Source organism: Collimonas sp. OK412 (assembly GCF_900112135.1).
Lineage (GTDB): Bacteria > Pseudomonadota > Gammaproteobacteria > Burkholderiales > Burkholderiaceae_D > Collimonas > Collimonas rhizosphaerae.
In genome coordinates this window covers 1-57,374 of record NZ_FOLC01000003.1, presented here as the reverse complement: position 1 = coordinate 57,374, position 57,374 = coordinate 1, and the positions used below count along the sequence as shown (strand labels likewise).

50 protein-coding genes and 2 tRNA genes (1 of these 52 running past the window's edge) are annotated in these 57,374 nt (G+C 59.0%); 36 read left to right on the top strand and 16 right to left on the bottom strand.

Going from position 1 to position 57,374, the window contains the following annotated elements; translation table 11 throughout:
- Positions 1-1,434 carry the 5' portion of a methyl-accepting chemotaxis protein gene (locus tag BM062_RS04350; RefSeq protein ID WP_092393741.1) on the bottom strand. 195 nt of this gene lie to the left of the window's left edge, so the window shows 1,434 of its 1,629 coding nt (coding positions 1-1,434); it begins with the start codon at positions 1,432-1,434; its stop codon lies beyond the left edge, outside the window.
- 471 nt (positions 1,435-1,905) lie between these two features.
- On the opposite strand from BM062_RS04350, the gene BM062_RS04345 reads away from it, so the two are divergent.
- The 8 genes from BM062_RS04345 to BM062_RS04310 all read left to right on the top strand — a co-directional run bounded on the left by BM062_RS04345 (position 1,906) and on the right by BM062_RS04310 (position 9,857).
- On the top strand, positions 1,906-3,564 hold the full coding sequence (locus BM062_RS04345) for a methyl-accepting chemotaxis protein (RefSeq protein WP_254784912.1): 1,659 nt from the start codon (positions 1,906-1,908) through the stop codon (positions 3,562-3,564).
- A gap of 21 nt (positions 3,565-3,585) precedes the next feature.
- A complete protein-coding gene (locus BM062_RS04340) occupies positions 3,586-5,367 on the top strand; it encodes a methyl-accepting chemotaxis protein (RefSeq protein WP_092393735.1) in 1,782 nt (593 codons plus the stop codon).
- A 299-nt stretch (positions 5,368-5,666) separates the two neighbouring features.
- Positions 5,667-6,791 (top strand): methyltransferase, encoded by a 1,125-nt coding sequence (locus tag BM062_RS04335; RefSeq protein ID WP_254784910.1) that lies wholly within the window; start codon positions 5,667-5,669, stop codon positions 6,789-6,791.
- A gap of 275 nt (positions 6,792-7,066) precedes the next feature.
- The gene (locus BM062_RS04330) at positions 7,067-7,387 is read left to right on the top strand and encodes an Hpt domain-containing protein (protein WP_092393729.1); all 321 of its coding nucleotides are present in this window, start codon (positions 7,067-7,069) and stop codon (positions 7,385-7,387) included.
- 230 nt (positions 7,388-7,617) lie between these two features.
- On the top strand, positions 7,618-8,028 hold the full coding sequence (locus BM062_RS04325; RefSeq protein ID WP_092393726.1) for an OsmC family protein: 411 nt from the start codon (positions 7,618-7,620) through the stop codon (positions 8,026-8,028).
- Between the two features lie 20 nt (positions 8,029-8,048).
- Complete coding sequence (locus tag BM062_RS04320; RefSeq protein ID WP_092393723.1) at positions 8,049-8,600, top strand: NADPH-dependent FMN reductase; 552 nt, start codon at positions 8,049-8,051, stop codon at positions 8,598-8,600.
- A 1-nt stretch (position 8,601) separates the two neighbouring features.
- A complete protein-coding gene (locus BM062_RS04315; protein WP_092393720.1) occupies positions 8,602-9,522 on the top strand; it encodes a DnaJ C-terminal domain-containing protein in 921 nt (306 codons plus the stop codon).
- A gap of 11 nt (positions 9,523-9,533) precedes the next feature.
- Positions 9,534-9,857 carry a chaperone modulator CbpM gene (locus tag BM062_RS04310; RefSeq protein WP_092393717.1) on the top strand — a complete coding sequence of 108 codons (324 nt, stop codon included), beginning with the start codon at positions 9,534-9,536 and terminating at the stop codon, positions 9,855-9,857.
- 99 nt (positions 9,858-9,956) lie between these two features.
- On the opposite strand, the gene BM062_RS04305 is transcribed toward BM062_RS04310, so the two are convergent.
- The gene (locus tag BM062_RS04305; RefSeq protein ID WP_092393714.1) at positions 9,957-10,844 is read right to left on the bottom strand and encodes a GntR family transcriptional regulator; all 888 of its coding nucleotides are present in this window, start codon (positions 10,842-10,844) and stop codon (positions 9,957-9,959) included.
- A gap of 193 nt (positions 10,845-11,037) precedes the next feature.
- On the opposite strand from BM062_RS04305, the gene BM062_RS04300 reads away from it, so the two are divergent.
- Positions 11,038-12,198, top strand: a complete 1,161-nt coding sequence (locus tag BM062_RS04300; protein WP_092393711.1) for a C45 family autoproteolytic acyltransferase/hydolase — start codon at positions 11,038-11,040, stop codon at positions 12,196-12,198.
- A gap of 32 nt (positions 12,199-12,230) precedes the next feature.
- Here BM062_RS04300 and BM062_RS04295 read toward each other — a convergent pair whose 3' ends face one another.
- Positions 12,231-12,881, bottom strand: a complete 651-nt coding sequence (locus BM062_RS04295; protein ID WP_254784908.1) for a YceI family protein — start codon at positions 12,879-12,881, stop codon at positions 12,231-12,233.
- A gap of 161 nt (positions 12,882-13,042) precedes the next feature.
- Between BM062_RS04295 and BM062_RS04290 the strand changes: the two genes are divergently transcribed.
- Entirely contained in the window at positions 13,043-13,744 is a 702-nt protein-coding gene (locus BM062_RS04290) for a glutathione S-transferase family protein (protein ID WP_092393708.1), read from the top strand.
- 33 nt (positions 13,745-13,777) lie between these two features.
- Positions 13,778-14,215: an alternative ribosome rescue aminoacyl-tRNA hydrolase ArfB gene (arfB, locus tag BM062_RS04285; protein WP_217647564.1), complete on the top strand. Its 438-nt coding sequence runs from the start codon at positions 13,778-13,780 to the stop codon at positions 14,213-14,215.
- A 3-nt stretch (positions 14,216-14,218) separates the two neighbouring features.
- Here the strand turns inward: arfB and BM062_RS04280 are convergent, their stop codons facing one another.
- Positions 14,219-15,355, bottom strand: coding sequence for a metallophosphoesterase (locus tag BM062_RS04280; protein ID WP_092393705.1), 1,137 nt, complete (start codon positions 15,353-15,355; stop codon positions 14,219-14,221).
- A 201-nt stretch (positions 15,356-15,556) separates the two neighbouring features.
- On the opposite strand from BM062_RS04280, the gene BM062_RS04275 reads away from it, so the two are divergent.
- Positions 15,557-17,887 (top strand): patatin-like phospholipase family protein, encoded by a 2,331-nt coding sequence (locus BM062_RS04275; RefSeq protein ID WP_092393702.1) that lies wholly within the window; start codon positions 15,557-15,559, stop codon positions 17,885-17,887.
- A 22-nt stretch (positions 17,888-17,909) separates the two neighbouring features.
- Here BM062_RS04275 and BM062_RS04270 read toward each other — a convergent pair whose 3' ends face one another.
- Both BM062_RS04270 and BM062_RS04265 read right to left on the bottom strand, forming a co-directional pair.
- Positions 17,910-18,710 carry an alpha/beta hydrolase gene (locus BM062_RS04270; RefSeq protein ID WP_092393699.1) on the bottom strand — a complete coding sequence of 267 codons (801 nt, stop codon included), beginning with the start codon at positions 18,708-18,710 and terminating at the stop codon, positions 17,910-17,912.
- Positions 18,707-20,011, bottom strand: coding sequence for an MASE1 domain-containing protein (locus BM062_RS04265; protein ID WP_092393696.1), 1,305 nt, complete (start codon positions 20,009-20,011; stop codon positions 18,707-18,709). The genes BM062_RS04270 and BM062_RS04265 overlap by 4 nt, the downstream gene beginning before the upstream one ends.
- Positions 20,012-20,229: 218 nt before the next feature.
- Here BM062_RS04265 and BM062_RS04260 point away from each other — a divergent pair, with 218 nt between their 5' ends.
- Positions 20,230-20,865: a lytic polysaccharide monooxygenase gene (locus tag BM062_RS04260; protein ID WP_092393693.1), complete on the top strand. Its 636-nt coding sequence runs from the start codon at positions 20,230-20,232 to the stop codon at positions 20,863-20,865.
- Between the two features lie 259 nt (positions 20,866-21,124).
- Here BM062_RS04260 and BM062_RS04255 read toward each other — a convergent pair.
- Positions 21,125-21,209, bottom strand: a tRNA-Leu gene (locus BM062_RS04255).
- Between the two features lie 155 nt (positions 21,210-21,364).
- On the opposite strand from BM062_RS04255, the gene rnr reads away from it, so the two are divergent.
- The 4 genes from rnr to BM062_RS04235 all read left to right on the top strand — a co-directional run bounded on the left by rnr (position 21,365) and on the right by BM062_RS04235 (position 26,267).
- The gene (rnr, locus tag BM062_RS04250) at positions 21,365-23,824 is read left to right on the top strand and encodes a ribonuclease R (protein WP_092393690.1); all 2,460 of its coding nucleotides are present in this window, start codon (positions 21,365-21,367) and stop codon (positions 23,822-23,824) included.
- 27 nt (positions 23,825-23,851) lie between these two features.
- A complete protein-coding gene (gene rlmB / locus BM062_RS04245) occupies positions 23,852-24,595 on the top strand; it encodes a 23S rRNA (guanosine(2251)-2'-O)-methyltransferase RlmB (protein ID WP_092393686.1) in 744 nt (247 codons plus the stop codon).
- Positions 24,596-24,770: 175 nt separating this feature from the next.
- Positions 24,771-25,520: a serine O-acetyltransferase gene (gene cysE / locus BM062_RS04240; protein WP_092393683.1), complete on the top strand. Its 750-nt coding sequence runs from the start codon at positions 24,771-24,773 to the stop codon at positions 25,518-25,520.
- A gap of 24 nt (positions 25,521-25,544) precedes the next feature.
- On the top strand, positions 25,545-26,267 hold the full coding sequence (locus BM062_RS04235) for a YceH family protein (RefSeq protein WP_092393680.1): 723 nt from the start codon (positions 25,545-25,547) through the stop codon (positions 26,265-26,267).
- A 9-nt stretch (positions 26,268-26,276) separates the two neighbouring features.
- Here BM062_RS04235 and BM062_RS04230 read toward each other — a convergent pair whose 3' ends face one another.
- Genes BM062_RS04230 through BM062_RS04220 form a run of 3 tightly spaced genes read right to left on the bottom strand, consistent with a single transcriptional unit; the run spans position 26,277 to position 28,207 of the window.
- Positions 26,277-27,065, bottom strand: a complete 789-nt coding sequence (locus tag BM062_RS04230) for a UDP-2,3-diacylglucosamine diphosphatase (protein ID WP_092393677.1) — start codon at positions 27,063-27,065, stop codon at positions 26,277-26,279.
- 15 nt (positions 27,066-27,080) lie between these two features.
- A complete protein-coding gene (locus BM062_RS04225; protein ID WP_092393674.1) occupies positions 27,081-27,569 on the bottom strand; it encodes a peptidylprolyl isomerase in 489 nt (162 codons plus the stop codon).
- 47 nt (positions 27,570-27,616) lie between these two features.
- Positions 27,617-28,207: a peptidylprolyl isomerase gene (locus BM062_RS04220; RefSeq protein WP_092394312.1), complete on the bottom strand. Its 591-nt coding sequence runs from the start codon at positions 28,205-28,207 to the stop codon at positions 27,617-27,619.
- Between the two features lie 239 nt (positions 28,208-28,446).
- On the opposite strand from BM062_RS04220, the gene cysS reads away from it, so the two are divergent.
- The 13 genes from cysS to prpF all read left to right on the top strand — a co-directional run bounded on the left by cysS (position 28,447) and on the right by prpF (position 45,144).
- Positions 28,447-29,868: a cysteine--tRNA ligase gene (gene cysS / locus BM062_RS04215; protein WP_092393671.1), complete on the top strand. Its 1,422-nt coding sequence runs from the start codon at positions 28,447-28,449 to the stop codon at positions 29,866-29,868.
- 15 nt (positions 29,869-29,883) lie between these two features.
- Positions 29,884-30,549 (top strand): DNA-3-methyladenine glycosylase family protein, encoded by a 666-nt coding sequence (locus BM062_RS04210; protein ID WP_092393668.1) that lies wholly within the window; start codon positions 29,884-29,886, stop codon positions 30,547-30,549.
- Between the two features lie 50 nt (positions 30,550-30,599).
- Positions 30,600-31,574: an acetyl-CoA carboxylase carboxyltransferase subunit alpha gene (locus BM062_RS04205; protein ID WP_014006318.1), complete on the top strand. Its 975-nt coding sequence runs from the start codon at positions 30,600-30,602 to the stop codon at positions 31,572-31,574.
- Between the two features lie 50 nt (positions 31,575-31,624).
- Positions 31,625-32,995 carry a tRNA lysidine(34) synthetase TilS gene (tilS, locus tag BM062_RS04200; protein WP_254784907.1) on the top strand — a complete coding sequence of 457 codons (1,371 nt, stop codon included), beginning with the start codon at positions 31,625-31,627 and terminating at the stop codon, positions 32,993-32,995.
- A 132-nt stretch (positions 32,996-33,127) separates the two neighbouring features.
- A complete protein-coding gene (locus tag BM062_RS04195; protein ID WP_092393662.1) occupies positions 33,128-34,378 on the top strand; it encodes an aspartate kinase in 1,251 nt (416 codons plus the stop codon).
- A gap of 127 nt (positions 34,379-34,505) precedes the next feature.
- Positions 34,506-34,599 (top strand) — tRNA-Ser (locus BM062_RS04190).
- 197 nt (positions 34,600-34,796) lie between these two features.
- Positions 34,797-37,403 (top strand): bifunctional lysylphosphatidylglycerol flippase/synthetase MprF, encoded by a 2,607-nt coding sequence (mprF, locus tag BM062_RS04185; protein ID WP_254784906.1) that lies wholly within the window; start codon positions 34,797-34,799, stop codon positions 37,401-37,403.
- Positions 37,400-38,800, top strand: a complete 1,401-nt coding sequence (locus BM062_RS04180; RefSeq protein WP_092393659.1) for a virulence factor family protein — start codon at positions 37,400-37,402, stop codon at positions 38,798-38,800. Before mprF ends, BM062_RS04180 begins: the two co-directional genes overlap by 4 nt.
- A 315-nt stretch (positions 38,801-39,115) precedes the next feature.
- Positions 39,116-40,084 (top strand): ABC transporter substrate-binding protein, encoded by a 969-nt coding sequence (locus tag BM062_RS04175; protein ID WP_092393656.1) that lies wholly within the window; start codon positions 39,116-39,118, stop codon positions 40,082-40,084.
- Positions 40,085-40,181: 97 nt separating this feature from the next.
- Positions 40,182-41,735, top strand: a complete 1,554-nt coding sequence (locus BM062_RS04170) for a sugar ABC transporter ATP-binding protein (RefSeq protein ID WP_092393653.1) — start codon at positions 40,182-40,184, stop codon at positions 41,733-41,735.
- Complete coding sequence (locus BM062_RS04165; RefSeq protein ID WP_371326547.1) at positions 41,732-42,865, top strand: ABC transporter permease; 1,134 nt, start codon at positions 41,732-41,734, stop codon at positions 42,863-42,865. The genes BM062_RS04170 and BM062_RS04165 overlap by 4 nt, the downstream gene beginning before the upstream one ends.
- Positions 42,862-43,866 carry a galactofuranose ABC transporter, permease protein YjfF gene (gene yjfF / locus BM062_RS04160; protein WP_092393650.1) on the top strand — a complete coding sequence of 335 codons (1,005 nt, stop codon included), beginning with the start codon at positions 42,862-42,864 and terminating at the stop codon, positions 43,864-43,866. The genes BM062_RS04165 and yjfF overlap by 4 nt, the downstream gene beginning before the upstream one ends.
- 99 nt (positions 43,867-43,965) lie before the next feature.
- Positions 43,966-45,144: a 2-methylaconitate cis-trans isomerase PrpF gene (gene prpF / locus BM062_RS04155; protein WP_092393647.1), complete on the top strand. Its 1,179-nt coding sequence runs from the start codon at positions 43,966-43,968 to the stop codon at positions 45,142-45,144.
- 3 nt (positions 45,145-45,147) lie between these two features.
- Here the strand turns inward: prpF and BM062_RS04150 are convergent, their stop codons facing one another.
- Complete coding sequence (locus BM062_RS04150) at positions 45,148-45,786, bottom strand: LysE family translocator (RefSeq protein WP_092393644.1); 639 nt, start codon at positions 45,784-45,786, stop codon at positions 45,148-45,150.
- A gap of 181 nt (positions 45,787-45,967) precedes the next feature.
- On the opposite strand from BM062_RS04150, the gene BM062_RS04145 reads away from it, so the two are divergent.
- Positions 45,968-46,381 carry a PPC domain-containing DNA-binding protein gene (locus tag BM062_RS04145; RefSeq protein ID WP_092393641.1) on the top strand — a complete coding sequence of 138 codons (414 nt, stop codon included), beginning with the start codon at positions 45,968-45,970 and terminating at the stop codon, positions 46,379-46,381.
- A gap of 68 nt (positions 46,382-46,449) precedes the next feature.
- Here BM062_RS04145 and BM062_RS04140 read toward each other — a convergent pair whose 3' ends face one another.
- Both BM062_RS04140 and BM062_RS04135 read right to left on the bottom strand, forming a co-directional pair.
- Positions 46,450-47,124: a phytanoyl-CoA dioxygenase family protein gene (locus BM062_RS04140; protein ID WP_092393638.1), complete on the bottom strand. Its 675-nt coding sequence runs from the start codon at positions 47,122-47,124 to the stop codon at positions 46,450-46,452.
- 105 nt (positions 47,125-47,229) lie between these two features.
- Positions 47,230-47,826, bottom strand: a complete 597-nt coding sequence (locus BM062_RS04135; protein WP_092393635.1) for a tyrosine-protein phosphatase — start codon at positions 47,824-47,826, stop codon at positions 47,230-47,232.
- A gap of 136 nt (positions 47,827-47,962) precedes the next feature.
- Here BM062_RS04135 and BM062_RS04130 point away from each other — a divergent pair, with 136 nt between their 5' ends.
- Positions 47,963-48,904: a hypothetical protein gene (locus BM062_RS04130; protein ID WP_092393632.1), complete on the top strand. Its 942-nt coding sequence runs from the start codon at positions 47,963-47,965 to the stop codon at positions 48,902-48,904.
- A 453-nt stretch (positions 48,905-49,357) separates the two neighbouring features.
- On the opposite strand, the gene BM062_RS04125 is transcribed toward BM062_RS04130, so the two are convergent.
- The 3 genes from BM062_RS04125 to BM062_RS04115 form a co-directional block, all read right to left on the bottom strand.
- Positions 49,358-51,115 carry a UvrD-helicase domain-containing protein gene (locus tag BM062_RS04125; RefSeq protein WP_254784905.1) on the bottom strand — a complete coding sequence of 586 codons (1,758 nt, stop codon included), beginning with the start codon at positions 51,113-51,115 and terminating at the stop codon, positions 49,358-49,360.
- A 9-nt stretch (positions 51,116-51,124) separates the two neighbouring features.
- Positions 51,125-52,948, bottom strand: a complete 1,824-nt coding sequence (locus BM062_RS04120; RefSeq protein ID WP_092393626.1) for an ATP-dependent nuclease — start codon at positions 52,946-52,948, stop codon at positions 51,125-51,127.
- A 407-nt stretch (positions 52,949-53,355) separates the two neighbouring features.
- Positions 53,356-53,994: a DUF6338 family protein gene (locus tag BM062_RS04115; protein ID WP_139219992.1), complete on the bottom strand. Its 639-nt coding sequence runs from the start codon at positions 53,992-53,994 to the stop codon at positions 53,356-53,358.
- 937 nt (positions 53,995-54,931) lie between these two features.
- Here BM062_RS04115 and BM062_RS04110 point away from each other — a divergent pair.
- From BM062_RS04110 to BM062_RS04100, 4 genes are all read left to right on the top strand, one after another.
- A complete protein-coding gene (locus BM062_RS04110; protein ID WP_092393620.1) occupies positions 54,932-55,510 on the top strand; it encodes a PAAR domain-containing protein in 579 nt (192 codons plus the stop codon).
- Positions 55,510-56,145: a type VI secretion system amidase effector protein Tae4 gene (locus BM062_RS04105; protein WP_092393617.1), complete on the top strand. Its 636-nt coding sequence runs from the start codon at positions 55,510-55,512 to the stop codon at positions 56,143-56,145. The genes BM062_RS04110 and BM062_RS04105 overlap by 1 nt, the downstream gene beginning before the upstream one ends.
- Positions 56,142-56,453, top strand: coding sequence for a hypothetical protein (locus BM062_RS24945; protein ID WP_175500882.1), 312 nt, complete (start codon positions 56,142-56,144; stop codon positions 56,451-56,453). The genes BM062_RS04105 and BM062_RS24945 overlap by 4 nt, the downstream gene beginning before the upstream one ends.
- Before the next feature lie 90 nt (positions 56,454-56,543).
- The gene (locus BM062_RS04100; RefSeq protein ID WP_092393614.1) at positions 56,544-57,284 is read left to right on the top strand and encodes a RelA/SpoT domain-containing protein; all 741 of its coding nucleotides are present in this window, start codon (positions 56,544-56,546) and stop codon (positions 57,282-57,284) included.
- Positions 57,285-57,374 lie beyond the last annotated feature (90 nt).

The window sequence follows — 57,374 nt, the reverse complement described above, 5'->3', positions numbered from 1 at the left end:
GAAGCGCGGCGTCAGGGCCTGCACCTGCTGGATGATCTGCGACAGCTGGGTGCCGACGTTCTGCACGTCGGCGATGCCGCGCCGTACCTCTTCGGAAAATTTATCCATGCCCATGACGCCGGCCGATACCGCGGACTGGATCTCTTTCACCATCTGTTCGATGTCGTAGGTGGCCACCGCGGTCTGGTCGGCCAGGCGACGGATTTCGGTCGCCACCACGGAAAATCCGCGGCCGTATTCGCCGGCTTTTTCCGCTTCGATGGCGGCGTTCAGCGATAGCAGGTTGGTTTGCCCGGCGACCTTGGTGATGGTGGTCACGACCTGGTTGATGTTGCTGGCCTTTTCGTTGAGGATGGCCAGCTTGGCATTGACCGAACCGGCTGCATCCATCACGTGGTGCATGGTGTCTTCCATCTGGGTCAGGCCGGCCTGGCCGGTGCCGACCAGCCGCGCCGCTTCCTCCGCCCCGGACGACACTTCGTTCATGGTGTTCACCAGCTCGCGCGAAGTGGAATAGATCTCGCGCGACGTGGCGCCGATCTCGGTGGTGGTGGCCGCGGTTTCGTTGGCGGTGGCCTGCTGCTGCTTGGCGGTGGCGGCGATTTCGACCACCGACGTGGTGACCTGCACCGCCGATTTCTGCGCTTGCCCGACCAGTCCGGTCAGTTCGTCCGACATGCGGTTGAGGCCCGCTTCCAGCGCCTGGAATTCGTCGTGGCGGTTGAGGTTCAGGCGTTGCGAAAGGTCGCCGGAGCGGATCACTTCCAGCGCCGCGATCAGGTCCGCCATCGGCCGTGTGATGGCGCGCAGCAGGAAGAAACCGCAGATCAGGGCCGAGGCCAGGGCGATCACCAGCGCTACCAGCAACGTGCTTTTGGCGACCACTACCGCAGCTTCGATCTTGTCCACCGAGCGCACTTCGGCCTGCTGGTTGAAGTCGCGCAGCTGGGTAGCGGCGTTGCGTCCAACCTGCCAGGCTGGTTCCAGCTGTTGTATCAGCAGGGCGCGGGCTTGCGCATTCTTTTGGGAATCGTCCAGCTTCAAGACCTCGGCCATGAGCCGGTCGTATTGGACGCGGGCAGCCTTGAAGGCGTTGAAATTGATTCGGTCCTGGTTTTCGAAAATGGTCTTGTCGTAGTCTGTGACCAGCTTGTCCATTTTCTCGGCGTCGGCGTGGATGGTCGCCAGGTCTTGCTTGCGTTCATCCGGGTTGTCCAGCGCCACTACCTGCAGCATCAGCAGGTAACTCTGGAACCAGGTCGAACGGATGCCTGTGCTCAATTCCAGGCCGGGCATGGAGTCGGTCTGGAAACTGGTGGTTTCGTGTTCGATCGCCGCCAGCTTGAGATAGGTAATGCCGGCCATGAATCCCATCAACGCCAGGATCAGGCCGAAACTGACCAGCATTCTTTGCCGAATAGTCCATTGCTTCACGTGTTATCTCTCCTGTCGTTGATCGGTGGTTGGTGCGTTCTCCCGGTCCGCGGTTCGAGAATGGTTTGGAGTTGGTTAACTGACAACTGCGCCATTCTGGTGAGTTTCTAAGCGGATACAATAAACCAGTCAGATCGAAAGCGGGCGACTTTTTGGCAATGCCGGAACAGTGCCGGGCGCCGATTATTGCAGATTTTTGGATACTGATTTGTATATCATTGTGAAATCTCGAAGGTAACAATCAATAATCCCTTGTGCCGTCGTCAGCGGCGATTCCGATTGTCAAACTGCCGCCGGCAGATCCGCTCCGGTTCCGGCGCCTGGCGCTGTTGCGCACAATTCTCGTCTCCTACCCCTTCAGCTATGCAGCGGCGCTGCCGTTAATGCATAGGAGAGCAGCAAATGCTTCCCGTGCCGGCGCCTCGGCGCCGCATGTTATCGATAATTGCCAAGGCAAACGGAGACCCATTCATGAACAGATTATCTTTTACGCAGAAACTATGGCTGCCGCTGCTGGTCAGCCTGGTCGCACTATTTTCGATCTCCGTATTCAATGCTTACCAGGCGCGGCAGATCCGGCTGGAAGAGCGTAAAAGCGATTTGATCAATGTCTCCAATGTCGCCATGAACGTGATCAAGGAATACGGCGCCATGGCCGCCAGCGGCGCCCTCGGCAAGAGCGAGGCGCAGCAGCAGGCGCTGGCGCGGCTGAAGGCCATGCGCTATGGCAAGGACGGTTATTTTTCGGTCTCGACTTCGAATGAAGTGATGGTCATGCATCCGATCAAGCCGGAACTGGACGGCCGCAAGATGAGCGATTTCAAGGATCCCGAGGGCAACCTGGTGTTCGTCCTGATTTCCAAGGCCGGCAGCCAGAGCGGCGGCGGTTTCGTCGATTATGTCTGGCCGCGCGTCGGCTCCGCCGAACCGGTGCCGAAGATGTCGTTCGCGCTTGGCTACCAGCCGTGGGACTGGATCGCCACCACCGGCATCTATGTGGACGACCTGAACCTGGCTTTCATGCAGTCGCTGTACCAGGCCGGCGCCATCCTGCTGGTGGTGGCGCTGGCGCTGGTGGCGCTGGTGATCTATTCCAACCGCAGCATGCTGGCCGCGATCGGCGGCGATCCCGGCGCTGCGGCCGCTATCGCCAACCGCATCGCCGACGGCGACCTCAGCCTGGACATCGCGACCCGGCCCGGCGATACGCGCAGCCTGGTGTATGCCATGAAATGCATGCGCACATCGCTGCTGCACACGATCACCAACATCAAGAGTTCAGCCGACACCATCGCCACTGCCTCCGGCCAGATCGCCAGCGGCAACCTGGACCTGTCGAGCCGCACCGAACAGCAGGCCGGATCGCTGGAAGAAACCGCGTCGGCGATGGAACAGCTGACCTCGACCGTCAAGCAGAACGCCGACAATGCACGGCAGGCCAACCAGCTGGCGGTGACCGCTTCGCAGGTGGCGAGCAACAGCAGCGCCGTGGTGTCGCAGGTGGTGGACACCATGGGCAACATCCGCAGCTCGTCGAAGAAAATCGTCGACATCATCGGCGTCATCGACGGCATTGCGTTCCAGACCAATATCCTGGCCCTGAATGCGGCAGTGGAAGCGGCGCGCGCCGGCGAACAGGGGCGCGGTTTTGCGGTGGTCGCTTCGGAAGTGCGCAGCCTGGCGCAGCGTTCGGCCGCCGCGGCCAAGGAAATCAAGGTGCTGATCGACGATTCGGTGAGCCAGGTCGGCAGCGGCAGCAAGCTGGTCGAACAGGCCGGCGCAACCATGGGCGAGGTGGTGACCAGCGTCAAGCGGGTGACCGACATCATCGGCGAGATCGCCACCGCCAGCCAGGAACAAAGCACGGGCATCGAGCAGGTCAACCACGCGATTGCGCAAATGGACGAGGTCACCCAGCAAAACGCGGCGCTGGTGGAGCAAGCCGCCGCAGCAGCAGCGTCGCTGCAGGAACAGGCAGTCAACCTGGCGCAGATGGTGAGCGTGTTCAAGACCGGCAGCGGCCAGGTCAGCCAGGCATTCGCTGCCGAACCGTCTGCGCGGGCGCGCAACATCACGCCGCCGCAGGCGCAATTATCGTCTAGGCCCGCAGCGCGGCGAGTTGCAGCCTAGGTTCTATCTCATAGGGGAAGTATGAAAAATCTGAGTCTGAAAGCAAAACTGTGGCTGGTGCTGGCGGTCATGTGGCTGGGATTGCTGCTGCTGGCCGGCTGGTCGGCCTTGAATACCCGCGACACCATGATGAAGGAGCGCGAGGCGGGGTTGAAGAATGTGGTGGAAACCGCGGCCGGCATCGTCAAAGGTTACGCCGACGATGTCGCCGCCGGCCGGCTCAGCCTGGCGGATGCGCAAAGCCAGGCCCTGCAGCGCATCGGCACCATGCGCTATGCGCAGGACAACTACGTGTTTGTCTTCGATTCGCAGCCAGTGGTGCTGATGCACCCGACCAGCAAGGATATCGTCAACAAGAACGTCGGCGAGCGCAAGGATACCGACGGCAAGCTGTATTACGTGGAAATGGTCAAGCTGGGCAAGCAGCAACAGCAAGGCATCGTCCATTACATGGGCCGCTTGCCGGGCACCACAGACACCCGCGCCGAAAAAATCAGCCAGGTGAATTATTTCGCGCCGTGGGACTGGTTCCTGGTGTCCGGCGTGTTCGTCAATGATGTGCAGGCCGCGTTTTACGACAACCTGCTCAGGCAGCTGCTGATCATGTTTGTGATCGGCGTGACGGTGTCGGCGACCATGCTGCTGATCATCCGCAGCGTGACGCGCAGCCTGGGCGGAGAACCCAGCTATGCCGCCGCCATCGCCGCCAGGATCGCCGGCGGCGAACTGGATGTGACGGTAGTGGTCGACGGCAAGGACAAGTCGAGCCTGCTGCACGCCATGCGGCAGATGCAGCAGCAGCTGGCGGCGGCCATCACCGAAATCCGCGAGGGCACGCACAATATCGGCGCCTCGATCAAGGAAATCTCGGCCGGCAACAGCGACCTGTCGGCGCGCACCGAGCAGCAGGCGGCGTCGCTGCAGCAGACCGCGGCCAGCATGGAGCAGCTGACCGCCACCGTGCGGCAGAATGCCGACAACGCCCGCCAGGCGGGCAACCTGGCGCAGAGCGCTTCCGATATCGCCGCCAAGGGTGGCGAGGTGGTCGGACAGGTAGTGCATACCATGCAAGGCATTACCGACAGCTCCCGGCGCATCGCCGACATCATCGGTGTGATCGACGGCATTGCGTTCCAGACCAATATCCTGGCGCTGAACGCGGCGGTAGAGGCGGCCCGCGCCGGCGAACAGGGGCGCGGTTTTGCGGTGGTCGCGGCCGAGGTGCGCAACCTGGCGCAGCGCAGCGCCCAGGCAGCGAAGGAAATCAAGGAACTGATCGGCGATTCTGTCGACAAGGTGGACGGCGGCTCCGAACTGGTGGCCAGGGCTGGCCGGACCATGGATGAAATCGTGCAGGCGGTCAAGCGCGTGACCGACATCATGGCGGAAGTCACGGTGGCTTCGGAAGAACAAAGCAGCGGCATCGAACAGGTCAACCAGGCCGTGACGCAGATGGACCAGGTCACGCAGCAGAATGCCGCGCTGGTGGAGCAGGTAGCGGCAGCGGCCGGTTCGCTGGAAGGACAGGCGCAGCGCCTGCAGGATGCGGTGTCGGTATTCCATGTAGCCGAGCAACAGCGCAGCAGCGTGCCGTCGACCCCTGCCAAACGCGCAGAGCCGGTGCTGGGCGCCAGGCCGGCGCCGGTGAAACGCTCGCCGCCTCCGGTCTTGAAGACGGTCGCCGCCACCAAAACGCGCGCCGTCGCGAGCAAGCCCGCATCCGTCAAGGTGCAGCAAACGCCGTGGAAAGCGCCCGCGGTCAAGCTGGCCGCATCCAACGCGGATGACTGGGAGACGTTTTAAGGCGGTCGGCTAGATGCGGTCGGCGAGATGCGGTCGGCGAGACGCGGTCGGCCCTGAATCGGCTGGATGAAAGAATCGGCGCATGGCAGCAGTCAAGAGGTATACTCGGGAACTATCGAAGATGCCCGTTTGCGGTGACCGCAAACGGGCGATGCAGATGATGTTTTGCCAAACATCGTGATCTGCTCCCTGCCTACCTACACTGATCGAGACCAATCCATGCGCTTGAATTTCACCACCGTCGAATTGCCTTCGGCCGACCATCCTGCAGGCGCCTTATGACGGCAAGCGAACAGCCTATGATCCATTGGATCGAGGAAGACCAGCCGCGCTCAGCGCGCTGGCGCTCGGAAAACGGCAACACCGCACCGAAACGGGTCGTGATTGCCGACGACCGGATGACCGCCGACACCGCTTACCGCCTGGCTTGCGAAGGCACCGGCATGCTCTGGCGCGGCGATTTCCAGAACGCCCGCCAGTTGCTGCAAGCGCTGGCGCGGCGCGCCGAACCGAAGCCTGACAAGCGCGGCAAGCCGCGCAAGCAGCCGGTTTCGCCGGTCGACGCCTTCAACCTGCACCGCCAGGCCCAATCGCAGCGGGCGCGCACCCTGGGCATGCTGTTGCTGCCGTTCGACGCCGACTACAGCATTCCGTTGCGCCGCGCACCCGATGTGCAGCTCGCCTGCAACGAAGCGTATGGCGCGCCGGCGGAGCCGTTCGTGGCGTCGCTGCGCGAACTGCTGGGGCTGATCGGCGCTCATGAGTGGCGCAAGAAGGGCGTCGAGATTGCCGCGCTGGGTGAACGCATCCATCCGCACTACGGCGTGTATTCGCCGGTGCGCGGCGAATATATCGGGCTGGTGGCGGCGGCGCCGTTGCCGTCCGCCAAGCTGGCTTTTGATATCGGCACCGGCACCGGCGTGCTGGCGGCGTTATTGGCTAAACGCGGCGTGGAACGCGTCGTGGCCACCGACATGGACCCGCGCGCCCTGCGTTGCGCGCGCGAGAACCTGGTGCGGCTGGAGCTGGACGGCCAGGTAACGCTGTTGCAGGCTGACTTGTTTCCTGAGGGCCGGGCGCCGCTGGTGATCTGCAATCCGCCCTGGATTCCGGCGCGGCCCAGCTCGCCCATCGAACATGCGGTGTACGATCCTGAGAGCCGCATGCTGCGCGGATTCCTGGGCGGCCTGGCGCAACATCTGGAGCCGGGCGGCGAGGGCTGGCTGATCCTGTCCGACCTGGCTGAACACCTGGGCTTGCGCCCGCGCGCCGAGCTGCTGGCGGCGATCGAGGCAGCGGGCCTGAAAGTGCTGGGGAAAACCGATATCCGGCCGCAGCATCCGAAGGCCAGCGACGAAACCGATCCGTTGCACGCCGCGCGCGCCGCCGAGCTGACTTCCTTGTGGCGATTGGCGGCAGCTTGAACGGGGCGGATTGAAGAAGATTCGCTTTTTATTGCACCTTGGAAAATATTTGTTGTAAATTCGCCGGTTTTTGTGGATATGACCGGCGATTTGTTGTTACCCAATGTTAACGATTGTGAAATATATAAGTTTGGCATTGCTGCAATTAAGCTCCAAATCTAGGCTATCTCTGTTCATCTGACGGCAAAACGGTGAATGCAGGGTCGCGTGCCTTGTCCTGCAACCGATGCAGGCAGTCATCGCGGTATCTCGGGATAACACTGGAAGTGGACGAAATGAACAAGAGCAAGGGTAGGCAGCTTCCGCCAGATCCGCTATTGCCTTTGGACGAATCCGAGCTCGGGCTTGACGATCTGTTCGTGGCCAGCGCCAGGCAAGACCTGGCCAGCATCGAGCAAGCGCTGGCAAGCGGCGACTACTGTGCCATGCAGCAGACGGTGCACCGGCTGAAGGGAGCGGCCATGATTTTCCGCATGACAGCGATGGTCGACGCCACGCTGCATATCGAAGCCGTCCTGAATACGGGACTGGCCGTCGATCATGCACAGCTGGCTGCGGCCTGCCTCGCCTTGCGTCGCCAGGTTGAACTGCTTTAGGGCCTGTTAACATTTGATTTGGGAACCCTCCGGGAACGGCTGCAGGCGTCACATGCCGTTGTTGTAACTCCTTGCCGTAGCACCGCTACGTCGCGTCGTTACGCCTAGGCCTGTAACGCCTGCCGCGCGTTCGCACTCCCAAATCAAATGTTAACAGGCCCTAGCAGCATCGCTATCCTCTAAAACGGCTATAGTCTCTATATCAAATCCCAACTTGATATGGAGAGCTCATGGCGTCTGTACATCTACAAAGCAGCACTGGCTATGTCCAGCAAATCCAGGCCCGGTCGCACCAGTTGCAGGCCGATGAACCGCTCGACAACGGCGGTACCGACAGCGGCCCGGCGCCCTATGAACTGCTGCTGGCCGGACTGGCAGCCTGCACCTCCCTGACTTTGCGCATGTACGCCGACCGCAAACAGTGGGAGCTCGGCCTGATCGATGTGCGGCTGCGCTTTTCGCGCGACGAGCAAGGGCGGGAAAGGATCGATCGCACGGTCGCCTTTGGCGCCTCGCTCAGCCCGGAACAGATCGGCAGGCTGGGGGAAATCTGCGAGAAGACGCCGGTCACCAAGACCATCAGGCAAGGTACGGAAATCCTGACCACCTTGAATCCGGCTCGGCTTGAGCCGCACGCTTGACCCATCCTGAGGAGAAACGCATGTCAAAGATCGTCGGAGTGGCCGGTAGCCTGCGCAGCGGTTCGCTGAACGCTGCCTTGCTGCGTGCGGCAGCCGAGCTGATGCCGGCCGGCTCGGCGCTGGAAATCGGCACCATCAAAGGGATTCCGCTGTATGACGCGGACCTGGAACAGGCCGAGGGCATCCCGCCGGCGGTGGCGCTGCTGAAAGAACAGATCGCGGTGGCCGATGCGCTGCTGCTGGTGACGCCGGAATACAATAATTCGATGCCGGGCGTGTTCAAGAACGCGCTCGACTGGCTGTCCCGGCCGCCGGCCGACAGCGCCCGCATTTTTCGCGGCCGCCGGGTAGCGGTGATCGGCGCTTCGCCTGGCGGCTTCGGCACCGTCCTGTCGCAGAACGCCTGGCTGCCGGTATTGCGCACGCTGGGCATGCAGCCTTGGTTCGGCGGCCGGCTGATGGTGTCGCACGCCGGCAAGGCATTTAACGAAAACGGTGAGCTGGTCGATGAGCAGGTGCGCGAACAGCTCAGGGAATTCAACCGGAATTTTGTCGAGTTTCTGAAAAACTGAAATGAAATTCAAAGATTATTACAGCGCCCTTGGCGTCGAACGCACGGCCAGCGCCGCCGAAATCAAGCAGGCTTATCGCAAGCTGGCGCACAAATACCATCCGGATGTCTCCAAGGATCCGGCCGGGGAAGAAAAATTCAAGGATATCGCGGAAGCATATTCGACTCTGAAGGATACGGAAAAGCGCGCCGCCTACGACCAGCTGGGCAGCCACCAGCCCGGTGAAAACGTTGAGCCGCCGCATGCCTGGCAGCAGGGGTTCAGCGATGGCGGAACTTCCTTTGGCGATGTCGACATGGCCGACATCCTGGCCGCTTTTGCCGCCTCGCGCCAGGGCGGCCGGCCGCGGCCGAGCAGGGGCGAGGACTATGAAGTCAATACCCCCATCACGCTGGAGCAGATTTACGACGGCGGTGAAACCGATGTCCGGCTGAGCATGCCTGAATACGATGAGCACGGCAAATTGCACCGGGTGCCGCGCACCTTCCGGGTCCGCATACCGAAAGGCGCGGAAGACGGCCAGCGCCTGCGCTTGTCAGGCAAGGGCGGGCAGGGCCGCGACGGCGGCAAGCATGGCGACCTGTATGTGATGATGAAGCTGATCCCGCATCCCCTGTACCGGGTTACCGGCAAGGACCTGTATTTCGATTTGCCGCTGACGCCGTGGGAAGCCGTGCTGGGCGCGGTAGTGCAGGTGCCGACGCTTGGCGGCAAGGTGGAATTGAATGTTCCCGCCGGTACCGCCGCCAACCGCCAGTTCCGCCTGGCCAAGCGCGGCCTGCCGTCCGCCAGCGGCGAATCGGGCAACCTGTATGCGGTGGTAAGGATAGAAGTGCCGCCGGCGCCCGCCGCGCGCGAGCGCGAACTGTTCGAACAGCTTGCTGCCGAATCGACATTCAATCCGCGCCAGCATCTTAATTAGGAGGGACGCCAATGACTGCTCTGCTAGTAGAAGCCGTTTGGTTAAACGACATTGCGTTGTGTTCGCTGGATGAGCTGGCGGAATTTTCCGGCCTTAGCCACGACGAGCTGGCCGAACTGGTGGCCATCGGCGCCATCGAACCGGACCGGGATTCCGCTCCGGCTTACGTGTTCCGCGCGCAGACCATCGTGCTGGCCAGGACGGCGCGCCGCCTGCGCGACGATTTCGAGCTCGATACGCACGGCGTAGCGATGGCGCTCAATCTATTGCAAAGGATACATGCGCTGGAAGCGCGGCTGGCGGCAATGGATGCCAAGCTGCCGCATCTGAGTTAGCGCATCAGGCGCATGCGGCGGATTTTCCGTGCGGTGTGCCCGGTGGTGTCACGTGCGATAGTGTTGATCTTTTTTTGTCATAAATACATCGCCATTTCATTACTTGATGTCGCGGGCGATGCCGAGATGATGCCGCATCAGGGCGGACGCCCATTCCCGGTTGCCGTTTTCCAGCGCCTGGATGATTTGCAGATGTTCCTTGCATGAATCGATCTGGCGTGGATTGCGCTGAAATGCGATATGTTCGCTGACGCGCCGGAGCTGGTTTTGCTGCTGCACCGCCTGCAGCACGAAACGGTTGTTGGAGAAACGCGCCAGCATTTCGTGGAAAGCGGCGTTGAGAGCAAAAAATGCGCTGGCCGAATGATCGGCCGGCGCCTTCTGCAATAATTTTTCATGCGCCAGGCGGCTGTTCTGCAGCTGGGCGGCGTCAACCTTGAACGTGCTCTCCAGCAGCCCGCCGCACTCCACCATGATCCGGAACTGGTAGCTCTCGGCCATCAGTTCCGGCGAGCCTATCGTCGACGGGAAGTTCCAGCCCTGGCCGCGGCGTTTCTCGATCAGGCCGTCAGCCGCCATGCGCACCAGGGTTCCCCTCAACAGGCTGCGCGGCACCGCGTAGCGCTCCAGGAAATCCGTCTCGGTCATGGTGTCCGGCAGCAGGTTGTTGGCGCGGTCGTCGATCAGGCGCAGATACAAGGTGTCGCCGCTGATGCCGCCGACCACCATTTCCGCGGCTGTTTCAGGCAGGGTGTTGCTGCTGACGAAGTAGCCGCTGTTGACGTGATACTCCAGCAGCTCTTGCTCCGCAACCAGGCGCAACGCCGCCTTGACAGGCGTCCGCGAGACGTCGAACTGGCTGGCCAGGCCTTCTTCGGTGAGATGGGTTCCGGCCGGCAGTTCGCCGGTCGTGATCTGCTGGATCAGCCGGTTTGCCAGGTCAAGCTGCAATGGGCTGGGACGGCTGGGTTTTGTCGTTTTGCTCATTCTGCGCCGCTATTAGGTTTACATTCGCTCAATGTTAAATGATTAATATCATATGAGTAAACTGCAGGGCAAGCGACATATACGCATGCAATGGATAAGATTAGTCTTAAAAGGTAACATTGAATTGATTTTATCAAAAAGTTAATACAACATACTTCGAAATTGTCGATTAAACAATTTTGGAGGTTTATGTATGGACTGCAAGGCGACGCTCACTGAGCCCTTCCCGCAGGTAGATACCTGCGGCTCGCCCTATCAGCGCGGCCGGCAGCACGGCGCGGCGGTGCCCGAGCGCATCGTGCGCAGCGCCGGCCTGTATCGCCGGCAACTGGCGCGGCATAACGTCTGCGCTGAACGCCAGAGCACGCTGGCGCTGGGAATGCGGCCGGCAATCGAGCGCTTCGATCCCGACTACCTGGAGGAAATGCAAGGCATTGCCGATGGCGCCGGAGTGCCGCTGGAGGACGTCATCCTGATCAACTGCCGTACCGAACTATTGTTTGGTCACGGCGAGCTATCGGCGATATGCCAGGAGCTGGACGACCGCTGCGCCAGCCTGGCGGTATTGCCGGAAAATGCAGAAAGCGGGCGCCTGATGCACGCCCACAGTTCGGACTGGCGGGAAGAGTGCCTCGATACCGGCATCGTCTTGCGGATCAGGCGTGGCGGCAGCCAGGACGAGCCAGACCTGCTCATGTTTACCGGTGCCGGCAGCCTGGCGCGGCACGGCTTCAACAGTGCCGGTGTGTCCCTGACGGGCGGTTTCCTGGGCTCCGACCGCGATTACCGCCTGATGGCCGGCGTGCCGCTGGTGCTGGTGCGGCGCAAGATGCTGGAAGCGCCCAGCATGGGCGCGGCCATGAAACTGCTTTGGCAGACGCGCCGCTTTTGTTCCGGCAACCTGATGCTGGCCCAGGCCCGGGTCAGCGCCGACAGCCAGCATGTCGGCGATGCGGTCAGTCTGGAATGCGCGCCGGATGAAATTTTCTGGCTGACGCCGCAGCACGGCTTGCTGGCCCATGCCAATCACTGGCTGTGCCCGGTTGCGCGCAGCAGGCTGAACGGGCAGGGGCTGGCCGTCAACCCGGATTCCTTATATCGCCAGCAGCGGGTGGAGACGACGCTGCTGCAAGCCATCAACCAAGGCCCGGGAAAAATCAGCTGGGCAATGGCAAAGAAGGTGCTGGCGGACGATTTCCCCGATCTCGGCGGCGCTTTTCGCAAACCCTATGGTGAAAATGCCGATGCCCGGCCCGCCACAGCCGTGACGACCCTGATCGACGCCGCCGGCGGCGCCATGTGGATAGCGCGCAAACCACATCAGCCGCACGCTTTCGTCGAATACCGCTTATAGCCAGACGCGGCCGGTCGGCCGGCGTAGCGGCGTCAGTATTCCTTGATGGCCTCAACGCTGACATGCAGTGTCACCGCATCGCTGACAAAGGGGACATAGCGTCCAAGCTTGTAGTCGCTGCGCAGGATCTTGGCGGAGCCGTTGGCGCCGCAGGCTTGTTTGCCGTAAATGAGCATGAAGCGGCAATTGAAATTGCTGATCTCCAGCGTTACCGGATGCGTGATGCCCTTGATCGTCAGGTCGCCCTCGATTTGCGTCAGCTGCTGTTCTTCAAAATGCAGGCTGGACGATGTGAAGCTGATCTTGGGATAGTTGGCGGCGTCGAAGAAGTCGCCGGAGCGCATGATCTGGTTGAAGCCGTCGCTGCCGGTGCTGACCGAGGCGGCGTCGATCTCGATGTCTATGCTGCCGCTGTGGCTGGCCAGGTCGATTTCAATCGAACCGGAAGTACGGTCGAAGCGGCTGCGCTGCGTCGACAAGCCCCAGTGGCTGTACTCGAAATAGGAAAAAGTATGCTCCGGGTCGATCAGGTAGCGGTCGGCGGCGCTGCAGACGCCGGCGCTGAATGCCAGCGGCAGCAGCGCAGCGCGCAGCAGCAGCCTGGCGGCGGGCAGGATTGCAGATGGCTTTGCGATGGACGGCGTCATGGTATTGGATGAATGGTCGGTGGCTACAGGCATCATGCATCAGTCGATATCGATACGCTACAGCTTCGTGGTTATTCTTGTCTGAAAGCATTTAAAATGCCACTCTGCAACTGCGGCTGCAATTTGAGAATGCGGCGATATCCCATGCAGTTGATTGCGTTTTAACCATCACAACTTACACCGGAGCGTCAGACATCATGTATGAACTGTATATCGCCAATAAAAACTATTCTTCCTGGTCGCTGCGTCCATGGGTGCTGATGCGTGAGCTTGGTTTGGCGTTCAAGGAACACGTGGTGCCGTTTGCCGATGGACTTCCCGGCTCCAACTGGGATACCTTCCGCAGTTTTTCGCCGACCGGCAAAGTGCCTGCGCTGAATGACGGCGGCACGGTCGTCTGGGATTCGCTCGGGATAGTCGAATACCTGGCCGAACGCCATGAAGGCGTCTGGCCCAGCAATCCGCAAGCCAGGAGCTGGGCGCGCTGCGCCGCCGCCGAGATGCATTCCGGTTTCGGCGCCTTGCGTGAACGCTGCACGATGAACTGCGGCATCCGGGTGCGCATTGAGCATGTGCCGGAAGCGCTCAAGTCGGATATCGCGCGGCTGGATGAATTGTGGAACGAGGGCCTGGAGCGTTTCGGCGGGCCGTTCCTGGCGGGGGCGAATTTCAGCGCCGTCGACGCCTTCTTTGCGCCGGTGGCTTTCCGCATCCAGACCTACAACCTCAAGCTGGGCCCCGCAGCGCATGCTTATGCAGTGCGTCTGCTCGATTTGCCGGCGATGCGGCAATGGCAGGCAGAGGCTTTGGCGGAATCGTGGCGCGAACCTGGCCATGAAGCCGAAGCCAAGGCGGCAGGGACCATCCTGGAGGATCTGCGCAGCGCACCTTCAAAGTGAAGCCGAACGGCGTAGCGTGCCATAATATCGCGCATGTTTACGCGTAACGACGACAAGCTGCTGCATATCACCGATTCACTCGCGATCCCGCTCAGTGAGATCGAGATCAGCGCCGTCCGCGCCCAGGGCCCGGGCGGCCAGAATGTCAACAAGGTGTCGTCGGCGATACACCTGCGGTTCGATATCCGTGCATCGTCGCTGCCGGAGTTCTACCAGGAAAAGCTGCTGGCCCTGAACGACCAGCGGATTACCAAGGACGGCGTGCTGGTCCTCAAGGCGCAGCAGTCGCGCAGCCAGGAAAAGAACAAGGGCGAAGCCCTGTTGCGCCTGCAGGAACTGCTGCTGAGCGTGACCGTGATTCCCAAGAAGCGGCGGCCAACCGCGCCCAGCCGCAGTTCCCAGCTCAAGCGCGTCGACAGCAAGACCCGGCGCGGCAAGGACAAAGCCATGCGCGGCAAGGTCCATCTTTGATCCTTATGCCGGCATCAGGCGCAGGCGGGTAATTTCAGATGGCGCAAACAGCCGCTTTGGCGGCCCCCAGTAGCCGGTGCCGCGGCTGGTATACACCCACAGGTTGCGCAAGCGGTTGAGGCCGGCCGTATAAGGCTGTTGCAAGGGCACGAACAGATTCCACGGGAAGAACTGGCCGCCATGGGTATGGCCTGACAGCTGCAGGTCGAAGCCGGCATCGGCAGCCGCAGCCGCCGAACGTGGCTGATGCGCCAGCAGCAGTTTCAGCGCCACGCCCGGCGGACTGCCGGCCAGCGCCGCATGCGGATCGCTGCGTTCGGCTTCGTCAAAGTGATGGGCGCTATAGTCGGTGACGCCGGCCACCAGCAGCGATGCGCCCAGGTGCCGGATGACGACGTGCTGGTTCATGAGCACGGTCAGCCCAAGCCGGCGCACCTCTGCCACCCATTCCGGCGCGTTCGAATAATACTCATGGTTGCCGGTGACGAAGTAGGCGCCGTGGCGAGAGCGCAGCTTGGCCAGCGGCGCCGTGTGCGCCGACAGTTCCCGCACGCTGCCGTCGACCAGGTCGCCGGTGACCGCGATCAGGTCCGGCTGGAGGGCGTTGACCTTGCTGACGATGGCGTCCAGGTAATTGTGCTTGATGGTCGGGCCGACATGGATGTCGCTGATCTGCACGATGCTGTAGCCGTGCAAGGCGGCCGGCAAGCCGCTGATCGGAACGTCGACATCGACTACCGCCGCCAGGCGGCGCGCATTGAAAAACCCGACCAGGCTTGAAACCGCGGCCAGCGCCAGCACGGCAAGCGCGCTCCAGAATGCAAATTGATCGTGGTCCAGCTTGAACAGGGGCGACAGCCACAAGCCCAGTTCGCGCAGCAGGGTTGCCAGCAGCAGCGATGAAAAGATCCCCATGGCCAGCATGCCGGCCCACGCCAGCCGGTCAGACAGCGGCTGGCTTCGGATGCCCCTGGCCAGCATGCCGGCGGGAATCAGTAAAAACGATAGCAGCAGCCAGCCGCCTAGCAATATTTGCAAGAACGGGATGGCGGACAGCGCCGGCATCAAGAGCAAGCCGATCAGCGTATGCAGCACGCCCAGCAAGAACAGAACAAGCACGATGGCGAAGCGCGATGGCATGGGGAAACCTGTGAGAAAAATGAATGGGTGGCAACGAGCGGTGACTTGCCTGGAGTCCATATTAGGGCGCGGGCGCCGGCTTCAATAGGCGGGAGCTTATATAAAGCGCGAGATGTATTCGGGAAACAGCCGGCTTATTCCAATATAATCGGGCAATTCACTCTTTAACAATCACCAATATTTGGTGCTTTTCCGTTAGTTATGCCCCTTTTGAAGCGAAATCCTGTCATTTCCCGCCTGTTTTGTACTGTCTGTTTAGCTGGGCTGCTGTCGGGGCTTGCGTATGCGGGACCGGCGTCGGCCGCCGCGGCCGTTGCCGATAGCGCCAGCCCGGCCCGGCCGCGCATCGGCCTGGTGCTGTCCGGCGGCGGCGCCCGCGGTTATGCCCACCTGGGCGTGCTGCAGGCGCTGGAAAAAATGCATATTCCTATTGATTATGTTGCCGCCACAAGCATGGGGGCGGTGGTCGGCGGCTTGTATGCGAGCGGGCTGTCGGTCGACGAACTGGACCGCATCCTGACCGAGACCAACCTGAGCGATATTGCGTTTGACCGCAACGAACGCGCGGACCTGCCGCAATCCCAGCGCGAGGACGATTATCAATATCCTATCGGCCTGTCGGCCGGCTACGGCGACGGCAAGCTGAAGCTGCCGGCCGGCCTGGTGCAGGGTAATAACCTGCTGGCGCTGCTGCAAAACTGGACCCCGCAGCTGCCGGCGAATATTTCGTTCGACAAGCTGCCGACGCCGTTTCGCGCCGTGGCGACCGATCTCGGCAGCGGCGCTGAAGTGATCCTGAGCCAGGGTTCGCTGCCGCGCGCAATCCGCGCCAGCATGGCGGTGCCTGGCCTGTTCGCGCCGCTCAAGCTGGATGGCCGCACGCTGGTGGATGGCGGCCTGGTGGGCAATTTGCCGATATCGCTGGCGCGCAGCATGGGCGCCGACATCATCATCGCGGTCAATATCGCCACCGACCTGCAAGATCCTTCCACCCTCGAATCGCCGACCGCGGTGGCGCAGCAGATGGTGACCATCCTGATCCAGCAGAACGTCAAGCATGAGATCGACACACTCAAGAAACAAGATGTGCTGATCGAACCGAACCTGGGCGACCTGTCGTTTGCCGATTTTTCACGCGGCAAGGATGGCGTCAAGGCCGGCTACGATGCGGCCGAGCGGCAAAGCGCCAAGCTGGCCGCGCTGGCGCTGCCGCCGCAGCAATGGAAAGAATATCTTGCGGCGCGCAGCGGCGGCGGTCCGGTGCTGGCGCAAGATACCCATATCGATGCGATTGAAATCCATAGCAACGGTCGGGTGCCGACGGCGGTGGTGCGCCGGGCGCTGGAAGTCAAGGAAGGGGATTTCTACAATCCGGTGGCGCTGAACAAGGACGTGGCGCGGCTGGCGACCAACGGCGATTTCAAAAGCGTGACGCAGGAACTGGTGAGCGAGAACGGCCGCAACGTGCTGAAAGTGGATGCCGATGCAAAATCTTGGGGGCCGCACTTCCTGCTGTTCGGTTTGGGCGTGTCGAACAATTTTGACGGACGCGGCGACTTCAACCTGCAGATCGGCCATCGCTTGCCGTGGCTGACTGAAAGCGGCCTGGAGTGGCGCAACGATGCCGTGCTGGGCAGCAAGCAGGCAAGCCTGCACACAGAACTGCGGCAACCTATATGGAATACGGTGGGCCTGTATGTCGCTCCGTACGCTGAATACGGACGCCGTCACATCGACCTTTATGCGGATGAAGGCGCGGTCACTTCAAAAACTGTTCCGGTGACGGCCTACCGGGTTGATACAACCAGGGTCGGCGTCGACCTTGGCATCCCGGTCGGACGGCTGGGAGAGTTTCGCGCCGGCGTGAATTATCAGTGGCTGTCTGCCGCTCCTGCATATAACCTGCCGGTCGAATTTGCACATCTGATCGGTGTCGACTCCATTTTCGATAAATTTCAGATAAACCAGCCGGTGGTCCGTGCTCAGCTCACTATCGACCAGCTCGATGACCCGCTGTTTCCGCGCAAAGGTTACTACCTGTCCGCAGTCAGCAATGTCGGATTCGGCGGCGCCGCGAACAGTTATAGCGATGCGCAGGGCAAGGCATTGTGGGCGGCCAGCCGCGGCCGCAATACGCTGAACCTGGCGCTGGAGGCGGCCGGCACCTATGGCAACGAGACGAACGACGCTACCGGCAACGGCGGCCTCGGTTTTTCATTGGGAGGTTTTCAACACCTGTCGGCCTACGCTCCAGACCAGTTCAACGGCAACTACCTGCTGTATGGCCGGTTGACCTACCTGCGGGACATGCCCGAACTGAACCTGCCTGGCCTACGCAATACCGTGCTCGGCAGCAGCCTGGAAATGGGCGACATCTGGCAGACGCGCGAGGCGTTCGGCACCGGATCCTACAAGAAAAGCGCGAGCATGTTCCTGGGCGGCAGCAGCTTCCTTGGCCCCCTGTATTTCGGCGCCGCAATCGCGCCGCGCGGCGTCTGGAACCTGTATCTGCAACTGGGTCGCGTATTCTAGGACCGCCGGCGCATGGCGCGCATCAAGCCTTGTCGGCGCCGCGCACCCGCCGCGGCGGCACCGGCGGGTAGCCGAAAAATTCCAGCACGCTGTTGGTGACCTGTTCTCGGTCATTGTCGATACAAATCATGTGGTAGCTGTTTTCCAGCACCACCACGCGTACATCCGGCAGCGCCGCCTGCAGGAATTCAGCCGATTTCAGGCTGGTCAGTTCATCTTCGCGCGCATGCACCACCAGCGTCGGACAGGTAATCCGCTGCGCCCCGGCCAATACCTTCTTGCGCAGGCGGTCGACCTGGCGGATGCAAGCCAGCGGCACCCAGCGATAATGGAAATTGTCGCCGCGCGCAAACTTGGCCTTGACGATGGCGCGCACCGTGGCGTTCTTGATGCCGAACGGTTCGTCTTCTTCCACTTTCATCCTGCTCGCCATGCCGGGAATGCAGTACACCAGGTGCCGCAGCTGGCGGTACCAGGGAGTTGACCAGCCATCGATGAAGACCGGCGGCGCCAGGGTCACCAGCTTGCCCTTGCTGTGCTGCACCCGTTCGCACAAGGCCAGCGCCAGCAGCGAACCCAGGCACATGCCCATTACATGGAAGGTATCGTATTGCGGCGCCAGTTCGCGGTAGCTGGCGGTGACCGTATCCAGCCAATCCTCGTAGCTGACCGGCACCAGGTCTTCCGGCTGGCTGCCGTGGCCGGGCAGGGTGACGGCGTGGGTTTCCACGCCGGCGCGCTGCAGCACCTTGTGCATCGAACCGAGATCGAATTGGGTGCCGCCCAGGCCGTGAATCAGCAGGGCGCCGGTGCGAACGCTCATATGACAACAGGCCCTGGGCCCCGTTGCCGCGCGTCCTCCTTGAGATTGAGGCGCCAGGCGCCGGCCACCATCGCGACCGACTCGTCGGCGTCCAGCAGCACTGCGCTCATATCGCTGACATGGCTGATTTCTCCCGCCGGCAACAGCAGACGGAAAGCAAGGTCGGGGCGGGCGTCGTCGTCGCTGTCGTCCAGCCAGCGGCGGCGCAATTGCTGGCGGTCGTCGGGATGGACATGCGCCAGCACCTGGTCGAGATCGCTGAAAGCGGCGTTGCCGATGCCCAGCAATCCTTGCAGGTCGCCGTTCCAGCATAGTTTTTTGCTGTGCGGATCGATGCTGTAGACCAGTTGCCGGCTGACGGTCAGCGCCAGTTCGACGTCGCTTTTCCATTGCGCGGCGTCTTCGTGCAATTGTTCGCGGGTAGTCTTGAGGGCGCTGATCAGCAGGCAGAGCAGGGCGGCGACGGCAAGGTACAGCTGGGCCTCCAGCAGCGAATGCTTGGAATAGGTATCGGCAAATGCGGCGAACGGTCCTTCGCCCTGCACCGTGTTAAGCAAGGCAAAGAAAGCCAGCATGGCAACCGCCAGCGAGCCGCCGCGGCCGCCCCACAGCAAGGTGACTACGGCAGCGAAAAACAGCGGGATGTAGGTCAGCGCAAAATTGACGCCGGCCGAAAATCTGCTGATGCTGGTGCCATCGAAAATCACGAAAGCCGTTACCCCAAGGGCCAGGAATGCCGCCAATCCCAGCAAGAAATCGCTGCGGTCCATGCCGCCCGAACGCATGGCGTGGAAATGCGACCAGCCGGCCAGCACCGGCGTGACGATCAGGATACCGACCAGGTCGGACGCAGCCCAGATGCGTGCGGTGGGCCAGAACGGCGCATGCTGCACCAGCGTGAACCAGGCCGCGCCGATCGCGGCGCTGATCGCGCTGCAGGCGACGCCGGCGATCAGCAGGCCGCGCACGAAATACAAACCTTCCATCGGCAGCTGCGCCTTGCGCACCAGCGCCACCACGATCGCGGCGATGCCGATTTCATCCAGGGCGAACAGCGCCACGCGCAGCAGGTTGCGTTCTTCGATAACGCCCAACAGCAGCTGCGCCAGTGCGAAACCTATCAGCAAAGGCAGCCAGCGCGAAGTCGTGGTCAGCATGAATGCAGCGACGGTGACGCCGGCCGGCAGCCAGATATAGCCGGTGGTCGCAATCGGGCCGTTGAGCTGATGCGACATATAGCCGGTGACCAGGTAGAGCAAGCCCCACAGCAATGCTATGACAGTCTGGTTGGTCAGTTTCACGATGGATATCCTTATGGCGTTGACGTTCTTGCGATCTGAAAAACACGGCGGGCAAGAGGTCGCTCATTATATGGTGAATCTGGAAAGAATTTGGTCGAAGGCAAGAGCCAGGGCGCGGCTGTCAAGATTGACAGTTACGCGACGGCAGGGCTTGGTCGGAGAATCGATCGGCTGGCGGCCTTTCCTCTTACCTGAAGCCTTACATCTCTGGAGGTCCGATGAAAAAAGCATTGCTTTGCTCGTCCCGGTTCACTTTATTGCTGGCGCTGACGACGCCGCTGCTGGCACAGGCGCACGGCTACATCGATGCGCCCAAATCGCGCGCGTTCATGTGCAAGACGCAAGAGAATGCTGCTTGCGGCGCGGTGCAATATGAACCGCAGAGCGTCGAAGGACCAAAGGGATTCCCGGCCGCGGGGCCGGCTGACGGCGTTATCGCGGCCGCCAGCCTGCCGCAGTTTGCGGAGCTGAACATGCAAACCCAGGGGCGTTGGAAAAAAGTGGCGTTGAAGGCTGGGCAGAATGAATTCAGCTGGTATTTTGCCGCCGGCCACATGACGCAGGACTGGCGCTACTACATCACCAGGCAAGGCTGGAACCCGGACCAGAAGCTGAGCCGCGATTCTTTCGAGCTGCAGCCGTTCTGCATCATCAAGGGCGGCTTCGCGCCGGCCAGCAATACCCATGTGAAGCACAGCTGCACCATTCCGGCGGGCCGCAGCGGCTACCACGTGATCTTGAGCACCTGGAATGTCGCCGATACCGGCAATGCCTTCTATCAGGTGATCGATGCCGAGATTCCGGCCGCAGCCGCGGTGAATCCGCAGAAAGTGCTGCTCAATCCGTTCAAGTAAAACAAAGAGGGCGGCAGCGCCGCCCGTTTCAAACCCGGATTGGCACAGCCATGGCGAGTCGATGCCCGCTCGGGACTCGTCGCGCCTGGACTAAGGCAATTTGCTGATAATATGCATCGTGTTTGCGTTGATGGCGCGCCGCGATGCCCGGCCAATGCTGATATCCACCAAGTACCCCGGATCAGCTCGGTGAAATACTGGGGATTTTGCGGAGAGCCAGGCCTTCGTGCTTGCTAACGAAGGCCTGGTCTATGGTATATGGTGCCCACGGAGGGACTCGAACCCCCACACCTTGCGGCACATGGACCTGAACCATGCGCGTCTACCAATTCCGCCACGTGGGCTTGAGAGAGCGAGATTATAAGCTAATGCAGGAATAAGTCAACCTAGTCATAACGATATGTAGATATATGTAGATATAAATTGCTTGGTTAGGAGAATGTCATAATCCTCCGTTACACTAACCGATGATGAATAACAACCTGTTGAAAATAGCCTTTTGAGCCAATATTCCTACACTATCCCCAGCCGGGAGGAAATTCTCGGCCTTCTGCGCACCTCTGCCGAGCCGCAAGACGCCGCCGCCCTGGCTACCGCGCTTAGCGTCAAACCTGATGAAATGGACGGTTTGACGCGCCGCCTGAATGCCATGGAACGCGACGGCCAGATCAAGCCCGACCGTGGCGGCGTCTACAAGCTGACCAATTCTCCCGGTTTTATCGAAGGCCGCGTCAGCAGCCACCGCGACGGCTACGGCTTCCTGATCTCGGACGAAGGCGGCGACGACGTTTTCCTGCCGGAAAAGGAAATGCAGAAAGTGCTGCATGGCGACCGGGTGCAGGCGCGCATCATCGGCACCGACCGCCGCGGCCGTCCCGAAGGGACGATCGTCGAGGTGGTGGCGCGCGCGAATACCCATGTGATCGGCCGTTTGCTGAATGAAAACGGGGTCTGGGTGATCGCTCCCGAAGACAAGCGTATCGGCCAGGACATCATCCTGGCAGGCTCGCCGGGCAAGGCCAAGGCCGGGCAGGTGGTGAGCGTCCAGCTCACTGAACAGCCTTCGCGTTATACCCAGCCGGTGGGTAAGATTGTCGAAATCCTGGGCGATATCGACGATCCGGGCATGGAGATCGAAATTGCGGTGCGCAAATACGGCGTGCCGCACGAATTTTCCGAAGCCGCCAAGAAACTGGCCGCCAAGCTGCCGGGCGAAGTACGCGCCGCCGATCTGGGCGACCGCGTCGACCTGCGCGATGTGCCGCTGGTGACGATTGACGGCGAAGACGCACGCGACTTCGATGACGCCGTGTATTGCGAACCGATCAAGATCGGCCGCGCCAGCGGCTACCGCCTGATCGTGGCGATCGCCGACGTCAGCCATTACGTCAAGCCTAACGATGCCCTGGATGTCGATGCGCTGGAGCGCAGCACCTCGGTCTATTTCCCGCGCCGCGTGATCCCGATGCTGCCGGAGAAACTCTCCAACGGCCTGTGCTCGCTCAATCCTGACGTCGACCGCCTGACCCTGGTATGCGATGCGGTGATCAGCGCCAAGGGCGAGATCAAGGCTTACCAGTTCTATCCTGCGGTCATCCATTCGGCGGCACGCCTGACGTACACCGAAGTGGCGGCCATCCTGGGCAACACCAAGGGTCCGGAAGCCGCCAAGCGGCCCGGCCTGGTGCCGCACCTGCTGCACTTGTATGAAGTGTTCCACGCCTTGCTGCAGGCGCGCCAGGCGCGCGGCGCCATCGATTTCGAGACCACCGAGACTTACATCGTCTGCAACGCCGCCGGCAAGATTGAAAAAATCCTGCCGCGCACCCGCAACGATGCGCACAAGGTGATTGAAGAGTGCATGCTGGCGGCCAACGTCTGCGCCGCCGACCTGATGGAACGCCACAAGCATCCTGGACTGTTCCGCATCCATGCCCATCCGACCAAGGAAAAGCTGACCATACTGCGCACCTTCCTCAAGCAGGTCGGCCTGACGCTGGCCGGGGGCGACACGCCGTCTGCTTCCGACTATGCCGCCCTGATGCCGAAGATCAAGGCGCGGCCGGATGCCTTGCTGCTGCAGACCATGCTGCTGCGTTCCATGCAGCAGGCAGTCTACAGTCCGGAAAACATCGGCCACTTCGGTTTGTCGTATGAATCGTATGCGCATTTCACCAGCCCGATCCGGCGCTATCCCGATCTGCTGACTCACCGCACCATCAAGGCGATCCTGCAAGGCAAGCGTTACGAACCCAAGGGTTTCGACACCAGTTCGCTGAACACCATGCTGTCGCCGGCCGGCCGCAAGAAACAGGCGGAAGACAAGGCGGCGGGCAAGAAAAGAAACGAGGGCAGCCTGGCGGTGTGGGAGGCGCTCGGCGTCCATTGTTCCGCCAATGAACGGCGTGCCGACGAAGCGTCGCGCGATGTCGAGGCATGGCTCAAGTGCTATTTCATCCGCGACAAGCTGGGCGAAGAATTCACCGGCGTGATTTCCGGCGTCGCCACTTTCGGCATTTTTGTCCAGCTCGACGCTTTGTACATCGAGGGCCTGGTGCATGTTACCGAACTGGGTGCTGATTACTTCCAGTACGACGAAGCGCGCCACGAATTGCGCGGCGAACGCACCGGCATCCGTTACCAGCTGACCGACCGGGTCACGGTGCAGGTGAGCCGGGTCGACCTCGACGCACGCAAGATCGACCTGCGCCTGGTCAATGAGCCCGGCATCAAGACCGTGCTCAAGAATGAAGCGCGGCGTGCCGACAGTGAACAGGGCCGGGGCGCCAAACCCAAGGCCGGCGGCAAGGCTGCGCCGCCGAAAAAGACCACCAGCCGCGTCACGACTGCCGCCAAGACCACCGCCCCCGGCAAGGCCAAGAAGGCCAAGACCGCCAGCGTCGCAGAAAAAACGCGCGTGCCAAAAGCCTTCACGAAATCGAGCAAGCGTAAAAGATAGATCGATTGATAGATAGATTCTGAGAATATGAAAAGTAAAATGATTTTCGGCTTTCACGCCGTCACCGCGCGTCTGCGTCATGAAGCATCGTCGGTGGAAGAGATTTATGTGGATGCCGGCCGCGTCGACCGCCGCATGCAAGACCTGCTGAATGCCGCCAAGGCAGCTGGCGTGCGGGTGATCCCGGTGGATGACGCACGCTTGTCGAATATTGTCGGCACCCGCCGCCACCAGGGCGTGGTGGCAAAAGCCGGCGAGCTGTCGCTGGCGCGCAACCTGGATGAACTGCTGGATGCGATCGTCGGTCCGCCGCTGCTGCTGGTGCTGGACGGCATCACCGATCCGCACAATCTGGGCGCTTGCCTGCGGGTAGCCGACGGCGCCGGCGCCCATGCCGTGATTGCACCGAAGGACCGCGCGGTAGGCTTGAATGCGACCGCCGCCAAGGTGGCCAGCGGCGCCGCCGAAACCGTGCCTTACATTACCGTGACCAACCTGGCGCGCACCTTGCGCGAGCTGAAGGAGCGTGAAATCTGGCTGATCGGCACCAGCGAAGACGGCGAAAAGGGTTTGTACGAAGCCGATTTTTCCGGGCCGGCAGCGCTGGTCATGGGTTCCGAAGGCGAGGGCATGCGCCGCTTGACGCGCGAAACCTGCGACGTGCTGGTCAACGTGCCGATGTTCGGCTCGGTTGAAAGCCTGAACGTGTCGGTGGCGTCCGGCGTCTGCCTGTACGAAGCCCGCCGCCAGCGCATGGTCAAGGGTTGTTGATCCCAATCTGCCTTATCCATTCTGAATCACGCCGCCGGTCTGTCCTGCGTGGCGGCGATTCGGATGTTCCCAGTCCGGCCTGAAACCGGTTCATCGGTTTCCCCGACTTTCGCAGCAAAAGACGGCAGGCGCAATTTGGAATAACATTACGCCTCCGCATACATCCGACACCCTTATGTTCAGCCGCATTCGTGAAGACATTGCCAACATCATGGCGCGTGATCCCGCCGCACGCACCCAGTGGGAAGTGCTGACTTGCTATCCCGGCCTGCATGCCATCATCCTGCACCGCTGGGCGCATCATTGCTGGCACAACGGCTTCAAATGGCCAGGCCGTTTCATTTCGCAGGTGGCGCGTACTTTTACCGGGATTGAAATCCATCCCGGCGCAACCATAGGCCGGCGGGTATTCATCGACCACGGCTTCGGCGTGGTGATCGGCGAAACTGCTGAAGTCGGCGACGACTGCACGATATACCAGGGCGTCACCCTCGGCGGCACTTCGCTGAACAAGGGCGCCAAGCGCCATCCGACCCTGGCGCGCGGCGCCATCATCGGCGCCGGCGCCAAGGTGCTGGGCGGCTTCACGGTGGGCGAGGGCGCCAAGGTCGGTTCCAACGCGGTGGTGGTCAAGGAAGTGCCGCCGGGAGCGACTGCGGTCGGCAATCCCGCGCGCATCGTCCAGAAAGAAAGCAGCGGCGGCAAGGATGAGGCCGCGGCGCGCATGTTTGCCGCCTACGGCGTTACCCCCAACGGCGACGATCCCTTGTCCAAGGCTTTGCACGGCTTGATCGACAACGCCGCCGCGCAGGAACATCAGATAGAACGCATCATCGCCTTGTTGAAGAAGTCGGGCATTGCCTGCGAAGGCTTGCCTGAACTAGAGAAATTTGATCCGGACCAGCTCAACAAGCTGGTCGAGTAAGGCGGCGTGCCAGGAGGCAGAATAATGAATCAGGAAGTGAGCAGTATCCCGGCAAGCGACGTACCGGCAGTTGAACGCGCAGCCGATGAGTTCCTCGACCAGTTTGAAATTCGCGTGCTGGCGGTCCTGGCCGAGAAAGAGGCGCTGACGCCGGACAACTACCCCTTGTCCCTGAATACCTTGACCAATGGCTGCAACCAGCTGTCCAGCCGGGATCCGGTGATGGCTATCGCTGAATCGACTGTGCTGGATATCTTGCAGCGCCTGATGCAGCGCAAGCTGGTGGTCGAAGTCAACCAGGCCGGCGCCCGGGTTGCCAAGTATGAACACCGGATGCGCGTCAAGTGGCTGTTGGAGCAGGACAAGCTGGCGGTGTTGACGATCTTGATGCTGCGCGGGATCCAGACCGCGGGCGAGTTGCGCAGCCGTAGCGGCAGGCTGCATGAATTCGGTTCGGTGGGAGAGGTCGAAACGGCTTTGCAGTTCCTGGCCGACAAATATCCGCCGCTGGTGGCGCGCCTGGCGAAAGCGCCCGGCACCAAGGAATCGCGCTACGCGCACTTGCTGGCGGGTGAAGAGCTGCTGGAGCAGCAGGCAATAGCGGATGCGATGTCAGGCAGCGCCTCGGTGGTGAAAAGCGCCAGCCAGGACCGGATCGCCCAGCTGGAAGACGAGGTTGCCGGCTTGCGGCGGCAAATGGATGATTTATCCGCGCAGTTTGCCGAATTCAAGCGGCAGTTTGATTAAGCGGTTTGATTAGGCGAGTTCCTGGCCGTCATGGCCAAAACGCCGGATCGCGCCGTCCGCATCGATTGCGATCCAGCCGCCTCGTTGCGCCTTGACGTCGTATTCCCAGTCCGGCAGTACGTAGCGGCTGCGGGCGGTCTCGCCTTCGCCTGAGAGGTGGTGTGCGGGCCTGTGGGTATGGCCGTGGATCAGGGTGTCGGTGGCGGTGCTGTCAAACAGGGCATCGATCGCTGCCTGGTTGACGTCCATGATTTCCATCGTTTTGTGGCGCTGTTCTTCCTGGCTTTCCTTGCGTACGCCGGCGATGATCGCCTTGCGCTGCGCCAGCGGCAGAGCGAGGAACTGCGCTTGCCATTGCGGTTGCCGTACTTGCGCGCGAAATTCCATGTAAGCCAGGTCGTCGGTACACTGGGCGTCGCCATGGGCGATCGCCAGGCGCCGGCCGCCCACGGCGATGACGGACGGGTCCGGCAGCATGGTCATGCCGGCCGCTTGCGCGAAGCTGTCGCCCACCAGGAAATCGCGATTGCCTGCAATCCAGAAAACCTGGACGCCGCTATCGCTGACTTGCCGGATTGCTTCGGCAATTCCGCGGTTGTACGGCGTTTCCAGGTCGTCGTCGCCAGCCCAGTACTCGAACAAGTCTCCCAGCAGATACAGTTGCGGCGCCCGCTTTGCCTGTTCCTGCAGGAAATCCAGGAAGGCTTGGGTGGTGCGCGGGTGCGCTGCCTGCAGGTGCAGGTCTGAGATGAACAGCGCCTGGACGGCGCCTGGCTTGTTTGAGACTGAGGCTGTCATGAGAAGGAGTCTGGATTAAACGACTTCAGCTTTTTCGATGATGACGTCGTCCGCCGGCACATCGGCAAACATGCCGGAACGGCCGGTCTTGACTTTTTCGATGGCGTCGACGATCTCGGTGCCTTCGACTACTTTGCCGAATACACAATAGCCCCAGCCGTCCTGGCCTGGATAGTCAAGGAAACTGTTGTTCTTGACGTTGATGAAAAACTGCGCGGAGGCTGAATGCGGCGCCGAAGTGCGGGCCATCGCCAGCGTGTAAGGTTCGTTCTTGAGGCCGTTCTTGGCTTCGTTTTCGATCGGATCCTTGGTTGGCTTCTGTTTCATGCCTGGCTCGAAACCGCCGCCTTGCACCATGAAGCCAGGGATCACACGGTGGAAAATGGTGCCGTTGTAATGACCGGCATTGACATAGGCCAGGAAGTTTTCGACGCTCTTCGGCGCTTTTTCCGCGTCGAGTTCGATCTTGATCTTGCCGTGGTTGGTAGTGAGGAGGACTGCCATGGTGTTTCCTATCAGATGGTTGAAAATGGGAAGGACAAAAACGGGAATTATTTGGTTACTGTAGCCGATTCGATGATGACCGGCGTGGTCGGCACGTCTTGGTAGGCGGTCTTGACCTTCTTGATCTTGTCGACTACGTCGGCGCCCTTGATGACCTGGCCGAATACCGCGTAACCCCAGCCGTCGCGGCCCGGGTAGTTGAGGAATTCATTGTTGTTGGTATTGATGAAGAATTGCGCGCCGGCCGATTGCGGATCCGCGGTGCGCGCCATGGCGATGCTGTAAGGTACGTTCTTGAGGCCGTTCTTGGCTTCGTTTTCTACCTTGTTCGGCGCCGGCTTCTCCACCATGTCCTTGGTCATGCCGCCGCCCTGGATCATGAAATTCTCGATGACGCGATGGAACACGGTGCCGTTATAGTGACCGCTGTTTACATAGCCCAGGAAATTCTTGACTGTCTTTGGCGCCTTTTCCGGATTGAGTTCGATGACGATGTCGCCCATATTGGTCTTCAACAAGACATGGGGCTTGTCTGCAGCGCCGGCTAACGACGGGCTGCCCAGGAAACAGGCAGCCGTCAATGCCGAAGTCAACGCCAGGGTGAACGTGCGGCGGGACAGTCTAAGAGATGCTGGCATAAAAAAATCCTTCATGTAGGTGGTACCGCTTTCATGTCTCATGTGGTGTAATTTCGCTTTTCAGTAATGATATACTGCGGCGAAAAGCAACATTTTATCAAACTAAACACTGCAAAAGAGTTTTGGCGATTCAGTTGTACTGATGTCCGCACCGCAAGTGCGCGAATGGGTAAAACGGCGTGCAATATTTCTGTGCTTTAATTCTGTGCCTTATTTCTGTCGGTAGGCAGTAACTTCCCATGAGCGACCTGAAAATATATAACACGCTGGCGCGTGAGAAGCAGCCGTTTTCTCCAATCGAGCCAGGCAAGGTCCGCATGTATGTCTGCGGCATGACGGTTTACGACTATTGCCATCTTGGTCACGGACGGGTGATGGTGGTGTTCGACATGGTGCAGCGCTGGCTGCGCCAGTCGGGCCTGGACGTTACCTACGTGCGCAACATCACCGACATCGACGACAAGATCATCAAGCGCGCCGTGGAAAATGGCGAAACCATCTCGCAGCTGACCGGCCGTTTCATCCAGGCCATGGACGAGGACGCGGCTGCGCTTGGCGTGCAAAAGCCTGACCACGAGCCGCGCGCCACAGCGTTCGTGCCGCAGATGCTGGCCTTGATCGAAAAACTTGAGCATAAAGGACTGGCTTACCAGGGCCGCGACGGCGACGTCAATTATTCGGTGCGTGATTTTGCCGGCTATGGCAAGTTGTCGGGCAAGTCGCTCGACGACCTGCGCGCCGGCGAGCGCGTCGACGTCAACCTCGGCAAGCGCGATCCGCTCGACTTCGTATTGTGGAAAGCGTCGAAGGAAAGCGAGCCGGAAGAAGTCAAATGGAACTCGCGCTGGGGCCAGGGCCGGCCGGGCTGGCATATCGAATGCTCGGCGATGGCCGAGCAATTGCTGGGGCAGCAGTTCGACATCCACGGCGGCGGCCAGGATTTGCAGTTCCCGCATCACGAAAATGAAATCGCCCAATCGGAGGGCGCGCACGGCCACCAGTTCGTCAACTACTGGATGCACAACGGCTTTGTGCGTATCGATGACGAAAAGATGTCGAAGTCCTTGGGAAATTTTTTCACGATCCGCGACGTCCTGAAAAAATACGATGCGGAAGTGGTGCGTTTCTTCATCCTGCGCGCGCACTATCGCAGCCCGCTGAATTACGCCGACAGCAACCTGGACGATGCCAAGCAAGCACTGACCCGCCTGTACACCGCGCTGAAAGAAGTGGCGGCCGACGCCTTGCCGCTGGACTGGAGCGAGGCCCATGCGGTGCGCGTGGCGCAAGCCATGGACGACGATTTTAATACGCCCATGGCGATCTCCGCCTTGTTCGACCTGGCCAACGAGGTCAACAAGAGCCGCTCGCAAACAGCGGCCCGCCAGCTGAAAGGCCTGGCCGGCGTGCTGGGTTTCTTGCAGCGTGCTCCTGAAGATTTTTTGAAAGGCCGCGCACTCGCCGGCAATGAAGTTGTCGGAAATGGCATTGCGCTGGCCGCTTTGTCAGAGCAAGATATCCTACTCAAAATTCAAGCTCGTCAAGCGGCAAAAATGGCCAAGGATTTTTCGACAGCAGACCTGATTCGCAAGGAACTGCTGGCCGAAGGCATCTTGCTGGAAGATAAGCCCGGCGGTCAAACCGAATGGCGAAGGGCGTAACGTAAACATATGCGTATGGAAAAAGCGACAGCGGTCGACTCCAGGCTTTTCGTGCCTTCGTATTGGGAAGACGCCAAGACCGAGCTGATGAAGCGTGACCGTATCATGCGTAAGCTGATTCCGCAGTTCGGCGACCTGCACCTGGTTGGCCGCGGCGAGGCGTTCACCACGCTGGCGCGTTCGGTGGTGGGCCAGCAGATATCGGTCAAGGCGGCGGAATCTGTATGGCAGAAATTTCTGTTAGTCTGTCCGAAGACGACCCCGGCCCAGGTGTTGAAAGCCGGCCCCGAGCAACTTGCCGCTTGCGGCCTGTCCAAGCGTAAAGCCGACTATATTCTTGACCTGGCCGACCATTTCAAGGCAAAACGGGTCAATGCCGAGCAGTGGATGGAGATGGAAGACGAGGATGTCATCGCCGACCTGACCCAGATCCGCGGCATCGGGCGCTGGACAGCGGAGATGTTTTTGATATTTAATTTGCTCCGGCCTAATATTTTGCCTTTGGATGATTTAGGATTGCTTAAGGGCATTAGTGTCAATTATTTTTCAGGAGAGCCGGTTTCGCGCAGCGATGCGCGCGAAGTGTCGGCCAATTGGGAGCCATGGCGCACCGTGGCGACCTGGTATCTATGGCGTAGCCTGGATGCGATGTCTGCAGAATATCAAGTCGTTACCGAGTGATGATTTATCAATAATTTGTTCGGTAATGATGGTTTAATCAAGGGAATAATATGAGTAAAACAACATTCCTCGGCTTCGAACAACCGATCGCCGAGTTAGATGCCAAGATCGAAGAGCTGCGTTTCGTCCAGGACGATTCGGCGGTGGACATTTCGGAAGAAATCGACCGCTTGTCGAAAAAAAGCCAGCAATTGACCAAGGACATCTACGCAAAGTTGACGCCTTGGCAGGTTTCGCAGATTTCACGGCATCCGCAGCGTCCTTACACCATGGACTATGTGAATGAAATATTCACCGATTTCCACGAGCTGCATGGCGACCGCACCTATGCCGACGACCAGTCGATAGTCGGCGGCCTGGCGCGCTTCAACGGCCAGGCTTGCATGGTGATCGGCCATCAGAAAGGGCGCGACACCAAAGAGCGCGCCTTGCGCAATTTCGGCATGCCCAAGCCGGAAGGTTATCGCAAAGCCTTGCGCCTGATGAAAGTCGCGGAAAAGTTCGGCTTGCCGATTTTCACCTTTGTCGATACGCCTGGCGCCTTTCCCGGCATCGACGCCGAGGAGCGCGGGCAGTCGGAAGCCATCGGCCACAACCTGTACGCGATGGCTGAGCTGAAAGTGCCGCTGATCGCCACCATCATCGGCGAAGGCGGCTCTGGCGGCGCCTTGGCGATTGCCGTCGGCGATGCCGTCCTGATGCTGCAGTACGCGACGTATTCGGTGATTTCGCCTGAAGGTTGCGCCTCCATCCTGTGGAAAACCGCCGAACGCGCCGCCGATGCCGCCGATGCCCTCGGCCTGACCGCGCATCGCCTGAAAGCCGTCGGCCTGATCGACAAGATCGTCAGCGAACCGCTGGGCGGCGCCCATCGCGATCCGAAACAGATGGCTTCCTTGCTCAAGCGCGCGCTGGCCGATACGCTGCGCCAGTTCCAGGGCGTCAAGACCAAGGACCTGCTGAACGCACGCCATGAAAAACTGATGAGTTACGGTAAATTCAAGGAAGTGCTGGCTGCAGAATAGGCGTGTCGAATTCATCTACTACAAGTATCAGTGCGTACTTAGAAAACACGTTGGCGGGAATCGCGCAAGCGTTCCCCGCAACTGTCTCGCAGCAGCCGGTGCGGCTGGCTGTGGCCTATAGCGGCGGACTGGATTCCAGCGTCCTGCTGCATGCGGCGGCACAGTACGCCGCCGCGCACGGCGTCAAGCTGTTCGCTTTCCATATCCATCACGGCATCAGTCCCAACGCAGACCAGTGGCAAGCCCATTGTACCGCGGCCTGCGCTGCGCTCGATGTGGCGTTCGATACGCGCCGCATCGAATTGCGCCATAGCGACAAGAGCGGCGTGGAAGAGGCTGCGCGCATCAGCCGTTATGCGGCGCTGGGCGATTTGTGCCGCCAGCACCAGGTTCCTTTGCTGTTGACCGGGCATCACCTGGACGACCAGGCTGAAACCGTGCTGCTGCAACTGTTGCGCGGCTCCGGCGCCGCGGGCCTGTCCGGCATGGATCGCTGGAACACGGCGCCGACCTTGCTTGGCGACGATCAATTGCTGATGGCGCGGCCGCTGCTCAAAGTGTCGCGGGCGGCGCTGGAGCAATATGCAGCGGCGCAGCAGCTGACGTATATCGAAGACGAATCCAACCACGATCCGCGTTATGCCCGCAACGCATTGCGCCAGCAGGTGATGCCGGTGCTGGCCCAATATTTCCCTGGATTCCAGGAGCGTTTCTCGCGCAGTGCGGGGCACATGCAGACTACGCAACGGCTGCTGATCGACCTGGCGGCGCAAGACATGGCGCTCTGCGCCGACGGCGCCTGCCTCGATCTGCAGCAGGTGCGCCAGCTGAGCGGCGAGCGCATCGACAACCTGCTGCGCTACTGGTTCGGCTTGCATCATCTGCGCATGCCTTCCAGCGCCTGGCTGAGCGAAATGCGCCAGCAGCTGCTGGAAGCAAAAGCCGATGCGCAGTTATGCGTAACGCATCCCGATTGCCATATCCGCCGTCACCGTAACCGGGTGTTCCTGACGCCGCGCGACGATGCCGACCGTTCCGAGATCGAGCCGCAAGCGTTTCGCTGGAGTGGCGAGGCCGAGATGCGCTTCCCGCAATTCGGCGGCGTATTGCATTTCGACCAGGCAGAGCAGGGCATCGCCGCCGACTGGCTGCGCGCCCAACCGTTGCAGATTCAATATCGTTCTGGCGGCGAGCGCCTCAAGCTGGCGCTGAACCGCCCCACCAAGAGCGTGAAATATCACTACCAGGCCTTCGATGTGCCGCCCTGGGAGCGCGAGCGGCTGCCTCTGGTGAGCAGCGGCAAGCAAATCCTGTTTGCCGCCGGCATCGGCATGGATTGCCTGCAGCTGGCGACCGGGCCCGGTCCGCATATTTGCCTGCGCTGGCAGGCTGATGAATTGTCGTTCTGGCAAGATATCTGATTTAAGGCATAGGCGTTATCGCGCTTTTCGGCTGGTAATCCACTTGTCATAATGGGGCGTTGCAGGTACAGTAAAGGGTTGATTTTTCTTTTATTGCACTACGCCTGCTTCTAGCACCCACCTACACTCCCTATGGCTTTAATCGTCCACAAATACGGCGGCACTTCGATGGGCTCGCCCGAGCGCATCAAGAATGTCGCCAAGCGCGTCGCCAAATGGCATGACGCCGGCCACCAAATCGTCGTGGTGCCTTCCGCGATGTCCGGTGAAACCAACCGCCTGCTGGGCTTGGCAAAGGAAATTACCGCCCAGCCGGATCCGCGCGAACTCGACATGCTGGCATCCACCGGCGAGCAGGCTTCGGTGGCCTTGCTGGCCATGGCCCTGCAAGCGATAGGCAAGCAGGCGGTGTCCTACGCCGGCTGGCAAGTTGCCATTAAAACCGATTCCGCCCATACCAAGGCGCGCATCCGTTCGATCGACGACACCAAGGTGCGGCAAGACCTGGATGCCGGCAAGGTAGTGATCATCACCGGTTTCCAGGGCATCGACGAACTCGGCAACATCACGACCCTGGGCCGCGGCGGTTCCGATACGTCGGCGGTGGCCGTGGCCGCCGCGCTGCAAGCCGCGGAATGCCTGATCTACACCGACGTCGACGGCGTCTACACCACCGACCCGCGCGTGGTGTCGGATGCACGCCGCCTGAAGACCGTGACCTTTGAAGAAATGCTGGAGATGGCATCGCTGGGCTCGAAAGTGCTGCAGATTCGTTCAGTCGAATTTGCCGGCAACTACAAGATGCCGACGCGCGTGCTGTCGTCGCTGACCGACCCCTTAATGCCATTGGAAGAAGAAGCAATTTCCGGCACCCTGATTTCGTTTGAGGAAGACACCAAGATGGAACAAGCCACCATTACCGGCATCGCGTTCAACCGCGACGAGACCAAGATTACCGTGCTCGGCGTGCCTGACCGTCCAGGCATCGCCTACCAGATCCTCGGCGCGGTCGCCGATGCCAATATCGAAGTCGACATGATCATCCAGAATCAGTCGGTCGACGGCAAAACCGACTTCACCTTCACCGTCCCGCGCGGCGAATACACCAAGGCGATGGCTGTCTTGAACGAGAAGGTCAAGACGCACATCGGCGCCGCCAACATCACTGGCGACGCCAAGGTGTCCAAGGTGTCGGTGGTTGGCGTCGGCATGCGTAGCCATGTCGGCATCGCTTCGCAAATGTTCCGCACCTTGTCGGAAGAGGGCATCAATATCCAGATGATTTCAACCTCCGAGATCAAGATTTCGGTGCTGATCGACGAAAAATACATGGAACTGGCGGTGCGCGCCCTGCACAAGGCTTTTGGGCTGGAAAGCGCTTAATCGCACCGGATCGCGAAAAAAATCACGAAAAAAGCGGTTAATTTGGTGTGGCGTTATTGACCAATGCCCCATGAAAAGTTATTATTCGTGTCCTTAACGCGGCGTTGTTAAAAGCCGTTTTGAGTTTGGAGGCGTGGCCGAGTGGTCGAAGGCACTTCCCTGCTAAGGAAGCATATGGGCTTAAACCTGTATCGTGGGTTCGACTCCCACCGCCTCCTCCAAGAACATGTTCCGAGTCATTCGGAACGTACAAGAAACCGCTTCTAGCCTTGTGCTGGTGCGGTTTTTTTGTTTTTGCAGCCGGTTCTTTACCGGTTATTGCTTGCTGGAGCGAACCTTGCTTTGTAAACTGGCTCTTAACAACTGTTAAAGTAGTCGGCGGCCGGCCTCGAGGGAACGGCCGCATAATAAAGGTTCCATGGCACGTCATCCATCTCCGTCACAAACAGATATTCCGGCGCCTGGCGCCATTCCAGCCGTCAAGGCGGGGGGCGTAAGCTGGCGTCCCTGGCTGACCGTGCTGGTGGTGCTGGTCCTGGGGGCGCTGGTCTTCAAATCCTTGCACGCGCTGCTTGCCGATGTGCACTACCGCAGCATCGTGCATGCGGTCAAGCATACGCCGCTCAACAATCTTTTATTGGCAGTGCTGGCGACCGCCGTCAGTTACCTGTCGCTGGCCGGCTACGATGTGTCGAGCTTGCGTTACGTCGGCGCCAAGGTCAAAGGGACCACCATCGGCCTGACCTCGTTTATCGCCTACGCACTCGGCAATACCGTCGGGCTCGGCGTGCTGACCGGCGGCACGGTGCGCATGCGCTTGTACACGGCCAGCGGCGTCGAGGCATCCCAGGTGGCGCAAGCGATTGCCTTCAATGCCGGCGCATTCGGCCTTGGCATGACCACCTTCGGCGCTATCGGCTTGCTGTGGGGAGCGACACAGGTGCAGGAGCTGGCGCATATCCCGAGCTGGCTGCTGCGCGCGCTAGCTTGCCTGGTGCTGCTTGGCGTCGCCGCTTTTATCCTGCTGTGCCGCATGCGCCGCGACGTGCTGCTGTTCGGGCGCTGGAACCTGCGTTTGCCGGAATCCGGCCTGGCGTTGCGCCAGCTGCTGATCTCTGCCGTCGATCTGAGCGCGGCAGCAGCTACCTTGTGGTTCCTGCTGCCGAGCGGCGTGATCGATTTGCCGACCTTCGTCGCGTTTTATGCGATTGCGATGGCGCTTGGCGTCATCAGCCATGTGCCTGGCGGCGTCGGCGTATTCGAAGCGGTGATCCTGCTGGCTTGCGCCAACCACGCGCCCACCAGCAAGATCGCGGCGGCCCTGGTCTTGTACCGGGCCATCTATTTCCTGTTGCCGCTGCTGCTGGCGACGATCCTGCTGGCGGCATTCGAGATGCGCGCCGGCGTTGCCGCACCGGTGGCGCGCGCGGCGGTGAAATTGTCGCCATGGCTGCTGACGGCGTTGACCCTGGTGACCGGCACCATGCTGCTGGTGTCGGGTGTAACGCCGGCCACCCGCCACGCTGAAGAACTGCTGCGGCTGCATGTGCCCCTGTTCGTGGTGGAAGCGTCGCACCTGATCGGCAGCGTCGCCGGACTGGCGATGCTGTTCCTGGCGCGCGGCCTGCTGCACCGGCTCGACGCCGCCTGGTGGGCGTCGCTGGTGCTGACAGTGATCGCCGGCATCCTGGCGCTGCCCAAGGGCATCGCCATTTCCGAATTCATCGTATTGTTCCTGCTGGCCTCGCTGCTGGTGATTTCGCGCAAGCAGTTTGACCGGCGCTCGTCCTTGTTTTCGCAAACCTTCGAGCCTGGCTGGCTGATCGCGGTTGCCTGCGTGCTCGCCGCCTGCGGCTGGATACTGCTGTTCGCTTACCGCGACATCGACATTGCCGACCGCATGTGGTGGCAATTTGCATTTGACGACTACGCGCCGCGTTCGATGCGGACCTTGATGGTTGTCGCCATCATGGCGTTGGGCCTGGGCCTGTGGCAATTGTTCCGGCGTTCTGCCGGCGTCGCCGAACGTCCCGCCGAAGAGGAGTTGCAGCGCGCCGCCGAGATCGTGCGCAAGCAGCCCGCGGCGGATGCATGCCTGGCTTTCATGGGCGACAAGAGCCTGCTGTTTTCCGCCTCCGGCAACAGCTTCATCATGTTCGCCAAGCACAACCGCTCGTGGGTCGCGTTATCCGACCCGGTCGGCGACCAGCGCGAATGGTCGGAGCTGATCTGGCGTTTTATCGAACTGGTTGACGGTCATGGCGGCCGGGTCGCGTTCTACAAGGTGCGCCCGCAATCGCTGCCGCTCTATCTCGACGCCGGCCTGCGCGTGTACAAGCTGGGCGAAGAGGCTTATGTGCCGCTCGATCAGTTCAGCCTGCAAGGGCCGCGCCGCGCCAATCTGCGGCATGGCGTCAATCGCGCCGAGCGCGAGGGCCTGAGTTTCTCGATACTGGCGGTGGAGCAGGTGCCGCCATTGATGGATCAGCTCAAGGCAGTCTCGGACGCGTGGCTGTCCGACCAGGACACGCGCGAGAAGGGTTTTTCGCTGGGCAGTTTCGACCAGGCTTACATTGCGCGGCAGCCGGTTGCGGTAATCCGGCGCGAGCAAAAAGTCATCGCTTTCGCCAGCCTGATGTGTCCGGACGTCTTGCGGATCGAAGTCGCCGTCGACCTGATGCGGCAATTGCCGGATGCGCCGCCCGGCACCATGGAATTCCTGTTCTCGCAGCTGATGCTGCATTTCAAGGAACAGGGCTACCAGCGCTTCGGGCTGGGCATGGCGCCGATGTCAGGCATGAAAGACCATCAGCTGGCTTCACGCTGGCAGCGCTTCGGCCGCATGTTGTTCATGCACGGCGGACGTTTCTACAATTTCCGCGGCCTGCGCAATTTCAAAGACAAGTTCGACCCGGTGTGGGAAGCACGCTACCTGGTGAGCAAGGGCGGGCTGGCGCCGTTGTTCGCCTTTACCGATACGGCCGCGCTGATCAGCGGCGGCATCAAGGGAGCCATCAGTAAATGAAGCAGAGAATGATTTGCCTGGCGCTGTGCGCGACGGCGTGCATCGGCAGCAGCGCGCGCGCAGGCGATAGACATCACAGCGTGAGTCATGGCCGTTTCAAGAGTGTTGAAATCTACCAGCCGGCGGGACCGGTGAATGGTGTCGTCCTGCTGTTGTCTGGCGACGCCGGCTGGAACCAGGCCGCAGCCGAGAAGGCGCGTGCGCTGGCCGAGCAAGGTGCTTTGGTAGCAGGAATCAGCACGCCGCAATTATTCGCCAGCCTGAATGCCGACGGCGGCGACTGCGCGTTTCCGGACGGCGACCTGGAAAACCTGAGCCGCTTCGTGCAGGCTTATGAAAAAGTGCCGGGATATTATCCGCCGTTGCTGGTGGGAGAAGGTTCCGGCGCCAGCTTTGCCTATGCAATGCTGGCGCAGGCGCCTGCCGGCACTTTCGGCGGCGCCATCTCGCTCGGCTTTTGTCCTGCCCTGAGTTTGCGCAAGCCGCTGTGCAAAGGCGAGGGCGTGCGTTTCAAGGCTCGCGCAAAAGGCCAGGGCGTAGACCTGCTGCCGGTTTCCCGGTTGCCTGCCGCATGGCGGGTTTTACCGGACGCGCAACTGCCCGGTGCGGCACGTTGCGAAGCCGGCGTCACCCGCGCATTTGTCGCCAGTGTCGGCGGCGCCGAGCTGATCCAGGCAGCAGGCCAGGATGGACTGGCGCAGCTGAAGTCGGCATATTCCAGCCTGAATGCAAAACAGGCGGTGGCGGTGCAGGCGCCGCCTGCCGCAGTGTCCGATTTGCCGGTGGTGGAGGTGGCTGCGCTGGCGCCGCCTGGACACAACCAGGATGCCGGCACCATGGTGATCCTGATCAGCGGCGACGGCGGCTGGGCCGGCATTGACCGCGACGTGGCAAACGCATTGTCGAAGCGTGGCGTGCCGGTGGTCGGCATCGATTCGCTGCGCTATTTCTGGAGCGCCCGCACGCCGGCATCGACCGCAAAAGACGTCGAGCGCCTGATGCAGTTCTACATGGCGCGCTGGAAAAAAGACAAGGTCGTGCTGATCGGCTATTCGCAAGGCGCCGACGTCTTGCCTTTTGTCGGCAACCGCCTGTCGGGCAAGGCGCTGGCGTCGGTGCCGCTGGTTGCAATGATGGGCTTGGGGAAAAAAGCCGATTTCCAGTTCCATCTGACCAATTGGGTCAGCTCCAGCAATGACGGTTTACCCATCCCGCCCGAAGTCGCGAAGCTGCCGGCCGGGCTGGCGATGTGCATCTACGGCAGCGAGGAGACCGATTCGGCCTGCCCGAGCCTGGACGCCAGCCGCGTCAAATTGCTCAAGCTGAGCGGCGGCCACCATTTCGACGGCAACTACGAACGCCTGGCCGGCCTGATTCTTGACGCCGCGCGCAAGTAGCGCTGCGGGTAGCCGCCATATCCGATTGATGAATATCTGGTATCACGACAATCAAGCAGACTGCCATGCTGCAGTGCGATATAGTGTTCCTGTCTCCTCCAACACCTCTCAAGGTTTGGATTCAGCCCGCAACGGAAGTTAGCGGGCTTTTTTTTTGTCCAAAAATCATCTGCTGCAAAGCAGCGCCGGCCGGCCGATACCCAAACACGTATCTGAAACAGAAAATAATTCATTTGAAACCGCCTGGTTTCCGTCCTAGGATGGTCGCGCCTTTCGAACGTTTTATCTATCTAAAAACATAAAAACGGAGACAGCATGAAAATGACACGCAGAACAGTATTGGGTGCGGCGCTTTGCCTCGGCCTGGGATTTGGAGTCGCCGCCAGCGCCTATGCAGAAAAACCGCTGGTGCTGGGTTTTTCCCAGGTTGGTGCCGAAAGCGAATGGCGCACCGCGAACACCGCGTCGATCAAGGATGCGGCGAAACAGGCCGGCGTGACGCTCAAGTTCGCCGATGCCCAGCAAAAGCAGGAAAACCAGGTGAAGGCGATTCGTTCCTTCATCGCGCAAAAGGTCGATGTCATTGCATTTTCCCCGGTGGTCGAGTCGGGCTGGGACACTGTCTTGCGTGAAGCGAAAGCCGCCAAGATCCCGGTCATCCTGACCGACCGCGCAGTCGACGCCAGCGACAAATCCCTGTATGTGACTTTCATCGGCTCGGATTTTGTTGAAGAGGGCCGCCGCGCCGGACGCTGGCTGCTGGAACGGGCCAAGACCATGCCCGCCGGCGACATCAACATCGTTGAATTGCAGGGGACAGTCGGTTCCGCTCCCGCCATTGACCGCAAGGCAGGTTTTGCAGAAACCATCGCCGCCAACCCGAAACTGAAAATCATCCGCTCGCAAACCGGCGACTTTACCCGCGCCAAGGGCAAGGAAGTGATGGAAGCCTTCCTCAAAACCGACGGCAAGAAAATCAATGTCCTGTACGCGCATAACGACGACATGGCGATCGGCGCCATACAGGCCATCGAAGAAGCTGGCCTGAAACCGGGCAAGGATATATTGGTGATCTCGGTCGATGGCGTCAAGGGCGCGTTTGAAGCGATGATGGCAGGCAAGCTCAACGTGACGGTCGAATGCAGCCCTCTGCTTGGACCGCAGCTCATGAAGGTCGCAAAACAGGTGCTTGCCGGCGAGACCGTTCCCAAGCGCATTACGACCGAGGAGAGCGTGTTTCCGGCCGAAGTGGCAGCCAAGGAATTCCCGAACCGCAAGTACTAAGGTTTTCTACGAAAGGCGGCGGGCGGATCGCTCGCCGCATCGGGCATGCCTGGCCGGTCGGCATGGCTTCGCATGAGAAATTCGGGATCGTAAGCGGATGAATAAAACAGCAACAGGCGCTGCCGGCCAGGCAGCGGACGGCGTTGCACCGACGCTGGAGCTCAACGGCATATACAAGGCATTCGGCGGCGTCAAGGCGCTGAGCGATGTCGCTTTGCGGCTGTATCCAGGCGAAGTCCACACGCTGATGGGGCAAAACGGCGCGGGCAAGTCTACTCTCATCAAGGTATTGACCGGCGTCTACGCGCCCGACAGCGGCGAGATCCGGCTCGACGGCAGGGTCGTGCAGCCGTCCTCCACCCATGACGCGCAAAACCTCGGCATCAGCACCGTGTACCAGGAAGTCAACCTGTGTCCGAACCTGTCGGTCGCAGAAAATATCTTTATCGGCCGCTATCCGAGAAAGTATGGCGGCATCGACTGGAAGGCCATGCAGCAGCAGGCGCAGCGCTTGCTGGGCGACCTGCAGATCCATATCGATGTCACCGCGGCACTGGCCAGGTATCCGCTGGCGATCCAGCAAATGGTGGCGATTTCACGCGCCCTGAGCGTTTCTGCCAAAGTCCTGATCCTGGACGAGCCTACCTCCAGCCTCGACGAAGCCGAAGTGCGCTTGCTGTTCGACGTGTTGCGCAAGCTGCGCGGGCAGGGCATGGCGATCCTGTTCGTGACGCATTTCCTGGAACAGACCTACGAGATCTCCGATCGCATCACGGTATTGCGCAACGGCGTCCTTGAAGGCGAATACCAGGCCAGCGCACTGAGCCGTTTCGAACTGGTGAACAAGATGGTCGGCACGCAGTCGCAGCCTGGCAAGGAAACCGCCGGCGAGGACAAAGAGGCGCGCGCACCGGGCAGCGGCGAGATCGTGCTGCAGGCGCGCGGGTTGGGGCGCAAAGGAATACTCGCTCCGCTCGACCTGGATTTCCGCGCGGGAGAGGTATTCGGACTGTGCGGCTTGCTGGGCTCCGGCCGCACCGAGGCTGCGCGCTTGCTGTTCGGCGCGGACAAGGCCGACAGCGGCAGCATCCGCATGAAAGGAGAACCTGGCCGGTTCAACTCGCCGCGCGACGCCATCGCCGCCGGCATCGGTTTCTGTTCCGAAGACAGGAAAGCCGAAGGCGCAATACTGGAGCTGTCGGTACGTGAAAACATCATCCTGGCGCTGCAAGCGCGCGCCGGCCTGCTGCGGGTGATTCCGCGCAAGCGCCAGCAGGCGATCGCCAGCGATTACGTCAAATGGCTGGGCATCAAGACGCCGGATATCGACACACCTATCAGCTCCCTGTCTGGCGGTAACCAGCAAAAGGCCCTGCTGGCGCGCTGGCTTGCGACCGATCCCGCCATGCTGATCCTGGACGAACCGACGCGCGGCATCGACGTGCGCGCCAAGCAGGAGATCATGGACCATGTCATCGCCTTGTGCCGCAAGGGCATGGCGATATTGTTCATTTCTTCCGAAATTCCCGAGGTGCTACGCTGCAGCGACCGCATGCTGGTGCTGCGCGACCGCGAACCCTGCGGTGAATACCTGCGCGGAGAACTCGACGACGAATCGGTATTGCAGGTGATCGCCGGAGAGTGCGAATGAGTATTCCATTGAATCCCGATCCGTTGTCCGGCGCCAGGCTGCAAAGCGACAGCGGGCCGGCGCTGGCGGCGCGCCTGCGCGTGCTGCTGCGCAATCCCTTGCTGCGGCCGCTGGCGGCGCTGGCGCTGCTGCTGGCGCTTGATTTTTTCATGATCCCGGGATTCTTCCGGCTTGAATGGAAGGACGGCCACCTGTATGGCAGTCTGATCGATATCGTCAACCGCGCCGCGCCGTTGATACTGACGGCGCTCGGCATGACGCTGGTGATCGCGACACGCGGCATCGATATCTCGGTGGGCGCGGTAGTCGCCATCTCCGGCACGGTTGCCGCGATGCTGATCGGCGGCACGATGGAAATGCACAACGGCGTGCCGGAATATGCAAGCCGCATCCCGATGGTGTGGGCGATTGCCGCCGCCATGGGAGCGGCGATCCTGTGCGGCGTCTGGAACGGTTTCCTGGTCGCCACGCTTGGCTTGCAGCCGATCATCGCAACCTTGATCCTGATGGTGGGCGGGCGCGGTCTGGCGCAGTTGCTGACCGACGGCCAGATCATTACGGTGTATTACAAACCGTTTTTCTATATCGGCAGCGGTTATCTGTTCGGGTTGCCGTTTTCCCTGTTTATCGCCATCGGCGTATTCCTGATTGTCGCGCTGCTGATGCGCAAGACCGCGCTCGGCCTGTTCATCCAGTCGGTCGGCATCAACCCGGTGGCGGCGCGCCTGGCCGGCATCAGGACCGCTGCGCTGATATTTTTCGTGTACATGTTTTGCAGTGCCTGCGCCGGCGTTGCCGGCTTGATGATCAGTTCCAATATCAAGAGCGCGGACGCCAACAATGCGGGCTTGCTGCTGGAGCTGGATGCCATCCTGGCGGTGACGCTGGGCGGCACCTCCCTGGCCGGCGGCAAATTCAGCCTGGTAGGCAGCGTTATCGGCGCCTTGATCATCCAGGCGCTGACTTACACGATCTATTCGATGGGCGTGCCGCCGGAGGTGAACATGGTGGTGAAGTCGATCGTGGTGTTTGCGGTCTGCCTGTCGCAATCGCCGGAGTTTCGCGGTTTGGGGGCTGGATTGTTTAGCGGCGCTGCGCGCTCGCGTTCTGATAACGGTAAAAAACCATGAAGCTTGTCCGCCAGTCGCTGTCCTCGCCTTATTTCACCTCGCTGGCGACCGTCGCCCTGCTGGTCGTGATGTTCGCCCTGGGGTCGTTCGCCTACACCGGCTTCTTTTCCTTGCAGGTAGTGCTGAATCTCTTGATCGATAATGCTTTCCTGCTGGTGATCGCGATCGGCATGACCTTTGTCATCCTGTCCGGCGGCATCGACTTGTCGGTCGGCTCGGTGCTGGCCCTGACCACCATGATTTCCGCCTACCTGCTGCAATCGTGGCACTGGCCGCCGCTGCTGGTGATCGCCTGCGTGCTGCTGATCGGCAGCGCGTTCGGCGCATTGATGGGAGCGCTGATCCATTTCTTCAAGCTGCAGGCTTTCATCGTGACCTTGGCCGGGATGTTTCTGGCGCGCGGACTGTGCTACCTGATCAGCATCAATTCGATCACGATCGACCAGCCCTTGTATGTGACCCTGTCGCAGGCGCGCATCGGCATTTTCGGCGCCTTTGTTTCGCCTAGCGTGGTGATCGCCATGCTGATGCTCGCACTGGCCATCTACATCGCTCACTACACGCGCTTCGGACGCGCGGTTTACGCCATCGGCGGCAACGAACAGTCGGCGCTGCTGATGGGATTGGCGGTAGGGCGCACCAAGGTGATGGTGTATGCCTTCAGCGGCTTTTGCGCGGCCCTGGCCGGGGTCCTGTTTTCGTTCTACATGTTGTCCGGTTATGGCTTGCATGCGCAAGGCACGGAGCTGGATGCGATTGCAGCGGTGGTGATCGGCGGCACCTTGCTGACCGGCGGTTATGGGTACGTCGCCGGGACCTTGACCGGCGTGCTGATCCTGGGCCTGATCCAGACCTTGATCGCATTCGACGGCACCTTGAGCTCATGGTGGACCAAGATCGTGATCGGCGTGCTGCTGTTTGTGTTCTGCATGGCGCAGCGTTTGATGTCCCTGGGAGCAGCCGGCAGCGCCTCCGCCGCGCCTGTTGCCGCGGCGGCTTGATCGCGCTTCAAATCAAAAAAGCCCGATTTCTTGTATCCTGATACGCTTGCCGTCAATCGCGCGGCGCATGGCCCGTGAGCAGACGTATTTTCGGAGACGATGTTGGCACAGAAAAAAATCCAGGCCGTGTACATGCGCGGCGGTACGAGCAAAGGCGTGTTCTTCCATAAAGACTGGCTGCCGGCCGATCCAGCGCTGCGCGACCGCATATTGCTGCGCGTGATGGGCAGCCCGGATCCCTACGGCCAGCAAATCGACGGTATGGGAGGCGCAACTTCGAGCACCAGCAAGGTTGTGCTGGTAAGCCCGTCCGCGCGCACCGGCTGCGATGTCGACTATCTGTTCGGACAGGTGGCGATTGACAAGGCGATGATCGACTGGTCAGGCAACTGCGGCAACCTGACGGCGGCAGTCGGGCCGTTTGCCATCGCACAAGGACTGGTGGCAGGGGTTCCGCGCGATGGCATCGCCATTGTCCATATCTGGCAGGCGAACATTGACGCAAAAATCATCGCCCACGTGCCGATGCGGGACGGCGCCGTGGCGGAAGAGGGCGATTTTGAGCTGGATGGCGTCACCTTCCCGGCAGCCGAGATCAAGATCGAATTTCTGGATCCGAGCGGTGAAGGAGATGAAGGCGGCGTCGGCGGCATGTTTCCAAGCGGATCGCCGGTCGATGTGCTGGAGGTGCCAGGCGTCGGCCCGGTCGAGCTGACCATGATCAATGCCGGCAATCCAGCTATCTTCGTGGATGCAGCGACGCTCGGGCTGGCAGGAAACGAACTGCAGCGCGACATCAATGGCAACCAGGAACTGCTGCAGAAAGTGGAAACGATCCGCGCCTACGCCGCCGTGCGGATGGGGTTGGCAAAGACTGCAGAGGAAGCAACCCAGCTGCGGCCGCATACGCCCAAGCTGGCTTTCGTTGCGAAACCAACTGGCTATGTCGCGTCGAACGGCAAGCATGTCGATGCCGCCACGCTGGACATCAACGCGCGCATCTTTTCGATGGGAAAACTGCACCACGCCATGACGGGGACCGGAGCGATAGCGATTGCCGTCGCCGCGGTGATTCCCGGCACCATCGTCCATCGCCTGATGACGGACCAGGCGAACGGCAAGGTCCGGTTTGGCCATCCTTCCGGCAGCCTGGCTGTCGGCGCGGAGGCGGAGCAGCGCGATGGCGTCTGGGTGGTCACCAAGGCCGTCATGAGCCGCAGCGCACGCCGGCTGATGGAAGGCGCGGTGCTTGTGCCGTCGACCGTTTTCTCTGCCTGATGCTTAAATGCCGGTCCTGTGGGCCGTAAATATCAGCCTGAGTCCCAGCGCCGCTATGGCGCTTGCGGCGACCCGGTCGATCCACGTCTTGGCGCGTAAATAAAGTTCGCGTGGCCGTTTGCTGGAAAAGCACAAGGCGACGACCGCATACCAGCCGGCTTCCACCGCAAAAACCAGCGGCGGCAGGGCGAAGTAACACCAGAGGGGCGGGTGCTGGGGCAGCAAGGCCGCGAAGATGCTGCCATAGGCGACGGCGGTCTTCGGATTGCTCAGCTGTGTACTGAGGCCGACCCAGAAAGACTTACGCACATTTCCCGCGTTTTCCGCCTGGTTATTGTCAAGAGCAAGCGGCGCCGCTGCGCCTCGCCAGATTTTAGACGCCAGGTAAATCAGGTAAAGGCCGCCGGCGATTTTAAGGCCCATGTAAAGCCATCCTACGGTTGCCAGCAGGGTGTACAGTCCGACCAGCGCAATGCCGCTGAAGAAAACGCCGCCGATCCCCATCGCGGCAGCTGTCGCCAGGCCGTCACGGCGCGACAGGCCGATGGAATGTCTGGCAACAATGACAAAACTCGGACCCGGACTCATCGCCCCGATCAATAACGCGGCAAGAATGGCTGCGATGGCGGCTGACGGGCTCATTGGCGTTTCTCCTTAAGCTAAAGGTCGGGAATCCTGGATTAATGAAAATATACACGTCCTGTTCGAACGGCGCTGTAACCGGCGAGAGGCTGAGCGAGCCGGTGAGCGGGAAATGCATATTCCTCTTGATTTTTTTGCCGGATGCAAAGATATTCAACACTCGTCTAGCGAAATAGGCTCTATGCAAACCCTTCCTCTACGCCTCAATCCCGGGCAGGATTTACGCACCGCGCTGGAGCCGATACTGGCGGAACACAGCGTGAGCGCCGCTTTCGTGCTCCAAGGCATCGGCAGCTTATCCGTGGCGCAATTGCGATTTGCCGGAGCGCAGCAAGCCACGGAGTTTCGCGGCGACCTGGAGATACTGACTCTTGTCGGATCGCTTTCGCTCGACGGCGCGCATCTTCATATGACTATCGCCGATGCGCAAGGGCGCGTATCGGGCGGCCATGTGGCGCCTGGCTGTATGGTAAGGACGACGGTCGAGATGCTGCTTGCGTTGCTGCCGGAGTATCGTTTTGTGCGCGAACCGGATGCGGTTTCGGGTTTCAATGAACTGGTGATACGGCCGCAATCACATCCGGGCGGCGTTTGAGACCAAGCGGGCCTTGCCAAGGAATCGAGCGTATTTTTTGCGGGTTTCATTCGCACTCATCGGTGCTGTCAAAAGGCATGCCGCCATCTCAACCCGAAAGGCAGCTGCGGCGGTGCAAAAATAAAGTGCAGGACGCGCCTCCTGCTTTGCCCGGATGCTTTCGATGATGCGTGCAGCAGCAGTGGTTTCATCAGCATTGCGCCGCCACGTTCGACGGGGCAGGAAGTTTCGCCGATACGATCGCGTTCAGCCAATGCAGCCTGGCTGGTGAGCCGCCCCATTTTGTGGGAGCCGGGGACAACGCGCAACGGCCCGTCGCCGAGAGCACATTCATCGATATGAAACCGTACCGCGACCATGTCCTGGAGAACGCTGACGGGTGGCTGGACAAAAATGGCGCCTTCCTTTTCGGCCCATCCCGTAAGCGCAGGATGTTCAATTTTTTCCCGGACCGCTATGCTGAGATCTTGGTGAACGGGGACCAGCCAGTTCTGGTCTTTCGATTTTTCAAACAGGTTGCACTGTACCGCGACCGTTGCAACTGAAAGAAACGGGGTAATCAGCCGATGCGCACGAATCGTTTTTGCCAAATCCGCACACCATGCATGCTCGATTAAATTCCGGGTGCCGACGCCGTCCGGAGTGAGCTTTGGAATAATCGCTTCGAGCTGAGCGTCGAGCTCATGCCCCGATAGCGGACCGGTGACCAGAAATCCGTCATCTTCAAATTTTTCCGGGATCATTTTGGGCAGCCGGATCCTGCGCTAACGACAGCTGCTTGCGTGACTCGATCCATGCTTCCTCTATGAAATCTGGTTTCCTGCTTTCGGAGTAACGGATGCACTTGACTAGTTTATGCTCTCGACGCCGATACGGATTTTTTCAATATCCACGGTATTCATATATTTCGGAATATTTTTCCAAAGAGAATGATATCCGTAGCCGCCATCGGTGAGCTCTTTCAGTGCTTCTTGCCTGGTCCAACCCTGGAATACGACACGGTACATGGCGGTGACAACCCCGGTCCGGTCGGCGCCGTGCCAGCAATGCAGCAGCACCGGCCCGTCCTGTGCGCCGGCACGGATGGCACGCAGGGCTTCAATGATATTTTTGTCGCTGATTGACCAGGTGTTGATGCCGACCTGCACCGTTTTGATATCCGTATTTTCAAGTAATTCCTCGTCCGAATGGAAAGAACGCAGATTGACCACCGTTTTGATGCCGAGCGCATTGAGTGTTGTGATGTCTTTGGGCTGCAATGCAGCGCTGCGGTAGAAATTTTTGTCAATCAGATAGAGATTGGCTGAGGCATCAACCGGTTGAGCCCATTCCGGTTTTCGAGCGGAGGCGTGTGTCAGCTCTGCTTGCGCATATGGAGTAAAGGCGAGCACCAATTGGACCAGCGCGGCAAATTTGGCTAAACGTTTAAAGAAGTGGCGTGTCATTGATTACCGTTCTTGGTTATTGGCGTTCCTGAGGCGATCGCTCATGCCTGAAGTATATCTCCAGGCAGCGGTGGATACCCATTTGTGCGACAGCGGATAAAATGCCGTTTGTCTATACCTGACAGGATTACCTCCCATGAATATGTTCCTCTGCCGACTGTTGCTGTGTCTCGCTGCTTGTTCATTGCCTGCGCTGCCGGCTAGCGCCGATACTACAGTGCGCTCTCTAAGCCAGGTACGCGGCGCCATCAAGACCGCCGACGCGCGTGCAGCTTTCGATCGAGAGATGAGTGGCGCACCGGCGCCAGACGGATTCGGCCAGCAGCTGCCGGGCGGTTTCACGAAGGATTTCCTGGCCTTGCAGCTCGCACCGGGAAGAGATCCGAAGCGCCTGGTGCTGGCCGGTGCAAAACCGTGGCCACAGCGGCCAGGCATGTATGTGGGCGTGGTATGCCTGGCAGCGTCGCCTGGGCTCGCCGTAGAAGCTCTGAGACATCCGGCGAGTGATTGCAAGGGGTTTGACGACAATGCCGGTAACGAGATCTGGTTCGGCGTGTTCGAGCGTGGCGCTGACAATGTGCCGCGGCTTGTGGCCCGCACCGATGCCCCGGTCACGGTCCCGACTGATTGGGGCACGGCCAATAATATCGATACGCCGCAAGCCATTGGCTCCGAAGATGGCAAGGGGCCGGCCGCGGGCTTGCCGGAGAGCTGGCAGCGTTTTGACCTCGCGCCTTATCTGCTGCGGGACGGCGATTATGCGTTCGGCGTGCGGGCAGGCTGGTTCGAAGGCTACGCCGGCGGCGGCGCCTCGTTTGAAGCGCTGTATCTCTTTCACATTGACGGCAAGTCGCTGCGAGTCGTATTTGCGCAGCCGATGATGTTCAACAAGATGATTGCCGGCGATTGGCACAAGGACGGTACGCGCAGCCATGATGTGTCGGATGGCAGCAACTCGCTCGTGATACTTTCTAGTGCTACTGATGGCTTTCACGATCTGCAGTTGCGCGAGAAGGGCGGGAAGTCGCGGCAGACATTTCGCTGGTCGGGGGAAATGAAGTTTTATCAGCCGGAGTAATGCGATGTCGCCGCTATAAACAAGGGCGGGGTTGCGAAACATAACAAAAAGGCTCTCAATGCTGAGAGCCTTTTGCTTTGTGGTGCCCGAGGCCGGAATCTGAAATAGAGTATTTATACCGATTTATTAGTCATTGTGTAAATTTTGTGTACATGAGCGGTGGGTCTGATTTTCTGGTAACTCTAGCAGTAGCAATACAATCGGCGCTACGAAGGATATCCGCACAATTGGACACGCTGCGTGCGAACCCATTGATTCATAAGGCACACCAACGGATTATGAGTCAAGGACGCAGAATGTGCGCGGGTCGCAAAGTCGCGTAGTACAACAACTACTGTTCGCGCATCCAGTGCACGAAATACATTGGATGCGCCAAGTTGGTCAAAAAATTCCCCACTTAAAAGGGCCGCTTGGTCACTTAGGCAATTCTTGGCTTATCCGACGCTAATAACTTCATAGTGAATAGCCCGAAGTGATGATGCACGTTGGGAACATTGGATAAAGAATCATCGTATGGGTTTTTGCTCGCGTTATGCCCACCCGCAGAATTCTTCTGCTTCGATTAAACGGATGCGTATCATCCGGCCATACGAACGAGGACATCAGTCCTAGTTTCTCGTCAAAGCGCCCGCCGCGAACGATGATGACTCCATCGAACTGTTTGCCCTTCGCCTTGTGGATTGTCATGATTTGGACGCCGCGCGAGTCTTCGGCTCCGCCCAAGAGCTGATCTTGCGCCAAGGCAGAGTTGAACGCTTCTCGCGCGCCTATGTAACGGCCATGAATCTCCCATATTTCGGCAAGCGCCAAACGGATTCGCTTACCTCGATTGAACGCGACCAGATAGTCAAGGTGCGTGGCGACTTGTCGCAGTTGAGGATCCCCAGCGCCGCGAAGCAGATTCCGAACGACGTTCCAATCTTTGGCTGGATCGCCTGAATAGGTAAAGGAACTCAACGAATCCGTGATCGACACCAATTCCTTGACGAAGGCTGCCGATGGGATTTTCCCAGTGCGGATTTTATCGGCCCATTTTTGGAACCCCTCGGCTTTTGCCGTTCCGCGTGATCGTTCGATGTCCCGGAACATTTCGACGGCCGTCGCCAAGTCGGCGAAGCGTTCGCTTGGCTTTTTCGGCTCGAGAAAAAATGCTGCTACGCGGGCCGCCAACAGCGTGATGTTTTCGTCGAACAGCAGCTTGTGCTTGACCGGCTTGGGATCAGAATTGAGCGCGGCGGAAATTTTTGCTGCATCGGAGCCGTAATACGTCAAGATCGCGATATTCTTTGCCCATCCGCCGGTTTGAGCTTTGATGCGTCGGTGCAGTACTCCCAACGCCATCCGATAGGTCCGGTGGGGATTGAAGAAGCCTGCTTTAGAATTGTATGACTGGGATGACACGCCTTTGTATGGCCCGTTCCGTATATTGCCGTTCAGTACGTCCTGCGCAAAATCGATAATTTCGGAGTCTGGGCTGCGGTGGTTCTCTCCGGCTAGATCGATTTCGAGCGGCGATAGGGTCGCTTGGATCGCAGCAATACGCTCCGGACCAATTCCTGGAAGGTAGTCGAATATCTGTTGCTCCAGGTCGGCCAAGCATATGATCGTCGTTTCCTTGGATAGTAGTTCGATGCATTTCCAAGCGTCGCCATTGGTGTCCTGCGCCTCATCGACGATGATCAGAGGGTGTCGTTGGGCGATCATCCTGCGTATGTGGGCGCTGCGCTGGATCAGCGATAGGGCATTCGGAAAGAACAGGTCGAAAGCCATCTTCCCTTCTTCGGCGAAGAGCCGGGTTCTTTCGACAAGCCAAGCCTGCCATTTCGGATTGTCCGGCTTCCGATCCTTCTTCTTGATTTTTCCGAATAGGATCGCTTCGTCTGGCGGCAGGAGAATTCTCAGTGGCTTAGGTGAGCCTAGAAGGTAAGCATTTGAGGACAATATTTCCCAAAAGAATGAATGGAAGGTCTGCATGTTCAATGCGTTCCTATGCTCGCGTGGAACTTGAGCTTGGATGGCTTCCGCCACTCTGGCGACCGCCGACCGGGAGAAACTGAGGAATAGAATCGACTGGCCAGGCAGCAAGCCAGCTTCAATCCGCTTAACGGCCTTGCGCAGAGCAAGAGTCGTTTTCCCACTGCCAGGTCCACCCATGACGAGGGCATGGCTATCGCAGTCGAGGAGGCTTTGGCGAAGCTGGTCGCTATCCACGATGGTCGATCAGGCGGTGACTTGAGGCGAGGTTCCGGCGCTTAGGGCGTTTGCATCCGAAGCCGTCGGCGTTGTTTCAGGCGGAATTGGGTAGAGAGTATAAATCTGGCATAGGAATGTCGTTATGCTGGTTGGAAGTTGCTCAATAGGGCAGCTTTCCAAGAGGCGAGTCGCCCAGCCTGCCCCTTTTTTTCCCGCCAGCGCCTCTCTCGCGATTTTCTTCACTTTGTCATCGTCCGGGCATGCCGTCGGTATGGCTAGATTGCCGTTCTCGCCTTTGACGCGAAGATCGTCTAGAAATGCCCAAAGCGTTGGAACAGGAACTTCGTTGGCGAGCAGATCCTCGAAACCGGCGTATTGATGCTCGCAGTCAATGTCGAAGGCGTCCGTCAGTTTCTTTTTTTCTGCGGGCTCCCGCTTTAGATAGTCATAGAACGAATAGGTTTTTAAGCCGAGCTCTCGGAAGAACGTCCCGAACTTGATCATGTTGCTTTCCCCATCCGCATCGTAGAATGCAATGCCTGCAATGTCCAACGGTTGCCAGCCTATCGCGACCTGTTCCTCCAGCTTTCTCGCCACCGCTGGCAATGCGTGGAATTCTGTGACACCCTCCACGAGGATCACTCCTTTTCCCAGCATGCACTCGGTCAGGCCGCGCCGCGCAAACCTCTTGTAATCCTGATCCTTCAACCCGCTCGCGTCGGATACGCGTTTGGCGGAAACCGTGGCGTGATCGTCGCGCGAAAGCACTAAGGTTTGAGAAGGTTCGAAACGCTCAATCACATAAGGCGAATGGGAAGTCACAAAGGCCTGGGTTGTTTTTTGGAGAAGATAGTCGGCGATTCTGCGTTGGGTATGGGGAGGAACCGCGATTTCCGGCTCCTCCATCGCGAAAATAATGGAGGTCGGCTTCAGATCCGCCAGGAAGGAGAGCAGGGCGAGCACCAGTGTGTTGAGCGTGCCGGTTCCTGCGTGCTGGAACGGCACATGCTCCTGGCCTTTCGACATGGCGATAAAGAAGGACATTGTCTTTCGCAAATGCTCGCGGGTGAGTTGTGAGACGTGCAGCTTCGTGGCGCGGCCGTCCGCATTGGATGGTATGTATCGGCCGAGCCTCGATTCGACCTGTTGGAGGATGTCGTTCAGTTCAGGGGCGTCTTCTCCGATGTCCAAGTCGCGCAGTCGCGTGATGGCCTTTTCCCATAAGCCGGTCCGGACACCTTTCGCGCGAAGGATCAAGTCTAGCAGGGAGCCGCGTTCCAAGCTTAGCGCGCGGGAGCCGGTGCGAAGTGCGCGCAGGTATAGGAAGCCGAACATCCGCTTGATGTCTTTGCGGACCATCGACAACTCATTATCTAGGTTCAATGGATGCGAAAAATAAGTCGAAGCCTCGAATTCGTCTTCGTCGATGTTGTAATTCGCGATGGTTTCTAATCTCAAGCACGTCAAGATTTTGGGCGGGTTGGCTTGATCCACTTGGCCTTCCGCGAGGAGCTGCTTCTCGACGGGATTCCAATATTCCGTGTGGCCGCCACACCTGTTTTCTATTTCCGGACTCAGCCCCGTGAGGATTGCTTCGATGCGAATCGGAATGATGGTCGGAGGTTCCCCCTCACTGGCCGGCTCGCCAAGATATTGCGCGTTGTAGAAATCGAATTCCTCTACAGGAGGGAATCGATTTACACGGTCTGGCCCAAGCACGAGGTCGAGTGCCTCGCATATAGTGCTTTTCCCGACATTGTTCTGGCCGACTAGCAGGGTATGGCCATCAAAATGGAACTGGGCATTTTTGATGCCTCGAAAATTCGAAATGGTCAGCCGGACGATTTTCAATGTTGCCCCTTGTCTTCATCGTGAAGGACACTGCGTCGCTTATTCTAAGGAAGTCGACGTACAAACGGTTGGTTCGTAGGAGTGGCTACCTGCTGTGAATCTATATAAATCAATGCTTTATGCAACTCGCTATTCGCATAAGCAAGGCTAATCAGTTCAGTTCAAGTCCATTCTTGACCAATCTAGCTGTAATTTGGCTTCATTTTCTACGTGTGACGAATCGCATCCCACTGCGTCGCGCTCACAATATGCGCGAGTGAAATATCGTGCTTCAGGCGATAGATTAGCCATTTCTTTTTGTCGGCGGTAGAGGTGGTGGTGGCGGGCGTCGTCCGGTTGTCGGCGGATTCACATTGCCCCGACGCTGATCAATTTCGGAAGGACGTTTGAAAGGGCTTGGCAAAGGATTAGGTTGTTTTTGAGTCATTGCTCATCTCCTCAATATCTTTCAAAAATTCGACCATTTCCACTTGCTTGGCAGCGATAAGAATTGAGTCGTCATTTTTGAGTGGCGTTTCGACATTGTCGTCGTTCAACCAGGCAGCATCAGTTAATCGGAAATGGCCTGACGAGGGTTCTGTTGGCCATTCGATTGGATAGCCGGAAATCCTGCGAGAACCCTCAAGATGCAAAACAACATAACGGGCAAGAGCCCTTGGAGGTTTGATTTTGAATGCAGCATACCACTCAGATGGGTATGGCGTTCGAGACGTCAGACGCAGACGACGCGCCAAGCTAAAAAACGCGTCATTTGTCATAAAGAACGATAATACGATGCCGAAAATAAAAGCGATCGATGCTGATGCAATGAGTTCTGTTGAGCGATTCCAAATACCGAGTTGAATGTACCGACCTGAAAACAGCAATATTATTTCGAGAATCGCAACCAAGGCATTGACGATAAAACTGAAAATTAGCGCCTGCACAACTCTTTCGAATTGAGCTGGCTTCGTGTATGTAGTGAGACCGTAGACTACCCATGCCGTCAAAAAACCCGGCATAAGCTGAGTTAATAATGAAAGAACGTCCTTTGATGTCTCGCCCATGAAAGGACCTTCCCTGTGGATGATTCTTTATTGTACCGACTCGGTATTGCCAAACGGTCGTTGCCGATGAGGCAATTCCCGTGCATCAATCTTTAGAATTCAGTTTGTAATATTGATGCTTGTCGGAACTTTATCATGCAAAGGCACATGGCTCTCTAAAATAAAGTACCCCTAGGGAAAACCATAACCTTCATAACTTGTTCCGGGAAATGGCTGAAAACCCTTGGTGTATAAGGCTTTGCAAGATTCAGCAAACTATAACCTCGGCATAACCTTGGCATAACTTGGTTATAAAATTAAAGTTAACCTCTTTAAAAGTAATTAACTATATAAATCAATGACTTGGAATCTAGTTATGTTTGAGGTTATCAAAAGTTATAGTTCAACCATAACCACCTAAAGCCATATAAATCAACGGCTTACGGTGCATAAAATCGCTAGGTTATAAAGGTTATGCTTTCCCCGAGGTCAAACCTGAAATCGGTTTTCCACCGTTCACACCGCACCCTATTTTTACCCCTCTGCGTGCGTCGTTTTGCGTCATTTTTTTGCGACATATTTTGGCCCTTCGACGCCAGATTTTTCCTATGTGCGTCACTTCAAAAAATTTGAGTCGAAAGCGCCCAATTTAGCTGGCAGGCGTGGCGGGGGGATGACTGCGCGGTGCGACATGAAGCTGTTGGAATAATTGCCTTGCCCTCGGAACATCGGGGTGACAAGGCCCGTTGTGCCGTCAACGGTACCGAAAGAAGACTTTGAGAGGCTTGAGCGGAGTGCGGTGAAAATTGCATGCTCCGTTTTTAGGGGACGGCGGCGCAGCAATGCGCTGCTGTTACCCGACCTACGACTTATAGTCTGGGTCAATCGATTAGTTATCTATCTTGCCATTTTGCCCATACTCTGTAGAATTGATTCAACACAATTGTCAGGGGCATACATGGCATTACGAAAAATTATCGTGGTAGGTGATAAAACAACCACCAGCGGGGTCGTTCTGCCAAATGCGAATAGTACGTTTAGCGTCGGCGATGCGTCTCACAAGGTGGCTTTAATTGGCGGTCAGGCATCTTGTCTTGCCTGTAAGGGCACCGGAATTATTGCTAAAGCCGGCGGCCCGCGCCGTATGAATTTCATGGGTGAGGTTGCGCTGGAAAACGATATCGTTCTGTGCAAATGTCCCGAACCACCGAAGCTCGTAGCGACACTGCATCAAACCATGACTTATGACGATCAAGCTGAGTCGCTAGGAAGCGTATCAAGCGCCGCTATCGCAGACCAGCATGTAACTGCAATTCAGAAAATTCATGACGCCGGCAGCTTTGATGAAGCCGTTCATGTTTCTCAAGAGGGTCATGCCATCGATCTGGCCGGTTTGCCGTTCTTGATCGAAACCGAAGATGGGCGGCGTATTAACGGGAAGATGGATGCGAACGGAGAGCTGCCACGTGTGGCAACGGACGAAATCGGTAATTACGAAATTTTTTGGGGCGATGATGCCCTGGAGAGAGGTCAGTAATGGCGCATCCAGTACCAGCCGCAGGTCGCCATAAGGTTCCGACCAACAACACCCCAGGATCTGTCCTCAAGCTCCAAGTATTGCCGATTACGTTTGCGCAGCTATGGGACAACTATGTCAGGGGCAATCCATACGACGATCCAAATGGCGAGTACGAAAATCAATGCGCGATACGCATGAGCGCTACCTTGCACAAAGCCGGCATCGATATGAAATCATTTTCTCAGAATGTCGTTAAGCCAGACGTAGGGAAAAAGAGCATTGGTAGGATTCTGCTTGACGGCAAGGCAACGGCAACCCGAGCTGATGAGCTGGCGCGATGGTTGAGCATGAAACCGTTTGCAGGTCTGCCCGACAAGCCCCAGGACATTACGGGGAACGATTTTGAAGAGAAAATCAAAGGAAAGACCGGCATCATATTTTTTGGTGGCTATTGGACGAGAGATGGCGAGGCGGCAGAATCTGCATCTGGCGGACACATTGATCTATGGAACGGCTCACGCCTAACGAACAATGGTGCGATGGGAACAATGGAAAATGTGATGCGGTGGAGGCTCGGTATCCAGGCACCATGGATACCGGTTTATTCGGACCTGCGGAAAGCAAAAAAAATACTATTTTGGGAGATGAAGTGATCCGTAAAATATCAATTTTCGTTGCCGGTTTCTTGTTCGGTTTTTTGATCGACTTGATTCCGCGCCTTTCGGAATTGTCGCTAAACATCTATCTTTGCCGCGAAGCTTGCCCGTCATGGTTTAGAGGTACATCGATGGTTACATATTTTGCGATGCCGATATTTTGGGGATTGTTCGCAGTTTGGGCATATGGTCGTCCTGCAAGCAAGACAGGTAGCAAACCTAAAATTGTGGCACTTGTTGCCTCGCTTCTAGTTATCTTGCTTATCACCTGGATGGCGTATGCTTACCACAAGCAAATGATATAAGTGATATCGATTACTCAACTTCAAAAGACGATGCAACAGAGAGCAATTTGAACTGATAGCAACGAATAACCAAGCGAGTGAGGTTCCAACATGGAATGGTCCACGCCGGAATATACAAGGTCCCAGGTCAATAAGGCGGGCATGATCCTCGCATTCCCAGGGCAACTGGTAATTCCTTTGGCTAATGGCGCTGTCAAATTTGACGAACTTGACGACTGGCTGTGGGCCAACGCTGTACTTTCAAATTGGCGAGCATGTCACGGGTACCCGGTAAATACGTTTCAGTCGACACTGCGCAATAGGTTAAAGAACATTGATCATAACGCCATTGTCGCGCAGCGTTTGAAGCGAGCGCCATCGGTCATAACAAAGCTCCGAAGATATAAAAACATGAAGCTTGCGCGTATGCACGATATTGTTGGACTTCGTGCCGTCGTTGATACGATTGAAAACGTCAGGAAATTGGAATATCTATATCTCAGCAGCCAGTTTCAGCACCAACTAGTACATGCATACGACTATATTCAGAAGCCGCAAGCAACTGGATATAGAAGTATTCATCTTGTATATCGTTACAAAAATGCGAGGGTACCGTACTTCGATGGACTGCAGATTGAGCTGCAAATTCGGACTAAATTGCAACACGCTTGGGCAACTGCCGTGGAGACAATGGGAACGTTTCTTGGCCAGGCTCTGAAATCTAGTCAAGGCGAATCGAAATGGCTAAGTTTTTTTGAGGTAACCGCCGCAGCATTTGCTTGCATTGAACATTCTCCACTTGTCCCAGGCTATGAGCATCTATCAAATGGTCAAATATTTGAAGCTGTGTAAGCGTCGTGCCAGCGACGTCTTGAACCGGGTGTTGACTTGCCCGATGATGGCATCACACCGCTGGGAAGCGGCGTGTTTTTCAGGCAGGAG

What these genes read in the sequence shown, in the direction of transcription:
- BM062_RS04325 (WP_092393726.1), top strand. Translation starts at nt 7,618, where the DNA reads ATGGCGTCTGTACATCTACAAAGCAGCACTGGCTATGTCCAGCAAATC.
- BM062_RS04295 (WP_254784908.1), bottom strand. Translation starts at nt 12,881, where the DNA reads ATGATGCCTGTAGCCACCGACCATTCATCCAATACCATGACGCCGTCC.
- BM062_RS04115 (WP_139219992.1), bottom strand. Translation starts at nt 53,994, where the DNA reads ATGGGCGAGACATCAAAGGACGTTCTTTCATTATTAACTCAGCTTATG.
- arfB (WP_217647564.1), top strand. Translation starts at nt 13,778, where the DNA reads ATGTTTACGCGTAACGACGACAAGCTGCTGCATATCACCGATTCACTC.
- BM062_RS04330 (WP_092393729.1), top strand. Translation starts at nt 7,067, where the DNA reads ATGAACAAGAGCAAGGGTAGGCAGCTTCCGCCAGATCCGCTATTGCCT.
- BM062_RS04220 (WP_092394312.1), bottom strand. Translation starts at nt 28,207, where the DNA reads ATGCCAGCATCTCTTAGACTGTCCCGCCGCACGTTCACCCTGGCGTTG.
- BM062_RS04180 (WP_092393659.1), top strand. Translation starts at nt 37,400, where the DNA reads ATGAAGCAGAGAATGATTTGCCTGGCGCTGTGCGCGACGGCGTGCATC.
- BM062_RS04230 (WP_092393677.1), bottom strand. Translation starts at nt 27,065, where the DNA reads ATGACAGCCTCAGTCTCAAACAAGCCAGGCGCCGTCCAGGCGCTGTTC.
- BM062_RS04260 (WP_092393693.1), top strand. Translation starts at nt 20,230, where the DNA reads ATGAAAAAAGCATTGCTTTGCTCGTCCCGGTTCACTTTATTGCTGGCG.
- rlmB (WP_092393686.1), top strand. Translation starts at nt 23,852, where the DNA reads ATGAAAAGTAAAATGATTTTCGGCTTTCACGCCGTCACCGCGCGTCTG.
- BM062_RS04275 (WP_092393702.1), top strand. Translation starts at nt 15,557, where the DNA reads ATGCCCCTTTTGAAGCGAAATCCTGTCATTTCCCGCCTGTTTTGTACT.
- cysE (WP_092393683.1), top strand. Translation starts at nt 24,771, where the DNA reads ATGTTCAGCCGCATTCGTGAAGACATTGCCAACATCATGGCGCGTGAT.
- BM062_RS04105 (WP_092393617.1), top strand. Translation starts at nt 55,510, where the DNA reads ATGGCGCATCCAGTACCAGCCGCAGGTCGCCATAAGGTTCCGACCAAC.
- mprF (WP_254784906.1), top strand. Translation starts at nt 34,797, where the DNA reads ATGGCACGTCATCCATCTCCGTCACAAACAGATATTCCGGCGCCTGGC.
- BM062_RS04320 (WP_092393723.1), top strand. Translation starts at nt 8,049, where the DNA reads ATGTCAAAGATCGTCGGAGTGGCCGGTAGCCTGCGCAGCGGTTCGCTG.
- BM062_RS04135 (WP_092393635.1), bottom strand. Translation starts at nt 47,826, where the DNA reads ATGACACGCCACTTCTTTAAACGTTTAGCCAAATTTGCCGCGCTGGTC.
- BM062_RS04305 (WP_092393714.1), bottom strand. Translation starts at nt 10,844, where the DNA reads ATGAGCAAAACGACAAAACCCAGCCGTCCCAGCCCATTGCAGCTTGAC.
- BM062_RS04195 (WP_092393662.1), top strand. Translation starts at nt 33,128, where the DNA reads ATGGCTTTAATCGTCCACAAATACGGCGGCACTTCGATGGGCTCGCCC.
- BM062_RS04235 (WP_092393680.1), top strand. Translation starts at nt 25,545, where the DNA reads ATGAATCAGGAAGTGAGCAGTATCCCGGCAAGCGACGTACCGGCAGTT.
- BM062_RS04145 (WP_092393641.1), top strand. Translation starts at nt 45,968, where the DNA reads ATGCAAACCCTTCCTCTACGCCTCAATCCCGGGCAGGATTTACGCACC.
- BM062_RS04300 (WP_092393711.1), top strand. Translation starts at nt 11,038, where the DNA reads ATGGACTGCAAGGCGACGCTCACTGAGCCCTTCCCGCAGGTAGATACC.
- BM062_RS04225 (WP_092393674.1), bottom strand. Translation starts at nt 27,569, where the DNA reads ATGGCAGTCCTCCTCACTACCAACCACGGCAAGATCAAGATCGAACTC.
- BM062_RS04340 (WP_092393735.1), top strand. Translation starts at nt 3,586, where the DNA reads ATGAAAAATCTGAGTCTGAAAGCAAAACTGTGGCTGGTGCTGGCGGTC.
- BM062_RS04280 (WP_092393705.1), bottom strand. Translation starts at nt 15,355, where the DNA reads ATGCCATCGCGCTTCGCCATCGTGCTTGTTCTGTTCTTGCTGGGCGTG.
- BM062_RS04100 (WP_092393614.1), top strand. Translation starts at nt 56,544, where the DNA reads ATGGAATGGTCCACGCCGGAATATACAAGGTCCCAGGTCAATAAGGCG.
- BM062_RS04130 (WP_092393632.1), top strand. Translation starts at nt 47,963, where the DNA reads ATGAATATGTTCCTCTGCCGACTGTTGCTGTGTCTCGCTGCTTGTTCA.
- BM062_RS04140 (WP_092393638.1), bottom strand. Translation starts at nt 47,124, where the DNA reads ATGATCCCGGAAAAATTTGAAGATGACGGATTTCTGGTCACCGGTCCG.
- BM062_RS04110 (WP_092393620.1), top strand. Translation starts at nt 54,932, where the DNA reads ATGGCATTACGAAAAATTATCGTGGTAGGTGATAAAACAACCACCAGC.
- BM062_RS04335 (WP_254784910.1), top strand. Translation starts at nt 5,667, where the DNA reads ATGATCCATTGGATCGAGGAAGACCAGCCGCGCTCAGCGCGCTGGCGC.
- BM062_RS04310 (WP_092393717.1), top strand. Translation starts at nt 9,534, where the DNA reads ATGACTGCTCTGCTAGTAGAAGCCGTTTGGTTAAACGACATTGCGTTG.
- BM062_RS04150 (WP_092393644.1), bottom strand. Translation starts at nt 45,786, where the DNA reads ATGAGCCCGTCAGCCGCCATCGCAGCCATTCTTGCCGCGTTATTGATC.
- yjfF (WP_092393650.1), top strand. Translation starts at nt 42,862, where the DNA reads ATGAAGCTTGTCCGCCAGTCGCTGTCCTCGCCTTATTTCACCTCGCTG.
- BM062_RS04165 (WP_371326547.1), top strand. Translation starts at nt 41,732, where the DNA reads ATGAGTATTCCATTGAATCCCGATCCGTTGTCCGGCGCCAGGCTGCAA.
- BM062_RS04175 (WP_092393656.1), top strand. Translation starts at nt 39,116, where the DNA reads ATGAAAATGACACGCAGAACAGTATTGGGTGCGGCGCTTTGCCTCGGC.
- BM062_RS04170 (WP_092393653.1), top strand. Translation starts at nt 40,182, where the DNA reads ATGAATAAAACAGCAACAGGCGCTGCCGGCCAGGCAGCGGACGGCGTT.
- BM062_RS04210 (WP_092393668.1), top strand. Translation starts at nt 29,884, where the DNA reads ATGGAAAAAGCGACAGCGGTCGACTCCAGGCTTTTCGTGCCTTCGTAT.
- BM062_RS04345 (WP_254784912.1), top strand. Translation starts at nt 1,906, where the DNA reads ATGAACAGATTATCTTTTACGCAGAAACTATGGCTGCCGCTGCTGGTC.
- BM062_RS04205 (WP_014006318.1), top strand. Translation starts at nt 30,600, where the DNA reads ATGAGTAAAACAACATTCCTCGGCTTCGAACAACCGATCGCCGAGTTA.
- BM062_RS04290 (WP_092393708.1), top strand. Translation starts at nt 13,043, where the DNA reads ATGTATGAACTGTATATCGCCAATAAAAACTATTCTTCCTGGTCGCTG.
- prpF (WP_092393647.1), top strand. Translation starts at nt 43,966, where the DNA reads ATGTTGGCACAGAAAAAAATCCAGGCCGTGTACATGCGCGGCGGTACG.
- BM062_RS04315 (WP_092393720.1), top strand. Translation starts at nt 8,602, where the DNA reads ATGAAATTCAAAGATTATTACAGCGCCCTTGGCGTCGAACGCACGGCC.
- BM062_RS04270 (WP_092393699.1), bottom strand. Translation starts at nt 18,710, where the DNA reads ATGAGCGTTCGCACCGGCGCCCTGCTGATTCACGGCCTGGGCGGCACC.
- cysS (WP_092393671.1), top strand. Translation starts at nt 28,447, where the DNA reads ATGAGCGACCTGAAAATATATAACACGCTGGCGCGTGAGAAGCAGCCG.